Raw genomic sequence first — 55547 nt, forward strand, 5'->3', positions numbered from 1 at the left:
AACGCACGTGCCGCCAGGCTTCATCCGGATCTTGGACGCCTTCAGCGAGAAGAACAGGATGGCCGGTTGGGAAACAGCTTGGCCTACGTTCTGGGAAGCCTCGCTCATATGTCCATCAACCGGATCCTTCACTGGGGAACTGCCGCGGAAGAGGCGGTCATCCACGAGGCGCTGTGTCGACATTATCGAACCAAATTGAACCACGGGTGGAAATCGCCCTAGGCGGCATGCTCATGGCAGCCGGTTGGAACCTGAACCCTCCGTCCGAAACATGGGCTGTCCACACATACCCCCTGCCCCTGAATGAAGCACCCGGCGCATGGGGAAAGGCAACGTGGATCACTGCGCTTTTGAACGACAGCGGGACACCTCGGAACCTGGATCGCACTTTTACAGCACGCGGCGTTTTGGGACCTGTCGACTTACCGCGTAACCTGCAAGCGCCGAAAGCGATTTTGCCACGCCGCCCCGTGGCAAGGGGCTTAGCGCCGCTATTGCCTGATCGCGGTATTCTTCAGGCAATTTCTGCCTCTTGATATGGCGCGTGGCCGGAGAAAGTTCTGCCAAAAACCGCGCAGGGTCGCGGTGACTGAGGAAAGCACGGGCCGCTGCGCCCCCCGTTTGCCGCTGGGCTGCCTCGAGAACAGGCACGCTGAACAGGCCGCTCGAGAGGTCTGACGCAAATGGGGTGCTGCCCGGGGGGCGGTCCAGGGCAAGTTCATCCTCGGTCAGCAGGTAAGCCAGGCCAAGATTCTTGCCATAGTCGCGAAGGGCACCTGACAGATCGTTTTGTTCGGCAAGCATCGCACCGAGTTCGCAAGGCAGTCGGAAGAATGCAGCCATGCATTGCCGCATCTGCGCGATGCGCTTTTCGACAGCCATATCCGGTTGCCATGCAGTCCGAAGCTCGGACACTCGGCCTTCACAGGCCGAGGCCATGGCACTCAGGATTGATGGCATCAGATCCGGGCAGTCCCGTGCGCCGACTTCGTGCGCCTTCGCCAAAAGGTAATCACCTGTGAGTATCCCAAGCTTGTCACCCCAGTTCGCCGTGGCGTCGGCTGTTGCTGCCGCCCCCTCGATCCCTCGAATGCCGCTTTGGGCAAGAAACCCCAGATACGCAAGCTCCAGCGCCGTGGCCGCGGCACGACGCCGTTTTGCCTCAACATCACCCAGATAGGACGTCAGCAAAAGCAACAGCGAAGGTCGAAACGCAACCATGTCAGCCCGCTTGCCCGCGAAGGACATGCGCGTCAGAAACGGCCAATCGGTGCGTACGATGTGATTGAGGCGCGCACCCACATCGCGCAGGTCGTCCCCAAGCGGCATCTCGGGCACTCGCACAAGGGGCGATACGTCATCCAACATGGCGCTTTCCACATCACCGCCAGTGCCTTCAGGCACCAAAACGGCGCGGCGCAGCATGTTGTGGACCGGCTTGTCGCTTTCAAACGTATCGTCCAACACGCGCCAGATGAACTCGTATCGGCGGCTTGCGCGGTTCCCGAGCGTGAAGTAACCGGCAAAGCGATCCCCCAACAAAAGCGCATAGTCGTCTGCCGCCACCCAGGGGCCTGCCCCTGTGCGGAGACATCGATCAGTGGTTTGCGCCGCAAGCGCACCGGATTCCAGCGCAAAGCTGATTCCTTCGCCTGTAAACGGGCTGATAAGACCGGCGGCGTCCCCAACCAGCAACAGACCCGAATGGGCGGCGCGTTCCGGTGCGAAATCGAACCTCAGCGGTGCCCCCAAGGTCGTGCCGGACAACTGAATGCCCGAATATTCCGGATAATCCTTGCGGAGCACGTCCAGAAATTGATCGAACAATGTCCTGACGTTGGTGTCAAACGCCCTGCAAAACAGCCCGACACCGACATTTGCAGTTCCCTTCCCCGTTGGGAACGCCCAGCCATAGGACGGCAACAAATACCGGTCTGTAACATCAGTCAACGGCAGCATTATTTCCAGCAGTGGCGGAGTGTCTCCGCAGCCATCGACATAACCGCGAAGCGCGGTGCCATAGCCTTGTTCCGGTGTTTCCCGCAATCCCGCCGCTTTCGCCAATCGAGACGCGGCCCCGTCCGCGGCGATGACCATGTACCCGGTCAGAACCACCGTCGTGCCATCCTGCATCCGAGCGGTGACACCTGTGACAGTCCCGCTTTCATCCGTTACCAGATCGTCGGCGCGGCATTTCGGCAAGAAAGCCGCTCCTTCCGCGCGGGCTTGACGCAAAAGACAGTCATCCAGTATCAAACGGGGTACAACCAGCCCATAGTCGTCTTCTCCCTCGTATCGAAAATCCCGGTGGCCCCTGTTGCGCATATGGACACGCACACCTTCGACCTCCTGCTGATCTGTAAGCGCAGGTAGAATACCGAGACGTTTCAGCTGAGAGATACCGGACCGGGTGATCCCGTCTCCACAGCTTTTGTCCCGAGGGAAATCCTCACGGTCGATCAGAATGACCTTTCGACCTCTCCGCGTCAGCTCGATGGCGGCAGCGCTGCCGCCGGGCCCCGCACCGACAATGATGGCGTCCCATGTCTCGGCCGCGGCCTCCGCAGGTGTCGCAAGCGGCAGATCCTCGGCAAAAGGGCCGTAACCGTCCATGTCAGGCCCTCCTTTCGACCGAAAGCCGGGCGAGGTTTGCCAGCGAGGCGCGCAGCACATGATCATCCAGCCCCGAGATGACCTGTACGGCCGCTTCGGATTTGTCCCGCGCCAACTGTTCCGTGGCTTCCACCGCGCCCGAATTGCGAATGATCTCTACAGCGCGCGAAATATCCGCATCCTGCATTTCAGCCAGCCTCAACCTGGCTCGCAATTCATCGGCGGCCTGACCGTTCTGACCCAGGCACAGGAGCACCGGCATCGTATAGGCCCCTTCGCGCAGATCAGAGGCGGACCCCTTTCCAAGTTCCGCGCTGCTTGCAATGTAGTCCAGAACATCGTCGCGCAGTTGAAACGCAAGGCCCAGGCACTTTGAATAGGTGATCAGTGCGTCTCGATCCTGATCACTTACGTCCGCCAACATCGCCCCCAACGATGCGGCGAGAACAAACAGCTCGGCCGTCTTGTCCTCGAGCATTTCAAGATGCTCTTCAATGGTCCAATCGGCGTTGTAGGCGTTTTCGGCTTCGCGCAACTGCCCCAGACACAGCGCAGCGCAGTGTTTGCCAGCCAGCTCAGAGGCCTTTGGGCTGATGGACTCCAACAGGTTTATTGCACGGGCCAGAATGAATGTTCCGGCGAAGCTGGCGATGGGCGAAGACCAGCGACGGTTCACGCTTTCCGCTCCACGCCGAAGTTCGGCCCGGTCCATGACGTCGTCATGATAGAGCGACGCCACATGGATCATTTCGACAGCCGCCGCCGCCTGAATTGCGCGGTTGCGGCCTTCTGTGTCGGTGAGGCTTCGCGCGGTAAGCAGCAGAAGAATTGGCCGCAACCGTTTCCCGCCAGCCCCGATAAGCCAGTGGGCTATCTCTTCGAATCCCGGCTGGTCCGAGGCGACGGCATCCAACATGGATGCTTCAACCTGGGGTATCGTGGCCCGGACCTGTTCGTCTTGCAACCAGTCAGACATCCGCAATCTTGCGGAACTGCGCCAGCGTCTTCTGCAAACGCTTCGACCTGAGCGCCGCTTCGGAGTTCCTGATGAAACTGTCGTAGCCCTCGTGCAATGCTGCGGACTCGGCGCGAACGACAATCTCACCACGGTGGAAAGCGTCCATTACGGTCATCCTGCCTTCGGATATGGCCACAAGTGCTTCCGGTGAAATCGCGCCGACGCCCCGGCCTTTCCCTTTGCGCTTTTGGCTCGGGTTGATGAGAACTTCACCGCTCATCACCGAAACTTCGACCGACCCCATACCAAAAACACCAACCGTTGCACTGGCGCCCTCGTACTGCTTGACCAGTTCAGCATATTCCTTCTTGGCGTCCGCCTTGAAACCCGCCAAAGCATCTTCGGCCAGTTTTTCGACTGCCTTTGCACCCTCTTCCGGCTGCATCCGCTGTTCATAGTCTGCCACGTTCGTATCCTCCGTTCCAAAATATCCAAATCAAACCGAGCCGACCGCCGCCCGAGCATCCACACGCCCGGCGCCCTGCTGCGTGGTCGGTGCGCCGATATCGACGGCGGTGGCCATGAGAACTGCCTTGATGTCAGCCGGCAGAAGTGTCGGGTTTCGCTGCAACATCAGCGCCGCGACCCCGGCGACATGAGGACAGGCCATCGAGGTGCCGCTGGCCTCGAGATGAAGCGGATCTATCACCGTCGCGCCGCCATTCATATCATTGCCGGTCGCCGATCGCGATGCCACGATATCCACGCCGGGGGCGGTGACATCCGGTTTGTCGCGTCCATCCGGCGTTGGTCCAGGACTGGAGAAACCGGCCATGTTGTCGCTGTCATCGCTTGCGCCGACGGTAATCACGCTCTGCGCAATACCCGGACAGCGAATGCGTGTGTCATAGGTGCCGCAACTGTCATTTCCCTCGTTGCCCGCGGCCACCACAAAGGTCACCCCGGCGGTCGAAGCCGCATCAGCGGCGACACATAAAACGCATGTTCCGTCCGGATCGACCCAATTGCCGTTTCTGTGGGAAAAGCCCCAGGAATTGGAAAGAACATCCATCCCGTCCGCGACGGCCTGTTGGATTGCCGCAACGCAGTTGGGAGCGTTCCCGCTGCCAAACTGATCCAGCAGCTTGTAGTCGTGGATCACCGCCCCCGTGGCGACACCACGGAACGTCGCGCCATTGCTGGCGACAACACCCGCACAATGCGTACCGTGCCCGTTCAGGTCGCCTAAGCCCTCGCCGGTAAAATCCTGTTGGGTGCCGAAATTTCCGGCAAGTTCGGGATGTGTCTGGTCCACGCCCGTATCCAGAACGGCAACATCCACTTCGGCACCGTTGATCCCGCTGGCTTCCACGACATCGGCATTGATCAGCGGACGACTGTTGTCCAGGTCGATCAGGATCTGGTTTTTGCAATGAGCCATCTTTAGGACATCGGCGCGCCCCGCGATATCCGTAAGGCGCTGGTCATCGGCAAGGACAACCAAACTGTGAGTCAGCCAAAACGACCGTTCGACCTCAATCCCCCGCTCTTCAAAGCTTTTGGCGATTTTGCCCACCACGTCTTCACCATGGCGTCGGTGTTGCATGATCGAACGGCGGCGCTGGCGCCGGTCGAACGCACGGGGCGGGCGATCCGGCGATGCCCTGCCGCTGCGCAGCGAGACCAGCACGCGATGCCGGGGGAGCTGGGCGGTTTCCGTTTGACCAAGCAGGGCGTTCAGGCGCGCCTCTTTTCGGTTGGCCAAGAGGTCGCGCAAGATAATGCTGTCCATCTTCGAAATGGACTCGCTGCCAAACTCGGCACGAAGCTTCTCGATTTCACGACGTTCCGCTCTTTCGAAGCGATCAACGTGTTCCCGGCTTAACTCGGACATTTCGTGCTCCTTTAGATCATGGTCTTGTGGGGTTTTCAGGAATGGCCTGACGTTTAGTGGAATGGGTGATCATCACCACGGAAGGATCGTTGGCCATTGTCGCGATGGCCCCGGGCGAAAGTTCAACGGCAACACTGTCTATCAGCCACAGTTCGGCAATCCCGTCACCGCCCAGGTTTTCCAGGGTACCGACCAGGGGCCGTGTGCGTCGGCGGAAATAATCTTCGCGTGCCTTCGTTTCGGCGCGCCGGAAAGAGGGCGCATTGCCTTCGGTGCCTGGCGCCAAGCGCAATATGACCTGCACCGAGTTCCCATCATCGCCGTCTGTTGCGGCCTTCGCCAATTCCGATTGCAGCTGCGTGTCCAGCTTGCCCCAAGCCGCCTCGGACAGGCCGAACGGATGGGGGCTGTTGGTTTCGGTCAAGGTTCTGTCCTCCGTGGTCGTCTCTGCACTGAACATGGCCGGTGCGACGGCACGGTCGAAGCGCGGGTTCACGACAATGCCGGGCCCCGGTTCAGGCTCTGCCGAAGGCGTACTGCGCGGGTGTTCCGGCCGGAAACACAGCTCGATCAACGCTGCTTCCTGCGCACGCATTGCGAGGGTCGCCATACCGCTCGCCTGAACCTCGATGACCTGTACCCCCTGCTGCTGCGTTCCTGTCTGGGTCGTCAGGACATTGCCCGCCGCATCAAGCGCGATGATCGTTATGGGCTTTCCGCCAGCAAAGCTCAACTTGAGGCGGGCCCAGTCAGCAACGACCGGCAGATGGGCAAAGACACCGGCGATGGAAAGCAACAGTTTGGGTGTGCCTTGCGGCTGGAACCCGCCAATGATCTGAAGAACGCTGCCCTTCGTCGGCAGGAACCGCACACCGCCGACGTTCAATACCGGATGGCGGGAAGGCAGTTTCTGGTCGCGAAAATCAATGCAACGTTCACGCGGGGGAATTTCCGGATCGGGCTTCGGCTGCTCCGGACAATGCGGCTGAATCGCGATGAAAGCGCAATCATCAACATAGCCAAGCGCATCGTTGCGCGGATCATCTCCGCTGAACTCCAGAAATACTGTCACGGCTTCGGCTTCCGCTGTCACGCGGCCCCGCAATTGCCGCCAGGCACCGTCCAGATCGCCTGTCCACCATTCCACCCAGGGCGCCCGCGGATCATCACCACCGCGCGGGTCCAACCCCAAAGCATAGCCGCCTGCGTTGCCAGCCTCCTTCGCGAACCAACACGAGAACTCATAATCCCATCCCGGGTTTGAGCCCAGCGATTGCCACAGCCCGACACGAAGGCCGCGCTGCGCGATGACCCGCTGGGACCTGTCCCCGGTCCGGACGATGCAACCTTCGCAGTCAAAGGCATCGGCGGGGATCGGGGCCAATTGCGGAACGGGATTTCCCTTTCCGGCGTGAAAGGCTGCCAAGTCGGTCAGCCATGCATAGGGTGTCCAGAACCGACCGACATTGCCCGCTGGAAGCGAACGGAAACCATCTTCGAAACCGGGGTTCAGCAAATGCACGACCCGGACGGTCAGGTCGTCCTGACCAAAGGCGCCATCGTCATCCATGACGGTACAGATGGCCCGGAAGTCACCACACTTTTCATAGATATGCGAGGCGGTCGCCGTGCCTTCGGCTGCCGGTGGTTCGTTCGTTTCCTCGATCAGGGCGGTGCGGGGTTCACTGCAATCGCCGAAATCCCACTTGGCCGTATGCGTGTCGCACCAGCCGGGATCCCGGAAATCGGCGACAAGCGTAATCGGTGTGCAGACATAAGCATAAAGGTCCGGGCCAGCTTCGACCTCGGGCGGAACATTGGTGACGGTGACACGCAAGGTGTCGATGGCCTCGCCGCCGTTGACGTCGCGAATACGCACCGTGACGGTGTATTCGCCATTGTCGCACCAGGCATGGGTCACGGTCGACGTGCCTGTCGCCGCAGGAGGAGCATTGGTTTCAGAAATCACGCCGGGTTTGGGCGCGTGGTGATCACCGAAATACCACATGGACTCGTGGGTGTCGGGGTATTCGACATCTCGGAACCGTGCGACCAGAGTGACCTCTTCACCCTCCTGCACCGTCAGATCAGGGCCGGCATCCACTGTCGGCGGCACATTTTCGACGGTAACAAGCGAGAAACTGCGACTGCGCGCGCCACCCGGCTGGTTGATCGTCAGCGCATGTTTTGCGGTGTAGACACCACTTGCAGCATAGACATGCTGAATCGAGGGCAAGACCGCGGCCGGTGTTCCGTCACCCGGCAACCACTCGTACCCCGCGTCAGGATGTTCATTCGCAGCCGCAAGCGACATGGCCGATGCGGCCGCACCCGACCGTGCCCCGCCCGAATCCGCCGGGACGACATCCGTGGCTTCGCAACTGCTTATAACCGTGAAATCTCCGGCAATTTCAAGACCGTCGGTATCAATCACGATCGGGTCCGAGAATACCGCTTCGACCCGCCCGATCCTGGCAAGGTTCTCCGGCCAGCCGGTGATACCCGTGACCGTATTCGTAACTTCGTCTGACAGGATTTCACTGCCCATGCTTTCGGCAATTCCCCGGACGACAAGGGCCACGATCACAACGACCAATGCGCCCAGAATTCCGAAAGCGCCGAATGACAATATCGCGGCGATTGCCGTCAGCACCCAAAGCAACACGGATTCTTCGGGATCGACATCGCTGTCGATTTCAAAGTGATCCATTTGCTGTCCACCGGTTGGGCCCAACGAACCGTTCGGCTGCCAGCGCAATCCGACATCATTGAAAAAGTCGGCATCCACATCAATACTGCCCAGGATCGCGTCTACGACCGTCACCTTGCCCGATATTCTGATCGCCCCCGCCCTGAGGCTCACGTCCAGATCGGTCAGCCGGACTTCGCGCCCGTCAGGTGTAAAGGTCTTCGGAAGGTCATCATCCGACAATTCGGCTTCGATGCGCGCCGTTTCAATCGATGCTTCGACCTGGGCCGCGCTGATGGCAATTGCAAAATCCCTGTCAGCAGGAATGAAATTGGCAAGCCCGCCTACGTCACCGCCGCCATCATCGTTCAAGGCGATCGCCAGAAACTCGTTTGTCACGCCGACGGTGATGCTGTCGACTTCAAACTCTTCGTCCGTTGCCTCTGGTCCCCAGATGTAAACGAAATCGCGGGCCTCAAGATCCTGATGAAAAAAGTCGCCGATGAATTCTTCGATCTCGGCCACTGTCGGGGCCGCAATTGAAATCTCGCCCAGCCCACTGGCCAATTCCTGCCCCCGCGACACCAGTTCGCTGGAAATCTGGGCGTCGAGGTCAATCGCGACCAACGGGATCGCCGCCAGTTGATCACGGTTGTCGATGTAATTGTCACCCTCTGGCCCATATTCCGGACCGGCGGGGGTGATCGCGTCCACGGTAACGGTGGCCGCGATCAAATCCGTTCGGAATTCCGAACCGACCCGACTGAAAGGTGCCGTGATGTTGATCCGCGTTTCGATCCCCATGGGGTCCTGCGGATTGAAAAAAAGCTGCACCGTCGGCCCAACGACAATGTTGAACATACGCAGATAGACCGGCAACGAAATTGTTATGTCACCGCCTGACACGGTGGTTTCAATATCGTGCGCCGCGTCCGAGGCGTCGTTGAAGATTTCCGCATGGACATCAGTCGTCAACGCTCCCAAGGCAAATTGCAGCTCGGTCTCATCGATGACATGGGGGATGGAGGGAAAGGCCGGATCGATCGGTCCGCCGGGTCCACCGTTCTCATAGGCTTTGTCCACGAATTCACTTGCGAACAACTCGATATTGGACGCAATCGGATCGCCGCTGGTCAGCGTGGCGGATACCTGGTTGCGAGGCAGGCCATCCAACAGCCATCCCACATCCTGACGCCCGGGAATTAGACCAATCGGCGCAGCCGCAGCAAGATCGGCCGTCATCGTCAGCATTTGCGCCGATGGAACCGGGGGGTTTTCGATTTCGATCTGGATCAGGACACCAAGTTGAATTTCGGCACCGGTGATGTCCGGGCGCAAGCTGGCGTCCAACTGGTCTTCGGGAATCTGAACCGACCCGTCAGCTACAACAAAACCGCCAAAGGTTTCACCTGCGGGAACATCCATGAATTCGGGAATGCGGCCTTCATCGCCGGGATCATCGTCGCATTCCGCGGACTTCCACGCCCCCCGAATGACCTTTCGCAGGACCTCTTCCGAGGCTTCGACGACAACTTGATATCCTCTTGTATTTGCCATCCTGACGTCCTCGGTGTGACGGCGCGAGGGAATCGCGCCCGGGTGTCTTCAAGCAGTGCCGGTAAAAACGGCGCGGGGCGTGATATTGACCAGCCTACGTTTCCCGGTTCGCACGGCACGATACAGCGCCTCGGTCGCAAAACGCGGTGTCGATGCATCAAGTTGCCGGTAGGCAAGCAACGGAGAGATGATTTTGTGCGCCTTGCCCAGTGCTTCCAGCGGATCGGGAATCTTCGCGGGCTCAGTCAAACTTGGATCGATCCCGGCGACGGATTTGCCCTTGGCTTTGCCGGGAAACCGGCGCGCGATTTCCGATGCCTTGACCCTGGCCACCTTCACTTTGGAGGTGGAGTAGCGCACTTTTCGCATCGGCAAGGACAAGGGAGACAGGTCAGGGCGTTTCGAAATATCATCGACCAGCTTCAACTCGTCGAAAAGTACCACAGCAAGATCGTTTTCCTGCCCTGGGTCAAATTCATGCCCGGACGCGGCGAAGATCTTTTTCCGCAAACTTTTGCGTTCAACGATCTGTTTCTTGGAAAACCGCGCTCTGTCCTCCAGCTCAAGTCGGCCAGACAGGTCCAATTCGAGCCCAAGCTCCTCAAGCGCCAACACGGGGTTAATCAGCGCAGCACGAGCAAGCTCTGGGGTGACATTCAAACGGGCAGCAATATCATGCACTGCTGCTTGAACGTCCTGAAACGTAGCCATAGCAGCCTTCCAATTACGAAATAAACGTAACTCTTGAACGCTTGGAACTGATAGATAGATACTTTGGGAGTCTTACTTCACGATATATTTTTAAAGCGATTCCGTCAATGAGCCGGAGACGCAGCAAGGCTGACTTCAACCCGATCGCGAAACGTTATTTGTCGCGTCGCTGGTTATATCGGACGGGTTTGTCGCGAGAAATGCAGCCCGGAATACAGGCCCTGACCATCTATCGACAACGGCAGTGCGGGACCTTCCCGCGCCACGGCCGGGGGTGGTGGTTTCAAGCAAAACCGTCAATCGTGACGCCGCCACATTGTGCAAACCTCCCGTGGTCCCGCGCCTTCAATCCCTCCACAACACCTCGCGCCCCTCTTCCCCCGGACCACATCACCTGCCATAATGGGGGAAACTCAAAAACAAGAGCAGCACCCATGCCCGACGATCTGTTGACGCCAGAAGCGACCACTACCTATGACGCCTCCTCGATCGAGGTGCTGGAAGGTCTGGAACCGGTCCGCAAGCGACCCGGCATGTATATCGGCGGCACGGATGAACGCGCTTTGCACCATATGGTGGCCGAGATCCTCGACAACTCGATGGACGAGGCAGTGGCAGGCCATGCCAACCGGATCGAGGTGGAACTTCACGCCGATTACGCCCTGACCGTGCGCGACAACGGGCGCGGCATTCCGATCGATCCGCACCCCAAGTTCCCGGACAAATCCGCGCTCGAGGTGATCCTGTGCACGTTGCACGCGGGTGGCAAATTCTCGGGCAAAGCGTATCAGACCTCGGGTGGTCTGCACGGCGTGGGCGCCTCGGTGGTGAATGCGCTTTCGGATTCGATGGTCGTTCAGGTGGCCCGCGACAAGCAACTTTATGAACAACGTTTCTCGCGCGGTGTCCCGTTGGGCCCAGTGGAAAAGGTCGGCGCCGCCCCCAACCGGCGCGGCACCACAGTCACCTTCCACGCTGACGACCAGATCTTTGGCCACCACCGGTTCAAACCCGCCCGCCTGTTCAAATCCATCCGGTCCAAGGCCTACCTGTTTTCGGGCGTCGAAATCCGCTGGAAATCCGCCATCGATGACGGCGAGACGCCCACTGAGGCCACCTTCCACTTCCCGGGCGGGCTGTCGGACTACCTGAAAGAGACGATGAATGGCTCGTCGACCTATGCCGAGCAGCCCTTTGCCGGAACCGTCGATTTTCAGGAGAAATTCGGAACCCCCGGCAAGGTCGAATGGGCGATCAACTGGACGCCCTCGCGCGATGGGTTCATCCAATCCTACTGCAACACCGTCCCCACGCCCGAAGGGGGCACCCATGTGGCCGGGTTCTGGGCCGCGATCCTCAAGGGGATCAAGGCTTATGGCGAGTTGATCAACAACAAGAAAGCCGCCCAGATCACGCGGGAAGACCTGATTGCCGGGGGCTGCGCACTGGTCTCGTGCTTCATCCGCGAACCGGAATTCGTCGGCCAGACCAAAGACCGCCTTGCCACGGTCGAGGCGCAGCGGCTGGTGGAAAACGCGGTGCGCGACCATTTCGACAACTGGCTGGCCGCCGATACGAAATCCGCCGGCGCGATCCTCGACTTCCTGATCCTGCGCGCCGAAGAACGCCTGCGCCGACGGGCCGAGAAGGAAACACAACGCAAGTCCGCCACTAAAAAACTTCGTCTTCCCGGCAAGCTGGTGGACTGTTCCAGTTCAACACGCGAAGGCACCGAACTATTCATCGTCGAGGGCGACTCGGCGGGCGGCTCGGCCAAAATGGGGCGCGACCGCAAAACGCAGGCCCTGCTGCCCTTGCGCGGTAAGATCCTGAACGTGCTGGGCGCGGCCAGTTCGAAACTGGGCACCAATGCCGAGATCAACGACCTGACGCAGGCGCTGGGCGTGGGGCTGGGCAGCAAGTTCAACCTCGACGATCTACGCTACGACAAGGTCATCATCATGACCGACGCGGATGTGGACGGGGCGCATATCGCGTCCTTGCTGATGACGTTCTTCTTCACCCAGATGCGCCCGATGATCGACGCGGGCCACCTGTACCTGGCCTGCCCGCCCCTGTATCGTCTGACCCAAGGCGCCAAACGCGTCTATTGTCTGGACGAGGCCGAGCGCGACGAGTGGCTTGAGAAAGGTCTGGGCGGCAAGGGCAAGATCGACGTTTCGCGTTTCAAAGGTCTGGGCGAGATGGACGCCAAGGACCTGAAAGAAACCACGATGGATCCCAAATCCCGGAAATTGATCCGGGTCACCATCGACGAGGACGAACCCGGCGAAACCGGCGATCTGGTCGAGCGTCTGATGGGTAAGAAGCCCGAACTGCGGTTCCAGTATATTCAGGAGAACGCGCGGTTCGTGGAGGAGTTGGATGTTTGAGGGTAGGAACGTGTTGGCTTTGTGGACAGAAGGCGAACCTTCATAGCAGCCACGTTATCCCCAAGTTTGTTTTTCGTTGGTTAATCAATACCGGTGGAACTCCATTTTTACGGGCCGGAGCTAACCCAAATAAAAGGGTGCAGGATGGCGATAGGCACTACCTGTATTGCTCAGAATGCGAAACAACACTTTCAACGTGGGAGCAAAAAGCTAAAAAGCGACTGTTTGACGCTGCTACTGGAAGTGGTGAAATACCGGCAAAGTATGGCTCTTGGCTTTCTCGCTTTGCCTGCTCTCTAGCCCTACGAACTGTACAATCTCAGTTGTATCGAGGAATCGAAAACAAATATGATCCATCTTCGCTGGATCTTTTGTTTAAAGCCGAGAGAAGCTGGAAACAATTTCTTACCGGCTCGTCCAAGCATCCCGGAGAGTATAGCCAATACTTTCTCCACCTTGGGTATTTTGATGGCTTTAATGACCCATCTTTGCCGTCAAACTGGAATACTTGGGTAAAACGGTCCGTTGAAAGGGACACAATTTACACTCCAAGTGGCAGTTTTCTTGCCACTTACGTTAAGCTAGGTCCAATCATCTTCTTCGGCAAAATACGCGACGACAAGCAGATTTTGGGGAAAAGCTTCGTGCGCTGTTCAGAGGGCGAGTTTCCGCTTCCTGACACCTTGTTGAACTCTGCGACATGGAGTCTGTTTAAAGATAGAGCGTCATCGGCGCAAAAAATCTTGAGTGCTGTGTCGGAAAAACAAAAACAACTTGTTGGCAGACAAATCTTTAAAGACCCAGAAAAATTCTTGAACTCAGGCTTGGCGGAAGCATTGCTTCAGGACTTCGAGCAATTTGGCGGAAGTTGACAATCGTAAAATTGGCGCGTGTGCTATCACGTCAACTGTAACGAAATGAGTGAACATCCCTTCTACCTCAAAACTAACCTCGCGCCCGCCTTGGGGGGCGGGTTAGGCGCGTGCTTGATGCCTTGCATCAAGCTTGGCCGGATAGGAAGACGCACCAACACCACACGCGCCCTCAAAAAACCAAAACCTACTGCAATTCAAACGCCTTCGGTTTACAAATCAAACCAAGACCCGGCTTCCCCGTGACATGCTGGCTTGGATTTAACGATTAAGGATTTGCAATGGCCCGCCTTTATGACAGTCGAAAACGTGTTCTCGTAACCGGTGGGGCCGGGTTTCTGGGCTCGCATCTGTGCGACCGGCTTCTGGATCAGGGGCATGAGGTTTTGTGCGTCGACAACCTGTTCACCGGCACCAAGCGCAATATCGACCATCTGCACAACAACCCGCGGTTCGAGTTCATGCGCCATGATGTGACCTTCCCTCTGTTTGTGGAGGTCGACGAGATCTATAACCTCGCCTGCCCGGCCTCACCCGTGCATTATCAGCACGATCCGGTGCAGACGACCAAGACCAGCGTACACGGCGCGATCAACATGCTGGGTCTGGCGAAGCGGCTGAAATGCAAGATCTTTCAAGCCTCGACCTCCGAGGTTTATGGCGACCCGACCATCCATCCGCAGACCGAAGATTATTGGGGCAACGTCAACCCGGTTGGTCCGCGATCTTGCTATGACGAGGGCAAGCGCTGCGCCGAGACCTTGTTCTTCGACTATCACCGGCAGATGGGGCTGGAGATCAAGGTCGCCCGCATCTTCAACACCTACGGGCCCAGAATGCACCCCGCAGATGGGCGCGTCGTGTCGAACTTTATCATGCAGGCCCTGACCGGCGAGCCGATCACGATCTTTGGCGACGGTACGCAGACCCGGTCTTTCTGTTACGTGGATGATCTGATCGAAGGGTTCATCCGCCTGATGGAGACCGGCGCGGACGTGACCGGCCCTGTCAATCTGGGCAACCCCAACGAATTTTCGATGAACGAACTTGCCCGCGAAGTGCAGGCCCTTGTGGGGGCCGAGACCCCTGTCAGTTTCAAGGAGTTGCCAGAGGATGACCCGAAACAGCGCCAGCCCGATATCACATTGGCGCGGACCCTGCTGGGCTGGGAACCCAAAGTGCAACTGAAAGAAGGGCTGCACGCAACCATCCGGTATTTCCGAGACCTTCAGGCCGAAGTCGAGACCTAGGGCCAAGGCCCGGTTTAAGATCCGGGCACGGCCGCAGCCCCTGTCCTGCCCCGGCGCTTGCAGAACCTTCGCAAGGCATCGCCTTATTCGAAATCTGCCTGATCCAGCAGCGTATAGGTGAACTTGTTGCCAAACGCGTCGCGCCCGGCTTCGCATTTCAGCAGAAACTCGGCAAAGTGACGCTGATCGGCGAATACCTGACACCCGGCGGAATAGATCGTATTCGCAGTGTCATCGTCACCGTTGTTTGGCCCCTTGTGCAGATTTATGCCGAACATCCCACTTTGAGGATTAACAAGGTTCAGGTTTCCATCCCTGTTGTTGTCCCGAAACACGGTAACGTTTCCCAGCCTTTGACACAGCGCCTTGTGGCCTCCGGGACGGCCTCGTTTATGAATATCGACTTTGTAGCAGGACCGATATTGCCCCGGCGCCAGAATGGCCGTCCCATCCGGGTTTATCGGGTTCTTCAGGTAATGATCGCTGGGATCGGCCGTCATCGGGTAATACGCTATATCCCAAACGCCAAGAAACCGGTGGAACACCGTCATGACATCATCGAATTTCTTGGGTGAAACCGGGTGGGCGCGAATGCCCACTATGTTCAGGTTCCAATCGACAGTTGGGGTGTCGAAAACCACAAAACCCTTTTGGGACATGACGTCCATAATCGCTTGCACAGAGGGTCTGAACATCTCTCAATTCTCCTTAAACAATGCGGCCATGTTACCACAGAAGTGACCGACCGTAAAAATCGCCCCCTTGGCTTGTCGCTGCGCGTGTAGGATTTTCGTTGCCTAACCCGTTGATCTCGTTCAAACTTGCTGAAACAAGAAACCATGATTGAGGTCCGGGCGTCCAAACCCTTTTTGATCGACAACAGATTTGCAGGACGAGAGGACGACATGAAAACACTGACCTATTGGCTGGCCTTTGCCATGCTGGCAACCCAGGCCCCGGCGCAACAGACGCTTAGCCTGGCATCTCCGATCCCGGACGGGGCGGAAACACGGTTTTGCTATTACAAGGGGCTGGCTTATTCCCCGGATTCCTTCATCGTGATCTTTGGCGACAACACCGTGACTGACACGATCAACACGCGCGAGGAACGCCTGCTGCGATGTGTGAGCAGCGACAAGGGCACCATGCACTGGAAGCCACAAAGCACGTTTCAGGTCGGCCGCTAAGCCAGAAATATCACTGTCGCCCAGGGCTTTTCAGCCGGATCAGACCGCCATTCCGATCAGGGCGACACCCACGGCCATGAGCACCGCGGCTCCCAACCGTCGCGCCCAGTTGCCTTCCTTGAGGAATACGAACCCGATCAGTGCAGCAAAGATGACCGAAGTTTCCCGCAGCGCCGAAACCGCGCCCAGCGGTGCAAAATTCTTGGCGTACAGCACCAGACCATAAGCTGTCATCGATACCAGCCCGCCAAGAATGCCGATCATCCACACTTTGGCTGGCAGGTCTTTCAGGGTCGCACGTTTCCGCACCCCGACAAATCCGGCAATGAACAGGTGCAGAAACGCACCCCACGCCCAATAGCTGAGCGTGTTACCCGACAGCCGAACGCCGATCCCGTCAACGACCGAATAGATCGAAATGCAGAACCCGGTGCCCAGCGCAAACATCAGTGCGCTGCGCCCAACGCCCGAGCGCAGAGCTTTCCAACTGCTCAGTTGGATACCCACGGCAATCAGAGCGATACCGGTCCAGGCCTGAAAAGGCAGCACTTCTCCGACCAGGACCATTGCCCAAAGCGAAACCAGCGCCGGGACAATTCCACGGGCGATGGGGTAGACCACGCTCAGATCGCCATGCTGATAGGCTTTTCCCAGCATGAAGTAATAGCCGAAATGCACAACGGTCGAGAGCAGGATGTAAACAAAGCTCTCAGGGTTTGGCAGCGGCAGCAGCATCACCATGACCGCCGCAGGCAGCACTTGACCCAAAGCGACCAAACCCAGCATGGTGGTTCGATCCGCCGCTGTCTTCACGATTGCATTCCACACCGCGTGCAGCAAAGCAGCCGAAAGAATAATAAGGACAACGAACAGGGTCATGTCCGGACCTTTCCCGCAGAGATTTCGCGCTAAAAGGGTCAACTGCCCCATTCAATTGGCGCCATGTCTGCAAAGGGTGGATCGTTGTCAAGCCCGTTTCAGGTCACCTGGGTTGTCAGCCATTTCTCGATCTTCGAGGCCGGCCCTTCCCAACCCGGCTCCATGAACAGGAAATGCGCATGATCTTCGACCAGCAAAAAGGTTCCGCGATCCCCATAGCGCGTTGCCAGTGCGCGGCAGGTATCGGGGTTAACAGCCCTGTCTTCGGCACCCGAGACCACCAGAACCGGGCAGTCAACCTTGTCGAAATCAACCTTGATTGCATGATGGTCATCGAACATCCAAAAGAACATTTCAAACATCACGCGCCCGCTTTCCGCGCCCAATTGATCGAATACAGCGTGTTGCTGCGCCTCATTCATCTTGTTCAAGGCGAATGGGGCCATCAAATCGAACCCGACCCGCATCGGCTGCTTCCAGAATGGACCGCCTTCCATCAAGGTGCGCGGTACAGCCCGTTCATCATCGGTTTCGGGCAAAGTGCCCCAAGGCGCATTGGGATTGATCAGAACGATGGCACTGGCCAAACCACGAGACGCCACTTGTTGCGCCACTACCCCAGCAATGGCATGCCCCAAAATGACAGGTTTGCGGTCCAGTCCCTGTACAAAATCGGCAATGTCATTGGTGTAGTCCATGACACTGATATCGGTCAGACCCGGGTCGGGGTCCGCTTTCGGATCACCGTCATGGTAACGCAGGGCAGGAACGTGAACCGTCCAACCTCGGTCCCGAAAGAAGGCCGCGTAATCCTGCATGCACCAAGGTCCGGCAAATGCTCCGTGGATAAGAACGATTTCTTTGGTCATCGAAGTCCCCCCTGCGCTGCCTACAGTATGGGGATATGGTAAGACGTTACAACTGCCCGTGATCCCTGTTGCAGGTCGAAGCACAGGTCCTAAGATTGGACGCATGAGTTTTGTGACCGACAATCAATTGCCGCTGCTGATCCTGTTCTTTGTCATCGGCTCAATCGGCACTGCCTTTCTGTTTCGCAAACCGGCAGGGCACCGGGCGTGGAAACTGGCTGATCTGGTATGGGTTGTGCTGGGTGGCATCGGGGCATTGGTCGCTGTTTTGGCCGGGCTTTACACCTCGGACAGCTCGCGACTGGACCGACAGATCGACGTGGCCTATGCCGCGACGCTGGCATTTGACAGGGATGCGGCCCGGTTCCGCCTGCGGTTCTGTGATCCGGCCCATGATCCGGATACCGCCGTTTTATGCGAAAAGGTTGAATTCCTTTCAGCTTCGACCGCCAGCAACTCGGAACTGCCCCTGTTCATCGCGGTCACGAACGAAGTGGCCCCCCTGCAGGGGCTTCACTTCCTGATTGGGGGTCAGTCCAAGGACGAAAAGGACGAAATACGTGACATGGCCGCCAAGGCCGATGCCTTTGACATCGACCAGTTCCTAGTCTTCACATCACTGGACGAAAACACACAGACCGCCATTGACAACATGCGTCGCAAGGTTCCCGCGATTGCGGGCGACTATCTGATACTTGCGCAGAGCTACGATGACCTGATCGCGCAGGTCGGGAAGCTGAAAGAAGAATGGGAATACCTACAGGACAATGCTCATATTCTTGTCCTGCAAATTGTGGCCCTATGCCTTGTCAGTTTTGCGGCACCGTTTCGGCTGGGGAAATCCGTGGTCGAGCTGCGCACCACGCTCAGCGACGATACGTCTGCGCCAAAGCTTGCGGGTCAGCCCCAAGAAAGTAACGCAGAAGAGTCCACAGGTTCCGAGAACCGCGCCGAATCCACCCCGCCCGCTCATACCGCTCCGCACTCGTAAAGGCGCGTGTGTTCAGAACAGTTACCTTTGGCAACGCGCGCACCAAAGCCACATCTTCCATCAACGGCTGGTCGGGAAACCCGCCTGCCGCTTGATAGGTGTGACGCGGAACCAGCAATCCCTGATCTCCGTAGGGCAATCCCAGCATCCTGCTGCGCAGATTGGCCCAGCCAGCCACCCAGGCCGGCGCGATCCCGCGCGCGCGGAACGCCAGTTGAAACGCAGCAGGTTTGGCTGAAGGCAGGTGGGCGCTGACGGTCTCGCTCCACCCCTTTTGCAGCACTGTATCCGCATGAAGAATCAGCAGCCAATCCCCTTTGGCCTGCGCGCACCCTCGGCGCAGCTGGCCGCCTCGGGATGGGGGGCCGGTCACGACCGTCGCACCGGCCTCTTCCGCAATATCCGGCGTGTGATCGGTTGAGCAGGCATCGCTGATGATCAATTCCCGGATCAACCCGGCATGCACCCCTTCCATCAAAGCCCCAAGACATTCGGGCAAAGCGTCGGCAGCGTTGAGGGTCGGGATTACGACGGTAATAGGCGCGGGCACGTCTGATAACCTCTGGTCTTGGCATCGGGACTTCCTATATCACGAGGTCTGAGGAAATGACGAGGACCAAGCCATGCCCACCCGCCGCATTCTGCGCCTGTCCGGCTCGGATACCGAAAGCTTTTTGCAGGATCTGATTACCAACGACATTAAGGGGTTGGACAACGGGCTGGTCTACGCTGCTCTGCTTACTCCGCAGGGAAAGTACCTGGCGGATTTCTTCCTGAAACGAAATGACGACAGAGTTCTTCTGGATGTGGCCGAACACCTTGCGGATGATCTGGTCAAACGTCTGACGATGTACAAGCTGCGAGCGGATGTGACGATCGAGGGAACCGATCTGAACCTGCAACGCGGCACCAAGGCTGCGCCGGAAACCGCCCTGCCCGATCCCCGCCACCCGGACATGGGCTGGCGCAACTACTCCCCCGAACCCGAGGGCGATGATGGAACCGACTGGGATGCACTGCGCGTCCGGCACTGCATTCCCGAGTCAGGCATTGAACTGACCCCGGACAGTTACATCCTGGAATCTGGCTTCGAAGCGCTGAATGGCGTGGATTTCAAAAAAGGATGTTATGTCGGGCAGGAAGTGACCGCGCGCATGAAGCACAAAACCGAATTGCGCAAAGGTCTGCGACGCGTCGTTGTCCAGGGCTCGGCCCCGGTGGGGACCGAGGTCAGTGCAAATGGCAAACCTGTCGGAACATTGTACACACAGGCCGGCGGAAACGGGATCGCGTATCTGCGATTTGATCGTGCAGGCCCTGAGATGCAGGCCGGAGACGCCACAGTGCGCCTGGAGGACTGAGCCCAGCTTGTTGCCAAATCGGCACGACCCGCGCATCAGCTTGTATCGAAAAGTTTGAACCCGTTGTCCTGCACTGCCAAAGTGCAGGCAAACAGGACGAACCGGATACCCGCATGTTTCGACTTTATTCCGCGATCTGGCGCGCCAGTGCGGGGCGGCAGATCATCCTCATCATGCTGTCCGTCGCAATTGCGGGCCTTGCCGCCGTGCCGCTTGAGTTTCAGCGCGACATCGTCAACCACCTGACATCCGACGATGTCGGGACCGAAAAACTGATCCAACTGGGCATCGGCATGATGGCCGTCATCCTGCTGAGCCTCGCCCTGAAATGGGTACTGGGCTATCGCGCCGGAACCTTGGGCGAAGACATGATCCGGCTGATCCGCCAACGCCTGCTTTGGCGTTCGACCGACCTGAAGGATTCAGACGAAGGCCTGCGCAAAGGCACCATGACCACCGCCATTTCGGCCGAAGCCGAAGAGTTGGGCAAGTTTGCCGGTGGAGCCTTTTCGGATCCGGTCGTTCAGATTGGAACGCTGATCAGCGTCATCGGCTATATCTCGTCCACGCAACCAGGTCTGGGGCTGATTGCGTTGTCAATGATCGTGCCGCAAATCATCATCGTTCTGGTCTCGCAGCGCAAAGTGAACACTTTCGTGGCGGAACGGGTTCGCATTCTGCGCGGTGCCACCGACCGACTGACGACCGAGGATATCGAAGCCGTCGAGCGGGATATCAACATCATGTTCGATGACATTTACGACACGCGGCGGCGGATGTTCCTGTGGAAACTTTCGGCAAAGTTCCTGCTGAGCGTGATCAACGGGGCCGGCACCGTCGGCATCCTGATGCTGGGGGGATATCTGGTCTTGCACGGCAAAACGGATGTGGGCACCGTGGTGGCCGCCACCAGTGGGCTCAGCCGCATTCAGGGACCCACTGCCTTTCTGATCGCATTCTATCGTCAGGTCAGCGCCAATCGTATCAAATACGAATTGATGCTGGAATTGTTCGGCCCGGATCCAACCCGCTATCGCTATCGACCCAACGCATAAGAAAAGACCGCGCGGCGGGTGCCTGCGCGGCCTGATACGTAACGTGACGAAACGTCACGCGCGTTCGGAGTATTCCATCGTTTCCGTGTTCACGACGATCATTTCGTCCTGGCCGATGAAGGGGGGAACCATGACTTTCACGCCATTGTCCAGCACCGCGGGCTTGAACGAGTTCGCCGCCGTTTGACCTTTTACCACCGGTTCGGTCTCGACGATTTTGCAGGTCACTTTCTGCGGCAGCGTCGCGTTCAGCGCCTCGCTTTCGTAGAACTCGACAACAATGGTCATGCCATCTTGCAGAAACGGACGGCGGTCACCCAGCAATTCTGCTGGTAATTCAATCTGTTCGTAGGTTTCTGAATCCATGAACACCAGCATTCCGTCGGATTCGTACAGAAATTGCTGATCCTTTTGCTCCAGACGCACGCGTTCGACTTTGTCCGCCGAGCGGAAGCGTTCGTTCAACTTCGAGCCATTGCGCAGGTTGCGCAGCTCCACCTGTGCAAAAGCTCCGCCTTTGCCCGGCTTTACATGGTCAACCTTGACCGCTGCCCACAGGCCACCGTTATGCTCAAGCACATTGCCGGGGCGAATTTCGTTCCCATTTATCTTGGGCATTACATAAATCCTTCACAAACGGTTGATGCATCAGTTGCGGTCCCTATATCTGGCGGGATCACACCTGACAAGACAACGACACCTAGTGCTGCAGGTGCAGCGAGCCATGCAAGTGACGCAACGCAACTATGCATTTTAGCTGTATCCGAATCGCACCTAATCGGTCATAAGGACCCTCACGCCGAAAATGCAAGAGCAAGAACAACAAGGAAGACGAGATGAGAGATTTCGTTGACGGCACTGCCTTTAACAATGAGCAAGGCAATCGTGCGCGCAAACTTTTCGCGGCCGTTGTCCTGGCTGCGCTTGATGATGCTATCGCCGATGACAAGAAATACGGCAATGGCCCCGAACAAATCGCCCGCTGGGCGCGTTCGCGCGATGGGCGCGAAGTTCTGTCCTGCGCAGGAATTGACCCGAACGAACGGGTTGTCAGCGGATTGATGGAATTCGTTGGACGCGGCGTCCGTACCTCGGTCGCCCTGTCGCGGGAAGAAAGCGAACGCCGCAACGCTGCACAGCAGGCCGAAGCTGCCTGAACCAAGGTAGATTTGGATTGAACAAACGCGCTCTGCCTATCAGAGCGCGTTTTTCTATGCCTGATCGTCAGGCATGAAGCCAACGGCTCAAAAGAACAACAACCATTGCCGCACCACCCAGAATTCAGCCGCCAGCATGGTTGCGAACAGGGCTTTGCCCCAAACCGGCAATCCACGCTGCCAAAGCAGAACATATGCAGCCAGACAAACAAAGGCTGACACCGGAGCCACCCACAAGGCATGATGGTCGCTGTCCCAATAGCTGACAGGGCTGTGGAACACCCAGTCGCTGATGGGCCAGAACTGTGGCCGTCCGTCGCCCGCATGAAGCAGGAAATCTGTCGCAAGATGCAACAGACCCGCCGCTGCACCGACAGCCAGAACATGCCAACCTCTCCAGACTGCCAGCAGGAATGTCAGCCCCCAGAGGATAAAGGAGTTGTCTATGGCGAATACGGTCTGCCACGCCGGGGAAAAGTAAAGCTGCCCGAAGACCACCTGCTCGGGGATGCCCAGAACAAACAGGGACACGCCCGCCATCACGTATAGGGACAGATCCGGCAATAACGCTCCCACGAGCGCGGCCCAGAGGATACGTCCTTGCGGCGGCCGGGCGAACACGGCAGCCCCGATCAAAAGATGCGCAGGCGTATTCATCCGGGGCTTTCCCTTTCGGCTCAAATCAGATCATCTGCGCCCAGACTTATAGGAGACAAGGCATGGTTCGCGCCATCATGATTCAAGGGACCGGCAGCAACGTCGGAAAATCGGTTCTGGTGGCGGGGCTGGCGCGCGCCTACACGCGCCGGGGCCTTCGGGTCGCGCCGTTCAAGCCGCAAAACATGTCGAACAATGCAGCCGTCACTGAAAACGGCGGCGAAATTGGCCGCGCGCAGGCCCTTCAGGCCCATGCGGCAAAGCGGGCAACGCACACGGACATGAACCCTATTCTTCTCAAACCCGAGACGGATACCGGCGCGCAGATTATCGTACAGGGACAGCGCGCTGGCACGATGAAGGCCGGTGACTATCGCAAGGACAAATCCAAGCTGCTGGGCGCAGCGCTGGAAAGCTTTGACAGGCTCTGCGCCGACGCTGATCTGGTTCTGATCGAGGGCGCTGGCAGCCCGGCTGAGACCAACCTGCGCAAAGGTGACATCGCCAATATGGGATTTGCCCGTGCAGCGGACATCCCTGTCGTTCTGGTCGGGGACATTCATCGTGGCGGGGTGATTGCACAGATCGTTGGTACTCAGGCCGTTCTGGACGAAGGCGACGTGGCGCAGATCAGGGGTTTTGCCATCAACCGCTTCAAGGGCGACGTGTCCCTGTTTGACGAAGGCCGTGATGATATCTCGGCCCGAACAGGCTGGCCCTGCCTTGGGGTCGTGCCCTGGTTTCACGACGCCTGGAAATTGCCGGCCGAAGACATGATGGACATCCGTTCCCATACCGGCGGCGCGTGCAAGGTCGTTGTGCCCCAACTGGAGCGTATGGCCAATTTCGACGATCTCGATCCGTTGTCTGCCGAGCCCGGCGTGAGCGTCGAGGTCATCCCCGGCGGGCGTCCCCTGCCCGGCGATGCGGATCTGGTTCTGCTTCCCGGCAGCAAGTCCACGATCGGAGACCTGAGCTATTTCCGTGCACAGGGCTGGGATATCGACCTGTATGCACATGTTCGCCGCGGTGGACATGTCCTGGGCTTGTGCGGCGGCTATCAGATGTTGGGCAAGACCATTTCCGATCCTGATGGCGTGGACGGCCGGCCGGGCAAAGTTGATGGATTGGGGTTGCTGAACGTCGATACCGTAATGGGCGGGCAGAAACAGGTCATCCTGCGTTCCGCCCATGCCCTGCCAGACCGAGAACCGGTCAGCGGATACGAAATCCACATGGGCCATACCGACGGCCCTGACCGCGCCCGCGCATGGCTCGAGATCGAAGGCAGACCAGAAGGCGCCACCAGCAGCAACGGCCGGGTCAAGGGCAGCTATCTGCACGGAATTTTCTCGTCAGACGCATTTCGTGCCCGCTATTTGTCAACGCTGGGCGTGACGTCGGACATTGCCTACGAAGACGGAGTCGAGCGGGCGCTCGATGATCTTGCCGATCATCTGGAGCGCCACATGAATCTTGACCTGATGCTGAGCCTGGCCCAGCCACCACAGCGTGGCTGAATCTTATCCCAGATCTTTCGCGGCGAGCGCGCGCGCGATTTCCCGCCGCACCATTTTGCGCACGTTTCGCGTGATCCGCTCGCCCATTGCGCCTTGCAATTCCTGGCGGACAACTTCCGCGATCAGCTCACGCAATGTTTCTTCATCCAAATCCGTTGTCGAAACGTCTTCAACGACTTCAGTGGCACGATCGGATTCAGCCGGTCGTCCCGCCCGGATGAACTCTGCGTTTTGTATCGAAGCGGACTCGGGCTGAGGATCGTCCGTATCTTCCTGATCAGTCAGAACGACGGTCCTTGCGGCCGCAAACTCCTCTTCGACGTTCCACGGTAGGGAATGCGTCGGTGTGCCGGAATAGGCGTCTGCGCTGTCGCCATCCGGCTCCCATTGATCCTCGGTTTGCGCAATCGCCGCTTCCAGCGCTTCGATCTTGGCACTCAGGCTGATCGCGGGATCATCGGTTGAGCCGGTTTCCGCGGAATGTCCCTCAGTCGCGTCATCCGCAGTGTTGGCAGGATCACCTGCCCTGACGATGTCGCAGGCACGCAGCAGCATCGGCTTGGCCGAGTCGGCAACATCAGCAGACGGCTTGGCGGGCGTGACCTCGGGCTGAGCAGGTTTGCTGATGCGCAGCGCGTCCGTCAGCACCAAACGCCCCGGCTTGCGCGTTGCACCCTGTTGATCCGAGGAGGATTTACCGCGACTGTCTTCACTGACCAGACGTTTGACCGAAGACAGAACGTCTTCGATCCCTGCTTTCACGACATTATCAGACATTGTTCTCTACCGCTCTATCGTTGGATCGAGTGTAGCCAAACAATCCGAGCCCTACAACAAATAGTATTGCCGGTTAGTCCCGACGCAACGCTTTGAGGACTCGATCCAGATCCTTGCTCTGTTTGCTGACACGCGCGGGGGCTTTCTTGACCAGATTATAGTACAAAGTCGGGTCATAAATCTGAACCGCCAGGCCAAGACGTTCTGCCGTCAAAAGGCCCTGCGCCTGCAACAGCTGATACGCTGCGCGCGATCGTTCCGTTCGCGACGCCACTTCGGCCAGCTGCGCGTCCAGCAAATCCTGCTGAGCATTCAGAACGTCCAAAGTGGTCCGGGCACCCAAGGTCGCTTCTTCCCTGATGCCGTCAAATGCAACCTGTGATGCACGAACCCGTTCCGTCGACGCCCTGAGGCTGGCACTGGCTGCCTGGAACGCTGCATACCGGTCCGTAACGCCCTGTGTGATATTCTTTTGTACGTTCAGAAGATTCGCACGAGACGCATCCCGGTTTGCCATAGCGCGCCGCACATTCGCGGCCAACCGGCCACCGGCGTAAATCGGCTGTGTAAAGTCCAGCGACACGGTCGCGTCATTCACATAGTCGTTGTTGTCATAGCTTTCACGCACACCCGCATCAGCATTCAAACTGACATTCGGCCCAAGGTTGGCCCGCTGCTGCTGTACAATCAGATCAAAAGCGCGGACTTGATGCTGCGCCGACAGAATCGCCGGGTGGTTGCGTTGCGCGAGGCTAATCGCTTCTGCCTCGCTCCGTGGAAGATTGGGCAGGCTGGGTTGACCGGCCGTCCTCCCTGGCGCCTTGCCGACCGCATTGACATACTCAGCCTGCGCAATGCTCAGTTCACCACGAGCGACCGCCAGATCAGCCTGAGAACTTGCCAACTGCGCCTCGGAAAGCGCCACGTCCGTACGCGTCACTTCGCCAACTTCGAAGCGATCATTTGATGCGCGAAGCTCTTCCGCCGAAACATCCACGTTGTTCTGGCGAATTGCGACTGTTTCTTCCTGTAGCAGCACGCCCAGGTAAGCATTTGCAGCGCGGATGAGCACCTGTTGCTCAATGTCGATCAAGGTTTGCCGGGTCGACAGAACCGTCTCCTGCGCCGATTGCTTGCCCAGAACCGAAGCGCCACCATCATACAGAAGCTGAGTTAGCCCCAGACCGGTGAAAAACCGGGACGGCTCGGTCGTTGTGACCACATTGCTGGTCCGAGACCGGGTATAATCCTGGCTGACCTGTACAGTCCAGTTGATGATCGGTCGCAACGCGGAAAGCGCGATCGCCACATCTTCATCTGCCGCGCGCAGCAGCGCCCGGTTCTGCTCCAGCAAGCCGCTTGTATTATACGCGCCGATGAAGGCGTCTGTTATGTTGTCAGCCCACGCCGGACGCCCTGGCATAACGCTGATGGCAAGTCCTGCGGTCACTGCGAATGCCCTGACCAGCTTGCCTGTCGCTGAACCACGCATACCGAAATCCTCTCAAACGAAATTACACTGCCCTGAAGGCAGTTTGCGGTCTTCTTTTCAACTAATCAAGGCGCCAGCAGAATCTATCGGCGAACTATAGCGAAAATGCACACTCCGCCGAAAAGCTCTCTAGTATCGGTGCACTGGCGTTGAACGCATCCCGCCAGCTGACCCGGCCTCCGGTCTTTCGACCGATCCGCACGGTTCCAAGATTGCCTTCAACAAACAGGCATGCAATCCGGCCATGTTCCTTGAGCTGATCCAACAGAGCGTCGGGAATCCGTTCAACACCGCCCTGCACCATGATCGCATCGTAAGGACCGTGCTCAGCCGCACCCTGATCCAAAGGACCGACGTGGATAATGGCATTGTCCACATCGGCCTCAGCCAACAGGCTTTGCGCCTCGGACGCCAGCGAGTCGTCGCTTTCCACACCAACGACCAACTGGGCCATACGCGCGGCAACCGCAGTGGAATACCCCGTCGCCGGAGCGATATCGAGAATCATCTCGTCGTTCGAAATGTTGAGCGCATCCAGCATTTTAGCAAGCGTTCTCGGCTCGAGCATACAGCGACCGTTGCCCAGATCGATCACACTGTCGGCATAGGCGGCCTCACGCTGTGCGTCAGGCACGAAGTTTTCGCGCGGGACGTTCAGCATCGCCTCAATGATCGGGAACTTTGTAACATCCGAAGGCCGGATTTGCGTATCAACCATAGTGCGGCGCCGGGCAGCGAAATCTGTCATAGGATCTCTCGAGTCATTCCCAAAGTTACCCGGCTTTTGCCACATCCTGAACTGCCCAGCAACGGCCCTGTTGACGCAACCCCCCTGCGCCTGCGCGTTTACGGTTGCGGGCTTCGGCAAATTTCAATCTCGTCGACAAAATTGCGCGCAATCCTCTGGACGCCCCTTTGGAAAGCTGCTAAAACCCCACGCACACCACGGCAAGTATTTGATTTTGCTTGAAAAGGCGAGTTGGCGGAGTGGTGACGCAGCGGATTGCAAATCCGTGTACACCGGTTCGATTCCGGTACTCGCCTCCACTTCCGCAACCGTCTGATACGGCTGCGGAAAATGACCCTGACGGTTGTCAGCAGGGCGATGTTCACGGATTTAGGGGAACGCCTATGCTGATACGCGATGCACTCGCACGATATACGACCGACCATCTGGACAGCCTGAAGCACGGACGGGAACGGCTGTTGCAATTGCAGCGGTTACTTCAGGATTTCCAAAGTAAACCGATTCACGAAATCACGAATCCCGACCTAACGAACGCCTTGGCGCGATGGAAGACCAGCACCCGCAACCGGTACAGATCGGCCTGCACCCATTTCTGGCGGTACGCCCGTGCTCACGGTTGGACCGAATTGGACCCTAGCCTTATGGGCGCAAAGGAATCGCCGCGTGATCAGGTGCTGTCGCTAAAACAGCTTCGGTTGCTCTATTCGGTGGCGGATTATCAGGGCGCGGCATGGTCGCAATTCCTGCGGCTGCTGATCCTGACCGGGCAACGGTCTGGCGATCTGCGCCAGTTCTGCCCAGAGCGGGTGGACGGTCAGACCATGATTATTCCGAGCACCAAAAACGGCACGACACACGCCATACCGCTGGCACCACGGGCGTTTGTTCTGGCCGGAATGATGCCGAACCAATTCGCGGATTTCGCCACTATGTCGCACGTCAAGAAACGCTGGTTTGCGGATGCATACGTCCCGGTCAAAAAGTTCCAGATCAGGGACATTCGCCGGTCGTTCGCATCGCATCTGTGCGATTACGGGGCGGATGAAAACGATGTGGATCGGCTGCTGAACCATCAGGCGGCTGCAACGTCGCGCGGTGTCGCAAGGGTGTACAACCGCGCCCGCAGGATGCGACAGAAACGCGAAATCATGTGCCTGTGGGAACGCCTGCTGTTCCCAGAGGATCGGTGACGGATCGTGTGCGGGCCAGGCTGTACGCTTGGCCCGCTTCGTAACAGCTCCCCAAAACCAATCGAAAAAAAGAAAATTTGAAGGGTCCTGTGGAAAAATGCGGGTACTTGAGTGATTCTAGGGGCAACCTGCCCCGCCCCTTGTTTTAATAAAGTTTTTTAAGGGACAGATTGCCCCGTTTTGTAGCGGTGCAGTTCATTTATCCACGACTTATCCCCAGAAAACATACAGTTTGCATCACGTGGGTGGGCGAGGCAGCATGTATGCCATGAGCACTGTCGCTCTCGACCTGATCGACGTTATTACCGTTTTAGGAACGATAGCTTCGATTGCAGGATTGGTCGTCACGCTGCGAACAGGTTCGAACAAGTAGCAGCGCAACGACCCAAGTCGTGCTGATCTAACAGCACAAAACTAAATCGAGCAGACGGACACTGGTTACAGTGTCCGTCATGACTCACACTAGCAACAGCTCAACATCGGCATCAAGTTGAAAGCGCACCGGACCCCTTGACCTGCGCCAGAACAAAATTAGAACATCGTACCATGAACAAATGGCCCCGAACGATTCCGTATGATCTGAAATGTCGGCTGGAACAGCTACGTGAATATCGCAGCGCACCAAGCATCCAGACCCAATGGGGTGAAGTGTTGGAATGGCTGGAAAAGCACGGAGTGGAACCGCCAGATCACGCGTTACCGACCGAACCAGAATTGAAAGGTCCGGTCGGCCACAGTTAGACTGCTAACAACGATAGTGGTGCAGGTGGTCTGAAACACTGCAGGTCGGGACGCAAATTATTTGTCATGACCAGCCAGTAATAATAAAGGCCACCCAAAACTTGAGCAGCCTTTAGAAAATTCCAATAATCAGTTGGTCAGAGAAGCGTTGCATGCACGCGCCGCTTCAATCGCCTTCTTTGTGCCAGCAAGACTAATTTCGAAGGCAAAGTTGGACTCCGGCATCACAATCATCGTTTCGCGTTCCATCACGTCTGTGACGAAGTCAGGATTGTTAGCGAGGAGATAACCGCCCTTGTACCCGTCTGCCAAGTTGGGCGGCGCTGCCGTTGTATCGCCATAATACAATTTGTTGTCCATTAGCAGCTCTACCTTGTCATCCTTAAACTCAATGTCCGCCTTGGTGAAAACACCCATGTAGCCGAAATCTTTGTCTGGGGTCAGACCCATTTGCACAACGTTGGTATTCTCATCTATCCTTTCAATCAGGCAAGTATTTCGGCTCTTGTCCACAAAGATGTTCCAGCCGGATTCCTCGCCGTAGTTTACGAATTCTGCATTGTCTTTTGGCAGAATATTTTTGTCTTTGGCATGTCCGATTGTTGCTCCGCATACAAGAACAGCAGCAACAACAAGAGTCTTGGTCGGCGATTTCATAGAACTTCTCCCATAATATTATTGCAGAATAGGAATATGACGATAGGCGCTGAACGCGAGTCTCGCAAGCAAACCTTCAATCCAAGGTAACTGTGCCGCGGCTCTTTCTATTATTCAGTAAGCACGACGTTCAGCACCGAACTACTCATTACCGACCGAACCAGAATTGAAAGGTCCGGTCGGCCACTGGTGAAAGAAAACTCGTTACCCCCTCATCCCCAAAAAACCCGCGTTCACAGGGGGGACCATGTGAACAAAGCGGGCGTTAGTTTCGGGGTAACTAGATTACGCCTAGGATCACGGGGTGGATCAAAGTTCCCCGCGTCACCTTAATCTGGGATGATAGGCAACGCGGGGATTTAGTCTGACCATGGGACTGCCCAGACTAAATGGAGCAATTGTGTTACGGGTCTTTACGATAGGTGGATCAATAGCCGGTACACCGCCTCAGTTCAGCGGGTGTCATTTCTCTAGACGACCAAACATCAAAGCCAGCATCCATGACGTGGTGAATTACCCTGGGCATTGCTAGGTTGATGGTTGCTCCGGAGCGTCACCCAATGCGAGCAACAACAGAATTGCTAATAGTGGTGACCCAACAAGACCGATCAGAAACCATATTAAGCCAGATCGGTTGCGTCGTCCTGCCATTGTGATCGGCAGGATGTAGAGCCAGATCACGAAAATCAGCAACACGAGCATAACGATGAGTTGGATAATGGGTGCTTCCATGGTGTGTTATTCCCAGTCTGTACATTGATCTATAACAGCTTCGGTAATCAGCGCACGCATCAATTGCCCCTCTCGGAGCAAGCACCCAAAACCAAACTCGGTCACCCCCACGCCACGGCAGCAGGCGACGTGCCGCATGCTTCAAGGCGACCAGCCAAAGCGATTAGCTTACCTTTTGTAGCAGCAATCTCTCCTTCCAAGTCGGCACCAGAAAGGCTTGAAACCGGCACACCAATCAAGAAAACGCCCAACGCATCGCCCGTTACGGCATTCTTCTGTGCAGCCACCAGTGTCGGGACTTTTGCCGACTCTTGTTTGTACAGATTTGCGGCGCGGGAACACGATACTTCGCCATATGTGTCGCCCATGGAAACCGGAGCAATTGACCCTGGCTGTTGTGCGCAAGCGGATGTGAGCAGAGTCCCACACACGCCTAAAACTGGAATTGTCTTCTTGATCTTCATCGATTAGTTCTCCTTTCCTTCAAGATAGAACTAGGAAGAAAACCCGAGATTTGCTTTCGATTTTCTGTCAAAAAAACTGAGAGTTACCAGTTTTTGGCAGACCCTAAAAAGACATGCGAATGTCTCTAGTTTAATTGCCTGGTAATGACATTTTTCAGCTTCACAAAAGTCCGAGAAAACGTTTTGCTCAATTTTGAGAACCCTGATCTGATACTTGCGACCGTCATCGGACTCATCCTCGCTGTTTCGCTGCTTGGTTCTGCGCGAAACTATTTTTCCAACCGCCGTTACACAGGCAACGTTGTTCCGTTACATCGAAGATCGTGGCTCAAGTTGCCTCGTTCACTATCTCCAAAGTGGTCGGTTGTAGCCTGGATGGCCGCGCTAATCGGTGTCGCGGTCTTTCTGACTAGTTTCGGTCCTGACCAAACCGACCGGCGCACAGTGGAAGGTATCGCCAGAGTCCGAGACGTAGACACCATAGTCGTTCAGGGCGTTCCTGTTAGGCTGAACGGCATAGATGGGCCGGAATTAAGTACAAGCGCAGGGATAGCTGCAAAGCAGTGGATGACGGATCATCTGCGGGGCGAGACCGTCACCTGCAAACTGAACGGTGAACGCACCTATGACCGCTGGGTGGGCGTTTGCTACGTAGATGGGGAAGACATAGGCGCGGCCTCGATCGCTGCCGGACACGCGCTGGATTGCCGCCGGTACTCAGGTGGCCGGTACCGCCACTTGGAAACGCCAGAGGCCAGAGCAACGATAGTGCGGGCTGGGTATTGTTAGATCGAGAATTGCGAGTAACGCAACAAACGCCAGTAGTGTTGAATTGAATCGTAACCTTTTGTGTGACTTGAAACGTTAACTCGACCAGTCGCACACAACTCGAAGCCATCCATCCTTGAAACAAAATTTAGAAGGAATAGTGATAGACAGACAAAACGAACAAAATATTCCGTCTGTGATCCCACTCCCAACTAAGCCTATTTCACCTCAACCTGCTACCATAGACCCAACTTGCTATTCAAAATCCGCAGCTTTTAGATAACTACGCACCCATTCATTGAAAACTGCGCATGCTAGGTTTGTGTAGTCCAGGAAAAAGTCTAGCTTACCTTGAATCATTTGATCCTTTTCGACTTGTACAGGTTCTCCATTTGGATTCTTCAAGCAGCGCGCTTTCTCTGAAATCCCATTATTGTGAATTAAGCAATTTCTAACAAAAATTAAATCATCAAAACAAAACTTTTCTTCTTCAGTTAGCCAGCCATTTTCATACGAAACTTTGACTATCTTCCCCAAATAAATACGCTGGCTAAAGTCGATCGGAAGAAGGGGCATCCTAGCCACCAAAGCCTTTTTGGCGCAAAATTCCATGGAAGACATTGCAGAAATAAACGAGTTTTTTGTTACCATCATTACACGATTGGCATTATCCTCCCTGTATCTATCGCGTTCAGTGTAGTCAGCCACTTTAATTTGAGACCATGCAGCATTATAATATTCCAACAGCTCCGCATTTACGACAATCTCATTGTGGATCATGTTGAACGCAGAAATTGGCGGCTGATTGCCTGGAAGGCCAAATTCTCTTTGCAGAGAGTCAGAAATATCGACGCACTTCTCAGAGAGGTTTCGAGCTATTTTAGAAATCTCTTCAGCTGTAGTTGTATCTTTCACGGGTGACGCCTTTTAATTAGAACACCAGCCTCAAAACCCAAAACTTAGGGTCCACTTATCCAGCGATCAGTATCGGTTTGCTTTGCCCCAATCAACTTTCGTTGCTAGTCTTTATTAACTTTGTCCAATGCTGCCAGCCACCTTACAAAACCCAATCCTTGGTTTACAAGTAGAATTGCCAAGTCTTTTGGCGGCTGGTGAGGCTCTGGAGACCCCTTTTCATGTCGGTAGTTATGGCACGAGGAAATCCATTTTCCAAAACTCTGCACTATCGCGGCATTAGCTCCCTTCAAATGTCCATCCGGCTCGCCCTGAAAACTGTCAGCAATATACTGATTCAATTTTTTTATTGTACTTCCATCAAACTCTCTTGTTTCGAGTAGTTGGTTGCCGACATTTTCGACCGCCCAAAAAACGCTTCTAATTGCTTGTGTTCCATTCATCGGGTCTTGAGTCAAATATGCGTCGATTTGTTCAATGTACTCTTTTGCAGGTTTAAATTTTTCACTTGATAAACCAGCAATGGCGCTTTGCTTTGCTACGGAAAAGGCAGGATCAACTCTGAAATGCACACCAAGTTTTTCATCAAGTTCATAGCCGATTGGTTCTTCGGAGAATATCTCATAAACTGAAGTCCTAAACGACTTCACTGCGTCCTTTAAATCTCTTGCTTTGCCCTGTTGCGCAAAAGATCCCCCTAATTCTCTAAGTTTGCCCTCAAAATACGAATCTACGCACACAATGCTGTCCAGCACATCCTTGATTTCTATTTTCAGGTAAAAAGCCTTCCAAGCATATGGAGGCGTGCTGGAAAAAACGGGGCCATCTACGCCAAGTTTTCCCTCTAAATATCTACCTAGACCTGAGTACTCTCTGCCATTAATTGAAAGTTCATGCACAGCCATAGACAGGCGTTTGCGAAAGCGTTCACTGTCACTCAGTAGGTCCTCACTCTTCAAGTATACTTGTGAAAACCTTAACCCCACAGGTCTTTCGTGTCTCAAGTGTATGCTCCAACTTGGAATCGCCTTTAACGCACTAAGCTGGTTTTGTGTCTTGTTGTCTAGGGGACGCCACTAGTGACGGAACCCTGAACGCTAAGACTTCGATCATCACTCTTGCGGCAACAATCGTCGTTCGCATGAACTTTTGCTGCTGGCGGAGTTTGTGAAGCGAGAACTTTACTCCCGATTTCCCCGATGGTCTCAAACGGATACTTTTCCTTAGAATGGCGGTTCCCATTCCTTTAGCGCGTTGTCCAGCAGTGCCAGTTCGCGTTCCTCCAGTTCGCGGCCCAAAATCTTGACCATTTTGTTGATCAACCCGACCCGTACCAGCTTTTTCAGGTCTTCGGGTTTGCGCTTAGGCTTCGAAATATCAAAGGGCATCCTTTAGGCTCCTTCCTCTCGGTGTCAGATCACTGTCCATCGTCCGTGTCCTTTCGGGTTGTCCGTTCGCGCCAGGGCGTGAACAGGTGGTCGTTGTTGGGCGGGGTCTTCTGCTTGCTGTAATCATCAACCAGCAGGCTGGCGTCGTACCGGCCAGCCAGACCTTCTTGCCCGTTGCGTTCGATCACTTTCATGCGGCGACTCCTTCCTGATCCAGTCGGGCCATAAACGGTGCCAGCGCAGCGGCCACCTGATCGGCCAGAACGTCCGTACGCGGCTTGTGCAGCGTGACGGTGCGTTCCACGGCTGTGGCTACGATTTCGCGGCTTCGGCGGTCCTGTACGGCTGCGCACAGCCGGTGCTGGCCATCACGATCAATGGCCAGCAGCAGGTTGGGTAGGTTTGCGACGGGTTCGAACATGGGCAATCACCAAGCCACCCCGGTTACATACGCAGCCGCTCCGGTGCGCAGCATGCCGTGCGCAATGGGCTGAACCATCCGCAGAACAGTGGCGTTCACTTGGAACGAACTGATCACTTTGGATGCGGGTAAGGTTCCGGCTGCATCCGAAATATGGATCGACCCGCCCGTGTCATTCACGGCGTTGGTGTCAGCCATAGTCGGGGCAACGCCATCATCATCAGCCAGTGCGACCGTTGCCGATCCGCTGGTGTCGATTTCAGGTGCGGGCAGGAACGATGCGAAATCTGCCAGATCAATCACGAACAGATGGTCGATCGGTACCGTCGCGCTGATGATCAACGGCAAGCCGAACAACTCGCCCCGTTCGATTTCATCACGGAACAGGAACACCCCGGCTTCACGCATCATGCGCAGCCTTTGAGCCCGCATGTTGTCCATGATCAGGACCGGGTTGCGCGGTCGCGTTGCGGTGATCACGCCGACCAAATACGCAATATCCGCGATCACGTTGTCCAGACCGGTGCCAGCCGATGGTTGGTTTGCAGCATCGTTCCACGGGCTTGCGGGTCGGATGGCGGGAACGGCTGCGTTGGCCGGGTTCAGGAAATATGCGTCCAGCATTTCAGCCGTATCGGCCACCACATTTCTGCGGATCACCGCTTCGATGCTGGGTGTGCTGGTGTCGCGCAGTTCGTTGGTGAAGACCGACAACACGGCCATTTTCATCCGGTTAAATGTGACCGATCCGACCACGCCCGATTTGACCGGGATCGTGCCTTTTTCGCCAACGAACGATCCGCTTATGTCGCCGGTGCCGGGGTTGGTCGGCATCGTGAGGTTGGCAACCTCACTCATCGGCAGTGGTACACCACCAGCCGCCATAGCGGCATAGACCGACACGGGCCGCAGTTCTTCGACCCACGGGCCAACTTCGTTGTTGACCAGTTCTGCACCAAAACCCGCATCAACCGTGCTGGCCGGTGCTGTAGCAGCTTTCCGTTGCAGTTTACCGGGCTCACCGGGGAACAGGTCTTCAGCCACCTGTTCAATGCCGCGTTGGGCAAAGTGTGCCGTGGCCTTGGCAAACGCAATATCCGTGCTGCGTGGCCGCTTGACCGTGCCTTTGACCGTTGCGGGTTTGGGTTGCTTAACCGTTACGTTGACGGGCCGCTTGTCCAGTTCCTTACGCGCGGCCAGTTCGGCTTCAGCAGCCTTCAGACGACGTGCCGTGGCGGGTGCATCCTTGGCCACCTTCAGCGCATCGTCAAATGCGGCTGCTTTAGTTTCTTGGATCAGAATTTGGGCCGCTTTGTCGTCGCTGTCGCGGCGGCGGGTATTCGCGTGTGCTGCATTCATCACAGGACTCCTTCGCGTTTCAAAGTTCGTTCGGCGGCATCGACCAGACCGGGCCGGTGGTAGTGTTCTTCCGCGAAATCGCGCAGCCAGTTTTTGTACACGCGGCGGTGCGTCTGGTCGCTAATCCGCTTGGCTTCTTCGGTGGATTTACCTTCGACCAGCAGTTCACCCACCATGTGGGCTCGGGTGCGTTTGATCTGCTTCGGCAGTTCGGTCATGATCCGCTGCACGTCCATTGGTCGTTTCATCAGCCGATCCCCCGTTCGCGCATAGACTTCGCGTGTTCTTCGGCCATCGCGTTCAGGCGGGCTTCGTCCAGCGGGGCGTCTTCGCCCATAAAGCTGTCGATTTCCCGCTGGATGCTGGCGGCTGTGTCGGCCTTGCGTACGTCCAAGGCGCGTTCCAGCGTGTCGATGCGGGCCAGTAGTGGCTTGGTGTGTTGCGCGATCTGTTTGGCCATCACCTTGGCCACATCTTCGACCGATGGCGTCCGCTTATCGACCTGTTTCATGATCGTCTGGATCAGCGCCACGGCTGCTGGGTTCACACTGTCCGTTACCGGATCGTAAACGACCATGTTGGGGTCATGTGCTGCGCCACTGGTGTCCAGCTTGCCACCGACCAGCGGGCGGTCGTACGGGTTGTTGCTGGACTGTCGGAATGGATTGGTCATGCGCGTTTCCTCGCTACGGTTTTCCACGCCATAAAGTCGCGGTGCTTGGCGCGAACGGCTGGGTTGTTTTTGTCGAAATTGTGCTTGGCCAGTGACGCCAGATAATCGGCCATCGCGTCGGTCACCCGCAGATCGTCTTCGGCCCCATTCAGCCGATCTTCGGCCCGATCCGCTGCGTCCTGTGCTGTCTTGGCTATGGCGTCCAGTTGGTCGGCAAGATGGGCGGTCGGGCCACCCATACGATGCAAATCAGAGCACCGTTGGTGCAGGGTGTCCGAGCCCGGTTGGGCTCCACCGCGCAGCACATTGGCGGCACGTTGGTACCGCGTTGCAGCCGCACGGGTGTCATCAATGGCCCGTTGTGCTCGGTCCTGATCGTGTTTGAACTTGGCGGTTGCCTTGATCCGCTGTTCGAACGCGCCTTGGATACCGTCTTCTTCGGCAACGGATGCGGCGTGTAATTCTTTGCGGATAAAGCCGACGGACTTGACCAGCTTGCGGGCTGCGGTTGGTGCGGTGCGAACGGTCAGGGTCATGCGTCGGTCCTTCGAAGGTTGGCGACAGCATGGACCCAACATATGGTGTCTGTCTAGATTTCTGGTACGACAAAAACGAAATAAATCAATATGTTACGTATAGGATTTTACCTATAGGCAAGGTCAGATGGGTTACCAGGTGGATCAAAGTTTGGTCGATTTGGTCCACCTTACCCACCGCTGAACATCGTCCAGACAGGCCGCAGAACAGCACACATTACCGCCCCAATTATATCGGCCCGATTGCGGCAGGATGTTGCCGCATCCCGAGCACAGGCGGGATGCCCGTCGTTCGATCCGGCCACCGTTCTCAACGCTGGAACCCTTGACCACCTGACTGGTCTTCAGACCCTCAACACCGCGATTATCGGCCATCACTTCCCGCATTGCGGCGTTCTCGGCAGCGGCAAACTGTTCAAGCAGCGTCATAGGTGGCCATCACGATTTTGATTGTTTCGGTGATCCCGCGACGTTGGCAGGACTGGCATCGGGCTAAGAAATATTCGGGGTCAAATTCAGCGGTGTTTGGGGGTGGTTGGTACGACACGTTTACCCGTGTCGTTATCTGGGTGCTGCACTCGCACATTCCCCGAAGGGCTGCTGCATATTCGGCCTTGGCTACTGCGAACGCGTTGATTGATATGCTGGGCGGTCTTTGCTTCGCGGACATGCTTTGGTGGCCTCCGTCTAGCCATTGGCGGTTACCCACTGGTTCAGAATATCTTTGCTGGACTTGCTGTCTGGTGCCACGCGCAAGTATCCCCCACCGCTGGTGATTTCGTGCATTGTTCCGTCACGGTGATAGGTGGTCGGTTGGCCGGTGTGTCGGGCGATGCAACGCCGCGCGTGTTTGATCATGCTGGACACTTTTGCGTCACGTACGATTTCGGCCAAATCTTCGCGCATTTTCACCACCAAGGACACGCCGGGACAGGCGCGTATGAGGTATCATAGTACCACCGTGTGTTTTGGCAAGACTCATTCAGATTTGGCGTGATCGGGCGTAATTCCGCGTAAATGACACCTGTTTGGATAGCGATTTAGACCGGTTTTTATAGCTTTTTACCGAAAGGCATTTTTGGCGTTAGATGATGAAATCCAGTCCCCCGCGCGGTGCAGGCCCCCCGAACTATGTTTGGCGATACCCTCCCCCAGACTTTGACGATCACGGTCGCCACTGTCAGTGCGTCACGCAACGGATCGCAACGTGTCACCAAGCAACGCAATTGATCTGATCGTAACGTGAACACATGTGGTGCGACCTATAACCCTACGCCTATACCCTCTTTCGTCCCGTGATCGTTCCGTCGGGTGGGGCCAGACCTTTGACTGACAGCGTGGTCTGCTACGTCCAACACCTATAGCCGATTGACTAGGGGATTTGCTGGGTCTTCGTTGCGTACGATGTGGCCCGCTAACGGCCCCGAACTTCCGACAGCGTAACAATACTGCATGTAGATAAAGAGCGCGTTTCCAACGCTCTTTATACTACGTAGTAGTATAGGGTTGGAAGGAAGGGGGTTGGAACATAGTTGGAAGGGGGGGAAGGTGGCAACCTATAGACACCTTCTTATGTAATGACGCCGTTTCGATGGCGGTCCATCTTGGTAAACTTCTATAACATTTAGCACCAAAAGATTTTCCAGTGCCTTGTTGAATTGTCTCTTGGTCACACCTTCAGCTTTCGGATGATCTGCAAACAACACACACGCATTGATCCTGCTGTTACTGTCACTGACTTTGCGATCCTGTTCGGTGAACAGGTCCAGCAGTTCCAAGAATTTCGACTGCCAACGATTCAACGCAGCCTGATCCACCGTTGTGTCGGAATCTTTCTGCCGTTCAAAGCACCCAGCGGACCAACGCAGGTTCACATCGTCGTTCGCAGCCGCATAGTTCGCCTTCATCCGTTTCATGACGCGCAGATCGCTGTCCAGTTCTTCGCCGTCCTGTTGCACACGATCCAGATAGATGCGTGACCGTACGCTGTTGTTCCAGCCTGTACTGCCACTGGTGCCATCGCCCGTCGCCATGCCGGTCTTGGATGGATGAGCCAGCAACACCACGGCGCACCCGAAATCAATCGCAATTCCACGCAACATGCCGATGAACTGGCGGGCTTGGGCTCGGTCGTTTTCATTGCCACCGTTCAGATCGGCCAAAGTGTCCAGCACGATCAGACGCGGCTGGATCAGGGCAATGTGGTCGCGTAGCTGTTGCATCACCGGTGTGGGCTTCAGAACGCCGTTCAATTCCGGCGCTGCAATTATCGCATCCTTGCCCGCCATCGGCACAATCGTCAGATCGCGCATCATATTGAGAGGCACCTGGTAACCGCCAGATATATCGTACAGACGCCGGTGCAGTTCGTCCGCGTCGTCTTCAGCGGACAGATACAGCACGGGACCAGAGCCCGCATCCATGCCCATCCACGGACGCCCCAACGACGTACTGACAGCCAGTTGCAGGGCCAGCAGGGATTTTCCGACGCCACCATCCCCGCCCAGCATCGTGACGGTGTTCAGCGGAATCCAATCCTTGACCAGCCATTCGCGTGGCGGGATCGGTGTCATCGCCAGTTCGTACGCTTTGAATGTGGCCATCGTGACAGGCGGCTGCGGTGCTACAGCAGGCATCACGGCCATGTGTGCGGCCAGATCAGGCGGCACAGCGGCTGGCATGTGCGTCATGTGACGTTCGGCCCGTCTGCGGTCCATCACGACCTGTACAGCGGCTGGCAGGGCTCCACCGTGCGCAGCCTTGACCATATGCACCAGTTTGCCGAACGTGATCGACCCGTCAGGGCTCAAACCTTTCCAGATTTTCAGCGTGGTTTTTGGCTGGTTCTTCGGTGCCTGTGCAGACCAACATTCGAACAACGGCCAGCCATCATCGCCCAGCGCATGCTTGATCGAATATCCCACATCGCGCCACGTGTCGTAATCATGATCCGGGTTCGGAAGAACGGCCAGCAATTGCCCGACCGTCGCGAAATCAACCGGGTCCGTAACGCTTGCGGTGTGACGTTCGTTAGCCAGTGCCATGTGCCCCCGCCTTGCAAGGATCGCATCGCGCACGGCTGGTGCCTTCACTGGCTGAATTTCATAACCGGGCAGTTTGTCAAAGGTGAGCACCGCACCGCGCTTGCCGTTTGCGAAAAACCCGGCCCCGTTCTTTTCACCGCTGGTGTGCTGGTCGTCACCTTCCATGCGTTCCATCAGCAGACGAATGCCGGTCTGGCTGGCCGAAACTTCGGCATATGTCCGACTTGCCGACAGGACACCCAGCGCCCACGGTTCGATATTGCCAGACGCAGGATCGCGGCAATTGTCCAGATCACCGATCACCAGTGCGCTGCCCGGTCGTGGCAGGTATCCGGCTGCGTAGTGGGTAATCTCGCCCACCGGTGTCAGGCCGGTCAGCAACGCGGACAATTCCGCGAAGGTGTATCGGGCCGCTTGGTCCGCAGATACCGGGCGGTCAAAGTTGACCTGTTCGTGCTGGTACTCACTGGCCACGCGGTCGGTCGGAAATTTGCCGGTCTTGCCGGTTTGTGGAACAGGCGGTGTGACCGCAAAGACCAGCCAGTTCCGTTCGGCTGTGGCCCGTTCCCAAGCGTCTTGTTGCGGATGTGGCGGTGTGGGGTTAATGTCGTTCATATCTGACGACCCTTTCGGCAAAACAGGGTTACGATTTCGGCCCGCTGCGCAGCACACGCAGCGGGTTTTTCTTTGCCTTCGGATCGCGTCAGTTTGGACTATCGCCCACCACCGTCAGCCCTTCCATCATTGGTAAAACCGCATTGCCCAGCAAGCTAAAAAAACCTATAAAAACAATGCTATAGACACACTAGAGATTAGCTAACTTAGGGAAAATCAAATGGACTTGGACGCCATAATTCAGCAGCGGATCGACGCAATAATTGCCGAAAAGCTGGGTATCCGTGAACACGACGCAGCCAAAATTGCAAATCCGTGTACACCGGTTCGATTCCGGTACTCGCCTCCAATACCTCCAATGACTTACGGTACTTTGTCTTTCTTCGAGGTCCAGTATCCAACCAAAATTTGGATTTTTCGTGTTTCGATCTGGTTCTGTTCCATCCGACTGCGAGCATTCTTGGCATATGCCGCCAGCTTGCGTTCAGGCAACACCTCGCCGTACTTCCTTGGCATCTTCATCTCGAAATGATCAGAATTGGTGACCTGAACCATTGGTCCCAGCCATTTGGGTACAGACCTTTCTTGTAGTCAGATTGCGATCAGGGACGGCCAAGCAGGCCCATTGCGCGGTTCAGGCAGCCGCAGAATGGTGCCGCAAACAAAGCTGTCGGATTGTCTGTCGTCCATGGCTGGAATTGACCTGCCATTACCTATGCTGCTTCGACCTGGTTGGAACGGCATCGCGCCGGTACGAAACGTGCTGACTTCTTCATGCAATTTGTCCAATCCTTCTTTCTGACGCGTTCGTCAAATGGGGTTCCCGAAAGCATTGCTCACACAGCAGCCTTTGAGCAATTTTATGTCTCAACATCGCCAAAAAACGAAACTTCATGACAACTCGGGAAGGATGAACTAGGACTCTAACAAAGAAAAAGTTCTGGACGTATTGTGGAACACATTGCCTTTACCTTCGAGATGGGGGTCGTTTGCACCCTGCTGGCATTCACCGTTTTTCTGTTCGTTTCCGAGATCATAAGGATCGACCTTTCCGCCATATTGGTTCTGGTTCTCATAGGCTTGCTCAGCTACGCGCCCGGGCTGGGAAATCTGGCGGATGTCACCCTTCTGTTCGACGGCTTCGCATCCAATGCGGTCATCTCGATCATTGCGGTCATGATCGTCGGGGCCGGTCTGGACAAGACGGGGATCATGAACAAGGTGGCTGCCGTCATCCTCAAATACGGTGGCAAATCCGAAGGCAGGGTTGTACCAATCATTTCCGGCACCGTTGGCGTCATATCCTCGTTCATGCAGAATGTCGGCGCCGCTGCTCTGTTTCTGCCGGTTGTCAGCCGAATTTCCACACGGTCGGGCATACCGCTGTCGCGCCTGCTCATGCCGATGGGATTCTGCGCCATTTTGGGCGGCACCATGACGATGGTGGGGTCGTCTCCTCTTATCCTGCTGAACGATCTGATCCTGACGGCAAATGACAGTCTGCCGGCCTCTCAGAAAATGGAGCCCTTCGGCCTGTTCTCGGTCACGCCGATCGGTGCGGTTCTGATCCTGACGGGAATTGGATACTTTCTGCTGTTGGGACGCTGGGTTTTGCCCGAGGCTGAAGGGCCTGACAATACGGGTACCGGACAAGGGACACAGGAATACCTGCAAAGGGTCTATGGCCTCAAAGCCGATGTGTTCGAAGTCGTGGTGCCCGAGGACAGCCCCTTGGTCGGCGAGATTCTGGCCGACATCAACCACGAAAACCACCTGTACATCATTTCCACCTTCTATCGCGGCAAAACCTCGATGGTTCAGGTTTTGACAGCGGAAATTGCAGCGCCGTGTCGGCTGGCCATCGTCGGCCGCCGTTGGGAGGTCGAGAAGTTCGCCGAGAAATATGGGCTGACCGTTCTTCCGGATTTGGACATTTTCGTCGAAGAGTTCGCCCCAACCAATGCAGGCGTGGCCGAGGTGGTCATCACGCCCGACAGCAAGCTGATCGGCAAATGCCCCCGCGAGCTTTTGTTTCGCAAGACCTACGGGATGTCGCTGCTGGCCATTCACCGCGGCGAAGAGACGCTGAGCCATGTCGAGACCGAGGATCACGAATCCACTCAGATCGGGCTCGAAAAGTTTCAGGCGGGCGACATGCTTGTGGCACATACCAGATGGGACAACCTGATGCGGATCAAACGAGATCCGGATTTCGTCGTTGTGACGACGGACTTTCCTCAGGACGAGCTGCGGCCGCAAAAAGTCGGCTGGGCCCTGGCATTCTTCGCCATTTCGCTGTCGTTGATCCTGTTCACGGATGTCCGGCTTTCACTCTGTCTTCTTACCGGCGCGGTGGGCATGATGCTGACCCGTGTGCTCAGCGTGGACGAGGCATACCGCGCGGTCGGATGGAACACCGTATTCCTGCTCGCCTGCCTCATACCTTTGGGACAAGCCGTGCAGAACACAGGCACGGCCGCGTGGATCGCGCAGCAGATCATGATAATTCTGGACGGCTGGCCGCTCTGGTCGCTGCAAACCGGCATCGCCATTCTGGCGACGGCCTTTTCTTTGGTCATGTCCAATGTGGGGGCCACGGTTCTGCTGGTGCCTCTGGCGGTATCGATTGCGGTGGCGGCGGGTGGAAACCCGGCCGTCTTTGCCCTGACGGTCGCCATATCGACCTCGAACAGCTTCATCATCCCAACCCATCAGGTAAACGCGTTGATCATGGGTCCGGCCGGATACAAGGTGATGGATTTCGTCCGCTCCGGCGGGATTATGACGGCGCTGTTTCTGGTCGTCTCGCTGCTCATGATAAACGTCATCTATTAGCGCAAGAGGATCCGGGGTGTTCGGTGGTCTTTTCCCATCATCGGGACAGGTACAGTCAAGGCTCCCGTTCACCATGGTCTACGCCCCTTGCTGAGATACCGTTCGTCGCCCGGCCCATCTCGGGCTGAAGCCCGGCACACCATGCCGCCCATCGACGCCCACAGGTCGCTTTCCATGCCTCTGCATCATTCTTGCACGCGACTCGCTTGACAAGCAGGCCAGCGGTGCCGCATGTCCCTTTCGTTGGTGTCGGTGACAGCCGATGAAAAGGGAATGCGTCAACGGTCTTGCCGCCAAACGCAGCCGCCCCCGCGACCGTGAACGGAGAGGATGCCCAATGCCACTGGCCCGAAAGCCGGGAAGGCGGGACATCCGACAGAGGCCCGCCTCTGGCATCCGCAAGCCGGGAGACCTGCCAACGACCGAAGTTGAAACCGGGCGGGGTGTTCCGGTGTCGGGTCCATGACCAATCGTGGCCCGCATGAAACCCCGTCCCCCGCGAAGAGGATTTGGGGGGATGAGAGACATGACCGAGACCGCACCAGTCGAGTTGCTGGTCTGTACCACCTGCCGTCGCGGCCTGCCTGTCGAAGATGACGCGCAACGCCCGGGCGCTTTGTTGCACAAGGCCCTGGAACAGGCAGACCTGCCCGACGGTGTCACCGTGAAAGCCGTTGAATGCCTGTCAAACTGCGATCAAGGCTGTTCGATCGTGTTGCGCGGGCCGGGCCGCTGGACCTTCGTGTATGAAAACCTGAACGAAACAGATCATGTCGACGTCATCGTCGACGGCGCGACCAAGTATCTGGCCACTGAAGATGGTTTGGTGAAATGGCGCGAACGCCCCGAACATTTTCGCAAGAACTGTGCCTCGCGCATTCCCCCCATTGGAGCCTGACATGTCGAACCTCGAAAAACTCCCCGTCACAGTGATCACCGGCTTTCTGGGCTCGGGCAAGACCACTTTGGTGCGTCACCTGATGCAGAACCCGCAGGGCAAGCGCCTTGCTGTCGTGGTCAACGAGTTCGGCGATGTGGGCGTCGATGGCGACATCCTGAAATCCTGTGCCATTCCTGATTGCCCGGCGGAAAACATCATGGAACTGGCCAATGGCTGCATCTGCTGCACCGTGGCAGATGATTTCATTCCCACCATCGAGGCCCTGATGGCTTTGGAGCCGCGCCCGGATCACATCCTGATCGAAACCAGCGGTCTGGCCCTGCCGAAACCGTTGCTCAAGGCATTCGACTGGCCTGACATCCGCTCGAAGATCACCGTCGACGGCGTGATCGCCCTGGCCGATGCCGAGGCTGTGGCCGCAGGCCGTTTCGCGCCCAATGTCGAAGCGGTGGACGCCCAGCGCATGGCCGATGACTCGATCGACCACGAAACGCCCCTGTCCGAGGTGTTCGAGGATCAGATCTCGTGCGCAGACATCATTCTGCTGACCAAGCCCGACCTCGCCGGCCCCGAAGGCGTGGCCAAAGCGCGCGAGATCATCGCCGCCGAGGCGCCGCGCCCCTTGGCCGTCGTCGAAGTGGCCGAAGGTGTCGTGGACGTGCGCGTTGTGCTGGGTCTGGAAGCCGCCGCCGAGGATGACATGGACGCCCGACCCTCGCATCACGACGGCCATCACGATCACGAGCATGACGATTTCGAAAGCATCATCGTCGAGCTGCCCGAGCAGACCGAACCGGCCCAACTGATCGCCAATATCGAACGCCTCGCCAATGAACTGAACATCCTGCGCGTCAAAGGGTATGCCGCCGTTCAGGGCAAACCCATGCGCCTGCTGGTTCAGGCGGTCGGCGCGCGGGTACGGCACCAGTATGACCGCCCGTGGGAACCCGGTGAAGACCGTCGTTCGCGTCTGGTCGTCATCGCCGAGCATGACGATATCAAAGAGGCGGAAATCCGCGAAATCCTCGTGGGTGTGCGTGAGGCTGCCGAGTAAGACACATGCACGTCGTCTTCCGCGAAAGCCACGGGCTCGAGGAAACCGAGACCCCAACCGATCTGGGCCAGAGCCCGGCGGAACTGGTGGTGCTGTCGTTTTCGGACAGCGATCTGGGGGCTTTCGCGGCGGGCTGGCATCGTGGTGGCGGACCGGAAGGGCGAATGCCGACCCTGCGGCTGGCAAATTTGACGGCGTTGAAACACCCGTTGTCGGTCGATACCTATGTCGAGCAGACGATGGAGGGCGCCAAGGGTATTCTGATCCGTCTGATCGGCGGCGTCCCCTACTGGGCTTATGGGTTGCAGCAGGTTCTGGCGCTGGCGCAGGCCAAGGGCATCGCGCTGGCGGTGCTGCCCGCTGACGGGCGCGAGGACACGCGGCTGGATGACTATTCCACCCTGCCGGTCTCGACCCTGCGGCGTCTGGCGCATCTGTGCGATACCGGCGGCGAGGTCGCGGCACAGGCGGCGCTGGCGCAGATGGCTTTGGCGGCGGGGCTTTATGCCGGTCCGGTGATGGGCGCCAAGACCTTGCCCCAATGTGGCGCGTGGTGTCCGGATCGCGGCGTAATCCCGGTGGAAACCGCGTTCGAAGGCAAGGTCAAACGAATCCTCGTCACCTTTTACCGCGCTTACCTGACCTCGGCAGACACCGCCCCGATCGCCGCGCTGATCCGCAGCCTGCGCGCCCGTGGATACGCGGCGGTGGGCCTGTTTGCCCCGTCTCTCAAGGCGCCCGTGGCCGCCGACTGGTTGCGGGAACAGGTTGTTGCGCTGAACCCATCGGCCATTGTCAACGCCACCTCGTTTTCGGGAAAAGGCGCGTCGGGAACGTCGCCTCTGGACGCGGCAGGCGTGCCGGTGTTTCAGGTCGCTCTCGCCACCTCGCGCCGCAAAGCCTGGGCCGAGGCGGAACGCGGTTTGTCCCCGGCCGATCTTGCCATGCATGTGGTTCTGCCCGAGGTGGATGGACGGATCTCGGCGGGAGTTGCGTCTTTCAAGGAACCCGGAAAACGCGATCCGCATCTGGAATACGCGCGCTTTGCACATCGGCCCGAACCGGACCGGATCGAAGCGATCATCGACCGTGTATCAGGCTGGCTTGCACTGAACGACAAACCCAAGGCAGATCAGATTCCTGCGTTGGTCCTGTCCACCTATCCCGGCAAAGACTGGCAGATGGCCCATGCGGTTGGCCTCGACGCGCTGGCCTCGGCCGAGGCGATGCTGTCCGATCTTGACGAAGAAGGCTATGACATCGCGACTGGCGAGCCGATTGCCGACACTCTTCTGGACGCACGGATTTCGTGGTCGCTCGGGGATTATCAGGATGCGCTTGCGGAATTGCCCGAAACCCTGCGCGCTGATCTGCACGCCGTTTGGGGCGCGCCCGAAGATGATCCGGCCTGTGCCGATGGGGCCTTCCATTTCACCGCGCTTCGGCGCGGCAAGGCGCTGGTCGCGCTGCAACCCGAACGCGGCACGCCCGAGTTGCGGGATGACGACTATCATGACCTCTCGCGCACCCCGCGCCACGGTTATGTCGCCTTCTATCTGTGGCTGCGCAAAGGGTTGGGTGCCGATGCGCTGATCCATATCGGCGCGCACGGAACGCTGGAATGGTTGCCCGGAAAATCGGTCGCCTTGTCTGCCGATTGTTGGCCCGAGGCGCTGATCGGCGATCTGCCGGTGATCTACCCGTTTATCGTGAACGACCCGGGCGAGGCCGCGCAAGCCAAGCGCCGGATCGGAGCCGTCACGCTGGGCCACATCCCGCCCCCGATGAAGGAAAGCGGCACGCCGGATCGGATGGTGCGGCTTGAATCGCTGCTGGATGAGTTTTCCAACGCCGACGGGCTTGACCCCAAACGCCGCGACCGCTTGCAGGAAGATATCCGAGATGAGGCGCAGGCGATAGGGCTGGAAAGCGATCTTGGCCTCGATCAGGCAACCTGCACCGCCGAGGCCATCACCCGCATCGACCGCTTTGTCTGTGACATCAAGGAAAGCCAGTTTGGCGACGGGCTGCACATCTTCGGGCGCGTGCCCGAGGTGACGGGCAGTTTCGATCCGGCCCCTTCGGCCCACGCCGAACGCGACGCGCTGATCAAAGCGCTCGAAGGCAAGCGGATTGATGCCGGACCTTCGGGGTCCCCCTATCGTGGCCGGTCAGATGTTCTGCCCACCGGGCGGAACCTTTACACCACCGATCCGCGGTCGGTTCCGACCCGTGCGGCCTATGCTCAGGGTGTGAAACTGGCCGAGGAACTGGTGCGGCGCCATCTTCAGGAAGAAGGCGATTACCCGAAGGGGCTGATCGTCGATCTGTGGGGGTCAGCCACGATGCGCACGGCGGGCGAGGAATTCGCCATGGCCCTGCACCTGCTGGGCGTCAAACCCGTGTGGGACAAAGGGTCCGAGAGGGTTTCCGGCATCGAGGTTCTGCCGATCACCGACCTGAGCCGCCCGCGCCTGGACGTGACCCTGCGGGTCTCGGGCCTGTTCCGGGATGTTTTCCCGACGCTGTCCGCCTTGTTTGGCCAAGCGGTTCGCGCATTGGCCGCGCGCGATGAGGCAACGGACTGGAACCCCTATGCCGGGCAGGCGCCGGAAGCGCGGGTCTATGGACCTGCGCCCGGAAGCTATGGCGTCAATATGACCGAACTTTCCGAAGTGTATACCGACGAGGCCCGTGCGCAGGCCGGTGAAGCGTGGCTTGAGGCCAGTTCTTTTGCATTGGAAGGCGAACACATCTCGCAGGACAAGGACGGCATCACCCAACGCGTTGCAAATGCGGACAGCTTTGTCCATTTGCAGGACCTGACCGAAACCGATCTTCTTCTGGCCAACGATTATGCCACACACGAGGCGGGTTTTGCCGCCGCCAAGAAGATCGCCGGCGGAACCGCGCAGCTGTACCATCTGGACAACACCAACCCCGAAAACCCGCGTGCCCGCACTTTGCGTGAAGAAATCAGCCGAGTCGTCCACGCCCGTGCCGCCAACCCCGGCTGGATCGCCGGGATGCAACGCCATGGTTTCCGGGGGGCGGCTGAAATCGCGGCAACGCTGGATCATATGGCTTCTTTCGCGCATCTGTCTGGCACGGTCGCACCATATCTTTTTGACCTCTACCACGATGCCACTCTGGGCAACGAAGAGGTCGACGCGTTCCTGCAAGAGGCCAATCCCAAGGCGCGCCAGGCCATGCAGGACCGGTTCCGCGCGCTGCTTGAGGCCGGGCTTTGGAACACGCGCCGGAACTCTATCCGGGCTGATCTGGAGGGATTGAGATGAGTGCACCAATTGTTCAGGGCTGGTGCCCGGGCGCCCATCGTCCGATGATGTCCGGTGACGGTCTGGTCGTCAGGGTCAGGCCCCGGCTGGCGCGTCTGGAGGCCGATCAGGCACTGGGACTGTGCGATCTGGCGGACCGCTTTGGCAACGGCTCGATCGATTTGACCAATCGCGCCAATCTGCAATTGCGGGGCGTGGAAGAGGAAGACCATCAGCCTCTTCTCAAAGAGCTTGCCGCGCTGAACCTGCTGGATGCGGAACCCGGTATCGAAATACGCCGCAATATTCTGGTTACACCGCTCTATCAGGCGGGCGATTTGACTGCTCGACTGACCCATGAACTGATTGATCGGCTTGCGGAGCTGCCGGACCTGCCGGCAAAGTTCGGCTTTGCAATCGACACCGGCCGCGAACGTCTGCTGGCGGCGGATTCGGCTGATATTCGTCTGGAAACCGGAGCTGGCGGCCTGATCCTGCGCGCCGATGGCTGCGAAACCGGGCGGAGCGTGACCGAGACCGACGCCATTGACCACGTGATCGCGCTGGCAATGTGGTTTGCCGAAACCTACACGCCCGAAACACGCCGCATGGCGCGTGTCATCGACGCCCTGCCGCAGGAATGGCAAGGATTTGCGCCCGGTTCTGTTGGCGCAAAGCTTCAACCGGGCCGCTGTGAACTGGGTGCCCTTTACGGCGCAGCTTTTGGGTCGCTGCCTGCGCGCAAGCTGTATGACCTGATCGAGGACAGCGGCGCTTGCGCCCTGCGCGTCACCCCGTGGCGGCTGATCCTGCTGGAAGGCGGGGCGGCGATACCTGCCCCGGCCTTTGTCGAAGATGGAACCGATCCGTTGATGACCACCGACGCCTGCCCCGGCGCACCGTTCTGCCCGCAGGCGCAGGCCGAGACGCGCGACATCGCCCGGGCGTTGGCTTCGCGGGTGTCCGGACGCCTCCATGTTTCAGGCTGCAGCAAGGGATGCGCTCGCATGGGTCCTGCCGACATCACATTGGTGGGCGCAAACGGACGATTTGATCTTGTCAAACAGGGCCGCGCAGGGGATGAGCCCAGCCAACGCGGGCTCGACCCGGAAACACTCATGACTATGGACTTCACCTGATGCCCTATACATACGAAACCGATGGCGCGGCGATCTACAAGGAAAGCTTTGCCACCATCCGGTCCGAGGCTGATCTGGCCCGTTTTGATGCCGATGAAGAGCAGGTTGCCGTTCGCATGATCCACGCCGCGGGCATGGTCGGGCTGGAAGAGTTCGTGCATTTCTCGCCCGGCTTCGTGCAGACGGCCCGCACTGCTTTGGAAAATGGCGCACCGATCCTGTGTGATGCGCGCATGGTCAGCGAAGGTGTCACCCGTTTCCGCCTGCCCGCCGACAACCAAGTGATCTGTACCCTGCATGATGAACGCGTACGCCCGCTGGCCGCCGAGATGAGCAACACCCGTTCCGCCGCTGCGCTGGAGCTGTGGCGGCCGCATCTAGAGGGCGCGCTGGTCGCCATAGGCAATGCGCCCACCGCACTGTTCCATTTGCTGAACATGCTGGAAGACCCGGATTGCCCGCGCCCTGCCGCGATCATCGGCTGCCCGGTTGGCTTCGTCGGCGCGGTGGAATCCAAGGATGCGCTGTGGCAGGCGCAACCGGTGCCGTCCTGCATCGTCAAAGGTCGTCTGGGCGGCAGCGCCATCACGGTGGCGGCCATCAACGCCATCGCAAGCCGGGCAGAATGAAGATGGGCACCATATACGGTGTGGGCCTTGGCCCCGGCGATCCGGATTTGATGAGCGTCCGGGCTGATCGCCTGCTGCGCAATGCAAAGCATGTGGCTTATTTCCGCAAACCCGGTCGCAGTGGTCAGGCGCGCAAGATCGTTAACGGGATGATCCCCGAAGGCGCGGTCGAGTTTCCCATGGAGTATCCCGTAACTACCGAGATCCCGGTGACAGACCCGCGTTACAACGAATTGCTGGCAGCATTCTACGAAGACTGCACCGCCCATCTCAAGGCCCTGTCCGAACAGGGTGAGGACGTGGTTGTTCTGTGCGAGGGCGACCCTTTCTTCTATGGCTCGTTCATGCATCTTTACAGCCGTCTGCGCCAAGACGCGCCGGTTGAAGTTGTACCCGCCATTACCGGCATGTCCGGAGCCTGGACAGCGACAGGGGACCCGATCACCTGGGGTGATGATGTGCTGACCGTGCTGGTTGGCACCCTGCCCGAGGACACGCTGGCGGAACGCATGGCTCTGACCGATGCGTTGGTCGTGATGAAAATCGGACGCAACATCGACAAGGTGAAGCGCGCTCTGAAGACCGCTGGCCTGTATGACCGGGCGTGGATCGTGGAATATGCGCAGATGCCGAACCAGACGGTGACAAAGCTGTCCGAAGCCTGCGAAAAGATCACCCCGTATTTCTCGATCATCGTCGTGCACGGTCAGGGGCGGCGACCATGAGCGGCTGGGTCAAGATTGCCGGTCTGGGGCCGGGTGACGAGGCGCTTGTTACACCAGAAGTAACAGCCGCGCTGGCCGAAGCCACCGATGTTGTGGGCTATATCCCATATGTGGCGCGTATTGCCGAGCGCCCCGGCCTTACACTGCATGCCAGTGACAACCGGGTCGAAATCGACCGCTCGCAACATGCACTGCAAATGGCTGCCGATGGCAAACGGGTGGTCGTTGTATCCTCGGGCGATCCCGGCGTGTTTGCCATGGCGGCGGCCGTTTTCGAAGCGCTGGAAAACGGCCCTGCGGAATGGCGTGGCCTTCAGATCGATGTGCTGCCGGGGATCACGGCGATGTTGGCTGCATCCGCTCGCGCGGGCGCCCCGATGGGGCATGATTTCTGCGCCATCAACCTCAGCGACAACCTCAAACCATGGTCATTGATCGAAAAACGCCTGCGCCTTGCTGCACAGGCGGATTTCTCGATGGCCTTTTACAATCCGCGCTCGAAGTCCCGCCCGGAAGGCTTTGTAAAAACGCTGGAAATCCTGCGTGAAGAATGTGAGCCCGAACGTCTGATCCTGTTCGCCCGCGCCGTATCGCGGGCCGATGAAGAGATGCGCATTTCGACACTGGCCGAAGCCACGCCCGACATGGCGGATATGCAGACTGTGGTGATCGTGGGGTCATCCCGAACGCGCGTCATCGAGCGCTATGGCGCACCCATCGTTTACACCCCTCGCTTCACCCCTGATGAGGATCAGGGATGAGACAGCCAGTCCAGAACCTGTGCGACCTGCGAAAACTCGGTCCGCTTCGGCAGAACCGGGCGGTCGATCATCAGCACGGGAAGGCCCAGCGCCCGCGCCGCGTCCAGCTTGGCGCGAGCGCCCGTGCCGCCAGCGTTCTTGGACACGACCAGCTGCGTCCCATGGCGCTGCATCAACGCCCGGTCGTCGGCTTCGGTAAACGGCCCTCGGGCGACGACCACCGCTGCATTCGGCAAGGGCAAAGTGTCGGGCTCATCCACAAGGCGCAGCAGATAACTGTGTTGAGGTCGGGTCGAAAAATCTTCAAGATGCATGCGGCCAACGGCAAGGAAGACACGCTGAGCATCGCCGGACAATGCGTCCACGGCGGCAGCCATGTCGGGCACGTGACGCCAGACATCGCCGGGCTGCGACACCCAGGACGCGCGAGTCAACGCGGCCAATGGCGTCCGCGTCGCGGCGCATGCCTCGGTCGCGTTCCGGCTCATCCGGGCCGCAAATGGATGGGTCGCGTCCACGACATGGGTGATGGCGTTCTCATGGATATAGGCGGCCAGACCTTCCGGACCGCCGAAACCGCCAACCCTTACCGGCAAGGGCTGCGGACGCGGGTTTTCCACCCGTCCAGCGTAGGAATACACAGCCGCAATCCCTTGTTGCGAAACAGCTTTGGCCAGCGCGTTGGCCTCGGTCGTGCCGCCAAGGATCAGGAGGGTTGTCATGTCTGAATCTCCGTGGCTGACCGTTCTGGGACTGGGCGAAGATGGGTTTGATGGCCTGTCGCCAACCAGCCGTCAAGTGCTGGACCGGGCCGAAGTGATCATGGGGCCGCCGCGCCACCTGTCATTGCTGCCCGAAACAGGGGCGGAACGTGTCGAATGGCCTGTGCCGTTCTCGGAAGGGCTGCCGATCCTGAAGGGATTGCGTGGCCGGCAGACGGTTGTTCTGGCCTCGGGCGATCCGTTCTGGTTTGGCGCGGGTTCGGTCATTGCGCGCAATTTCGATGCCGGTGAATGGACCGCCCTGCCCGGCCAATCCACCTTCTCGCTGGCCGCTGCCCGGCTCGGCTGGCCTTTGGAAAGCACCCTGACCTTCGGCCTGCACGCCGCGCCGCTGACCCGTTTGCGTCCTCATCTGGCGCCGGGAGCGCACGCGATCTTGTTGCTGCGTGACGGAAAGTCCGTGGCGGAACTGGCACGGTATCTGACCGAGACAGGCTTCGCCGACTCGGCCCTGCATGTGATGCAGGCGCTTGGCGGTCCGCGCGAAAACACCAGAACAGTCACGCTGACCGAGGCGCTGTTGGGCACGTTCGACCATCCGGTTTGCGTCGGTCTGGAGGTTTCCGGTGCAGGACCTGCCCTTTCCAAGGCGTCTGGCAAACCGGACCACATCTTCGAGACGGACGGTCAGATCACCAAACGCCCGATCCGCGCGCTGACACTCTCGGCGCTTGCTCCGCAACGGGGCGAACACTTGTGGGATATCGGAGGGGGCACCGGTTCGATCAGCATCGAATGGCTGATGTGCGATGCGACCCTGACCGCGACCAGCATTGAACCCCGTGCTGACAGGGCTGAGCGCATTCGTCGGAATGCCGATGCATTGGGTCAGGATCGGCTGAATGTCATCCATGGCACCGCGCCCGCTGCACTGGATGGGTTGGAACTGCCCGACGTGGTGTTCATCGGAGGGGGGCTTGATCCAGACCTGCTGCACTGGCTGCACCAGAACCTGCCGTCCGGAACCCGCCTGGTTGCCAATGCCGTGACTTTGGAAAGCGAGGCCACATTGGCCCAGTGGCATGAGAAACTGGGCGGAGAGCTTCTGCGGATCGAACTCGCTCAGTCGGCGCCGCTTGGACCGCGCCGCGGCTGGAAATCCGCCTATCCGGTCGTGCAGTGGAGCGTGACGCTATGATCGTTGCCGGTTTGGGATTCTCGTCCGCTGCCACGGTTGCCAGCTTGCGCGCCGCATTTGACACGGCGGCCGCAAACCACGATGTCGCCGCCCTGGCAACCGTTGCCGACAAGGAAGGTCATTCGGTCCTGACGACCTTTGCCGAAGAACTGTCGCTTCCCCTGCATTTCGTTGCCGCCGCCGATCTGGCCGGTCAACGTACACTCACCTGCTCGAACCGCAGCCGCGCAACCTATGGCACCGGAAGCGTGGCCGAAGCATCCGCATTGGCCGCCGCCGGAAAGCTTTTTGGCCCGGGCGCGCGGCTGCTTTCACCCAGACAGATTTCAGACGACCGGCTGGCGACCTGCGCCATAGCCATCGGAGGACAGACATGACCGTTCATTTCATCGGCGCCGGACCGGGCGCCGCCGACCTGTTGACGCTGCGCGGGCGCGACATCATCGCATCCTGCCCCGTTTGCCTTTATGCGGGTTCCCTGGTTCCGGAAGAAATTCTTGGCCACTGCCCCGAAGGCGCAAGGATCGTGAACACCGCGCCGATGGATCTGGATCAGATCATGGCCGAGATCGAGGCCGCACATCAGGCCGGCCAGGATGTGGCCCGTCTGCATTCGGGCGACCTGTCGGTCTGGTCGGCGATGGGGGAACAGATCCGCCGCCTCAAGGAAATGGGCATCCCGGTCAGCGTGACCCCTGGCGTTCCGTCCTTTGCGGCGGCTGCGGCGGCTTTGGGAACCGAGCTTACTTTGCCCGGGCTGGCGCAATCCGTGGTTCTGACCCGGACACCAGGCCGTGCATCTTCCATGCCCGAAGGCGAGACGTTGGAGAATTTCGCACGTACAGGGGCGACACTTGCCATTCATCTGTCCATCGGCAATCTGGACAATGTCATTGCCGATCTGACCCCGGCCTATGGGGCCGACTGTCCGGTCGCCGTGGTCTATCGCGCGAGCTGGCCGGATGAAAGGATCATCCGCGCCACGCTGGGAACGCTCAAAGACGCGCTGGATGACAGCATCTCGCGGACTGCGTTGATCATGGTCGGCCCGGCACTGGCGGGCGAAGGTTTCGAGGAAAGCTGCCTGTATTCGAAAGATTACGACCGCCGCTATCGCCCGCAAAGCGCCGAGAGCCCCTGGTCAAGCTGGAGCCATGGTGATGATTAACCCT

Annotated in this window: 55 protein-coding genes, 1 tRNA gene, 1 pseudogene and 1 riboswitch (2 of these 58 only partly in view); of the genes and pseudogenes, 26 read left to right on the forward strand and 31 right to left on the reverse strand. The window is 57.9% G+C overall.

From position 1 onward, the window contains the following. Positions 1-222, forward strand: partial view of a thiopeptide-type bacteriocin biosynthesis protein gene (locus ACR0C6_RS07355; protein WP_480618747.1) — the 3' end only. 4068 nt of this gene lie to the left of the window's left edge; only the last 222 of its 4290 coding nucleotides appear in the window; its start codon lies off the left edge, out of view; its stop codon occupies positions 220-222. A 168-nt stretch (positions 223-390) separates the two neighbouring features. Here the strand turns inward: ACR0C6_RS07355 and ACR0C6_RS07360 are convergent, their stop codons facing one another. Genes ACR0C6_RS07360 through ACR0C6_RS07385 form a run of 6 tightly spaced genes read right to left on the reverse strand, consistent with a single transcriptional unit; the run spans position 391 to position 10422 of the window. Next, positions 391-2613: a geranylgeranyl reductase family protein gene (locus tag ACR0C6_RS07360; protein ID WP_480618748.1), complete on the reverse strand. Its 2223-nt coding sequence runs from the start codon at positions 2611-2613 to the stop codon at positions 391-393. 1 nt (position 2614) lies between these two features. Further along, positions 2615-3589, reverse strand: a complete 975-nt coding sequence (locus tag ACR0C6_RS07365; RefSeq protein WP_480444673.1) for a polyprenyl synthetase family protein — start codon at positions 3587-3589, stop codon at positions 2615-2617. Further along, positions 3582-4037 carry a hypothetical protein gene (locus ACR0C6_RS07370; RefSeq protein ID WP_152457484.1) on the reverse strand — a complete coding sequence of 152 codons (456 nt, stop codon included), beginning with the start codon at positions 4035-4037 and terminating at the stop codon, positions 3582-3584. Before ACR0C6_RS07370 ends, ACR0C6_RS07365 begins: the two co-directional genes overlap by 8 nt. Positions 4038-4067: 30 nt before the next feature. Beyond that, entirely contained in the window at positions 4068-5465 is a 1398-nt protein-coding gene (locus tag ACR0C6_RS07375; RefSeq protein ID WP_171639774.1) for a S8 family peptidase, read from the reverse strand. Between the two features lie 16 nt (positions 5466-5481). Continuing rightward, entirely contained in the window at positions 5482-9711 is a 4230-nt protein-coding gene (locus tag ACR0C6_RS07380) for a PKD domain-containing protein (RefSeq protein WP_480618749.1), read from the reverse strand. A gap of 48 nt (positions 9712-9759) precedes the next feature. Beyond that, positions 9760-10422 carry a hypothetical protein gene (locus ACR0C6_RS07385; RefSeq protein ID WP_480444669.1) on the reverse strand — a complete coding sequence of 221 codons (663 nt, stop codon included), beginning with the start codon at positions 10420-10422 and terminating at the stop codon, positions 9760-9762. Between the two features lie 434 nt (positions 10423-10856). Here ACR0C6_RS07385 and parE point away from each other — a divergent pair, with 434 nt between their 5' ends. From parE to ACR0C6_RS07400, 3 genes are all read left to right on the forward strand, one after another. Next, positions 10857-12815, forward strand: a complete 1959-nt coding sequence (parE, locus tag ACR0C6_RS07390; RefSeq protein ID WP_171231933.1) for a DNA topoisomerase IV subunit B — start codon at positions 10857-10859, stop codon at positions 12813-12815. A 137-nt stretch (positions 12816-12952) separates the two neighbouring features. Continuing rightward, positions 12953-13687, forward strand: a complete 735-nt coding sequence (locus ACR0C6_RS07395; RefSeq protein ID WP_480618750.1) for a hypothetical protein — start codon at positions 12953-12955, stop codon at positions 13685-13687. 281 nt (positions 13688-13968) lie between these two features. Continuing rightward, positions 13969-14937 carry a UDP-glucuronic acid decarboxylase family protein gene (locus tag ACR0C6_RS07400; protein ID WP_152457478.1) on the forward strand — a complete coding sequence of 323 codons (969 nt, stop codon included), beginning with the start codon at positions 13969-13971 and terminating at the stop codon, positions 14935-14937. 83 nt (positions 14938-15020) lie between these two features. On the opposite strand, the gene ACR0C6_RS07405 is transcribed toward ACR0C6_RS07400, so the two are convergent. Beyond that, positions 15021-15632 (reverse strand): hypothetical protein, encoded by a 612-nt coding sequence (locus ACR0C6_RS07405; RefSeq protein WP_480618751.1) that lies wholly within the window; start codon positions 15630-15632, stop codon positions 15021-15023. Positions 15633-15776: 144 nt separating this feature from the next. Between ACR0C6_RS07405 and ACR0C6_RS07410 the strand changes: the two genes are divergently transcribed. Continuing rightward, on the forward strand, positions 15777-16124 hold the full coding sequence (locus ACR0C6_RS07410; RefSeq protein WP_480618752.1) for a hypothetical protein: 348 nt from the start codon (positions 15777-15779) through the stop codon (positions 16122-16124). A gap of 39 nt (positions 16125-16163) precedes the next feature. Here the strand turns inward: ACR0C6_RS07410 and ACR0C6_RS07415 are convergent, their stop codons facing one another. Further along, complete coding sequence (locus tag ACR0C6_RS07415) at positions 16164-17003, reverse strand: EamA family transporter (protein ID WP_480618753.1); 840 nt, start codon at positions 17001-17003, stop codon at positions 16164-16166. Positions 17004-17101: 98 nt separating this feature from the next. Further along, the gene (locus ACR0C6_RS07420) at positions 17102-17872 is read right to left on the reverse strand and encodes an alpha/beta hydrolase (RefSeq protein ID WP_480618754.1); all 771 of its coding nucleotides are present in this window, start codon (positions 17870-17872) and stop codon (positions 17102-17104) included. A 103-nt stretch (positions 17873-17975) separates the two neighbouring features. On the opposite strand from ACR0C6_RS07420, the pseudogene ACR0C6_RS07425 reads away from it, so the two are divergent. Further along, positions 17976-18731: pseudogene (locus ACR0C6_RS07425) on the forward strand (hypothetical protein); the annotation flags it as partial. Positions 18732-18738: 7 nt separating this feature from the next. On the opposite strand, the gene ACR0C6_RS07430 reads toward ACR0C6_RS07425, so the two are convergent. Continuing rightward, positions 18739-19413 carry a TIGR04283 family arsenosugar biosynthesis glycosyltransferase gene (locus tag ACR0C6_RS07430; protein WP_480618755.1) on the reverse strand — a complete coding sequence of 225 codons (675 nt, stop codon included), beginning with the start codon at positions 19411-19413 and terminating at the stop codon, positions 18739-18741. A 73-nt stretch (positions 19414-19486) separates the two neighbouring features. On the opposite strand from ACR0C6_RS07430, the gene ygfZ reads away from it, so the two are divergent. Both ygfZ and ACR0C6_RS07440 read left to right on the forward strand, forming a co-directional pair. Further along, positions 19487-20224 (forward strand): CAF17-like 4Fe-4S cluster assembly/insertion protein YgfZ, encoded by a 738-nt coding sequence (gene ygfZ, locus ACR0C6_RS07435; protein WP_152457472.1) that lies wholly within the window; start codon positions 19487-19489, stop codon positions 20222-20224. A gap of 113 nt (positions 20225-20337) precedes the next feature. Further along, positions 20338-21279: an ABC transporter transmembrane domain-containing protein gene (locus ACR0C6_RS07440; protein ID WP_171119462.1), complete on the forward strand. Its 942-nt coding sequence runs from the start codon at positions 20338-20340 to the stop codon at positions 21277-21279. Between the two features lie 54 nt (positions 21280-21333). Here the strand turns inward: ACR0C6_RS07440 and efp are convergent, their stop codons facing one another. Next, entirely contained in the window at positions 21334-21897 is a 564-nt protein-coding gene (efp, locus tag ACR0C6_RS07445) for an elongation factor P (RefSeq protein WP_152457470.1), read from the reverse strand. Positions 21898-22115: 218 nt separating this feature from the next. Between efp and ACR0C6_RS07450 the strand changes: the two genes are divergently transcribed. Further along, the gene (locus tag ACR0C6_RS07450; RefSeq protein WP_037310273.1) at positions 22116-22436 is read left to right on the forward strand and encodes a DUF6280 family protein; all 321 of its coding nucleotides are present in this window, start codon (positions 22116-22118) and stop codon (positions 22434-22436) included. Positions 22437-22523: 87 nt separating this feature from the next. Here the strand turns inward: ACR0C6_RS07450 and ACR0C6_RS07455 are convergent, their stop codons facing one another. Then, positions 22524-23093 (reverse strand): cobalamin biosynthesis protein CobQ, encoded by a 570-nt coding sequence (locus ACR0C6_RS07455; RefSeq protein ID WP_480444656.1) that lies wholly within the window; start codon positions 23091-23093, stop codon positions 22524-22526. Between the two features lie 62 nt (positions 23094-23155). On the opposite strand from ACR0C6_RS07455, the gene ACR0C6_RS07460 reads away from it, so the two are divergent. Continuing rightward, positions 23156-24613, forward strand: coding sequence for a cobyric acid synthase (locus ACR0C6_RS07460; RefSeq protein ID WP_480618756.1), 1458 nt, complete (start codon positions 23156-23158; stop codon positions 24611-24613). Between the two features lie 3 nt (positions 24614-24616). On the opposite strand, the gene ACR0C6_RS07465 is transcribed toward ACR0C6_RS07460, so the two are convergent. The 3 genes from ACR0C6_RS07465 to ACR0C6_RS07475 form a co-directional block, all read right to left on the reverse strand. Then, entirely contained in the window at positions 24617-25390 is a 774-nt protein-coding gene (locus tag ACR0C6_RS07465) for a hypothetical protein (protein WP_480618757.1), read from the reverse strand. 73 nt (positions 25391-25463) lie between these two features. Beyond that, on the reverse strand, positions 25464-26882 hold the full coding sequence (locus ACR0C6_RS07470) for a TolC family outer membrane protein (RefSeq protein ID WP_480444650.1): 1419 nt from the start codon (positions 26880-26882) through the stop codon (positions 25464-25466). A 94-nt stretch (positions 26883-26976) separates the two neighbouring features. Next, positions 26977-27630, reverse strand: coding sequence for a protein-L-isoaspartate O-methyltransferase family protein (locus tag ACR0C6_RS07475; RefSeq protein WP_171228412.1), 654 nt, complete (start codon positions 27628-27630; stop codon positions 26977-26979). Between the two features lie 225 nt (positions 27631-27855). Here ACR0C6_RS07475 and ACR0C6_RS07480 point away from each other — a divergent pair. From ACR0C6_RS07480 to ACR0C6_RS07490, 3 genes are all read left to right on the forward strand, one after another. Beyond that, positions 27856-27929, forward strand: a tRNA-Cys gene (locus ACR0C6_RS07480). Positions 27930-28013: 84 nt separating this feature from the next. Beyond that, entirely contained in the window at positions 28014-28820 is an 807-nt protein-coding gene (locus ACR0C6_RS07485; protein ID WP_480618758.1) for a tyrosine-type recombinase/integrase, read from the forward strand. A 546-nt stretch (positions 28821-29366) separates the two neighbouring features. Next, a complete protein-coding gene (locus ACR0C6_RS07490) occupies positions 29367-29561 on the forward strand; it encodes a hypothetical protein (protein WP_480618759.1) in 195 nt (64 codons plus the stop codon). Between the two features lie 129 nt (positions 29562-29690). Here ACR0C6_RS07490 and ACR0C6_RS07495 read toward each other — a convergent pair whose 3' ends face one another. Then, positions 29691-30218, reverse strand: a complete 528-nt coding sequence (locus ACR0C6_RS07495; protein WP_480618760.1) for a hypothetical protein — start codon at positions 30216-30218, stop codon at positions 29691-29693. A gap of 833 nt (positions 30219-31051) precedes the next feature. After that, positions 31052-31414 (reverse strand): hypothetical protein, encoded by a 363-nt coding sequence (locus ACR0C6_RS07500; protein ID WP_480618761.1) that lies wholly within the window; start codon positions 31412-31414, stop codon positions 31052-31054. Positions 31415-31789: 375 nt separating this feature from the next. Between ACR0C6_RS07500 and ACR0C6_RS07505 the strand changes: the two genes are divergently transcribed. Continuing rightward, positions 31790-32203 (forward strand): thermonuclease family protein, encoded by a 414-nt coding sequence (locus ACR0C6_RS07505; RefSeq protein ID WP_480618762.1) that lies wholly within the window; start codon positions 31790-31792, stop codon positions 32201-32203. 234 nt (positions 32204-32437) lie between these two features. Here the strand turns inward: ACR0C6_RS07505 and ACR0C6_RS07510 are convergent, their stop codons facing one another. The 13 genes from ACR0C6_RS07510 to ACR0C6_RS07570 form a co-directional block, all read right to left on the reverse strand. Continuing rightward, complete coding sequence (locus ACR0C6_RS07510) at positions 32438-33097, reverse strand: hypothetical protein (RefSeq protein ID WP_480618763.1); 660 nt, start codon at positions 33095-33097, stop codon at positions 32438-32440. Between the two features lie 104 nt (positions 33098-33201). Then, positions 33202-34002 (reverse strand): hypothetical protein, encoded by an 801-nt coding sequence (locus tag ACR0C6_RS07515; protein ID WP_480618764.1) that lies wholly within the window; start codon positions 34000-34002, stop codon positions 33202-33204. Positions 34003-34320: 318 nt separating this feature from the next. Then, positions 34321-34485: a hypothetical protein gene (locus tag ACR0C6_RS07520; RefSeq protein ID WP_480618765.1), complete on the reverse strand. Its 165-nt coding sequence runs from the start codon at positions 34483-34485 to the stop codon at positions 34321-34323. A 29-nt stretch (positions 34486-34514) separates the two neighbouring features. Continuing rightward, positions 34515-34679: a hypothetical protein gene (locus ACR0C6_RS07525; RefSeq protein WP_480618766.1), complete on the reverse strand. Its 165-nt coding sequence runs from the start codon at positions 34677-34679 to the stop codon at positions 34515-34517. Next, positions 34676-34906, reverse strand: a complete 231-nt coding sequence (locus ACR0C6_RS07530; RefSeq protein WP_480618767.1) for a hypothetical protein — start codon at positions 34904-34906, stop codon at positions 34676-34678. The genes ACR0C6_RS07525 and ACR0C6_RS07530 overlap by 4 nt, the downstream gene beginning before the upstream one ends. Positions 34907-34912: 6 nt before the next feature. Then, a complete protein-coding gene (locus ACR0C6_RS07535) occupies positions 34913-36265 on the reverse strand; it encodes a phage major capsid protein (RefSeq protein WP_480618768.1) in 1353 nt (450 codons plus the stop codon). Further along, positions 36265-36513 carry a hypothetical protein gene (locus ACR0C6_RS07540; protein WP_480618769.1) on the reverse strand — a complete coding sequence of 83 codons (249 nt, stop codon included), beginning with the start codon at positions 36511-36513 and terminating at the stop codon, positions 36265-36267. Before ACR0C6_RS07540 ends, ACR0C6_RS07535 begins: the two co-directional genes overlap by 1 nt. After that, positions 36513-36938, reverse strand: coding sequence for a hypothetical protein (locus tag ACR0C6_RS07545; protein ID WP_480618770.1), 426 nt, complete (start codon positions 36936-36938; stop codon positions 36513-36515). The genes ACR0C6_RS07540 and ACR0C6_RS07545 overlap by 1 nt, the downstream gene beginning before the upstream one ends. Then, the gene (locus ACR0C6_RS07550) at positions 36935-37474 is read right to left on the reverse strand and encodes a hypothetical protein (RefSeq protein ID WP_480618771.1); all 540 of its coding nucleotides are present in this window, start codon (positions 37472-37474) and stop codon (positions 36935-36937) included. Before ACR0C6_RS07550 ends, ACR0C6_RS07545 begins: the two co-directional genes overlap by 4 nt. A gap of 144 nt (positions 37475-37618) precedes the next feature. Further along, positions 37619-37903, reverse strand: a complete 285-nt coding sequence (locus tag ACR0C6_RS07555) for a hypothetical protein (RefSeq protein WP_480618772.1) — start codon at positions 37901-37903, stop codon at positions 37619-37621. A gap of 258 nt (positions 37904-38161) precedes the next feature. Then, the gene (locus ACR0C6_RS07560) at positions 38162-38380 is read right to left on the reverse strand and encodes a hypothetical protein (RefSeq protein ID WP_480618773.1); all 219 of its coding nucleotides are present in this window, start codon (positions 38378-38380) and stop codon (positions 38162-38164) included. Positions 38381-39030: 650 nt separating this feature from the next. Further along, positions 39031-41133 carry an AAA family ATPase gene (locus ACR0C6_RS07565; protein ID WP_480618774.1) on the reverse strand — a complete coding sequence of 701 codons (2103 nt, stop codon included), beginning with the start codon at positions 41131-41133 and terminating at the stop codon, positions 39031-39033. A gap of 363 nt (positions 41134-41496) precedes the next feature. After that, entirely contained in the window at positions 41497-41688 is a 192-nt protein-coding gene (locus tag ACR0C6_RS07570; protein ID WP_480618775.1) for a hypothetical protein, read from the reverse strand. 423 nt (positions 41689-42111) lie between these two features. On the opposite strand from ACR0C6_RS07570, the gene ACR0C6_RS07575 reads away from it, so the two are divergent. The 8 genes from ACR0C6_RS07575 (at position 42112) to cobJ (ending at position 52455) form a co-directional block, all read left to right on the forward strand. After that, positions 42112-43968 carry an SLC13 family permease gene (locus ACR0C6_RS07575; RefSeq protein ID WP_171170677.1) on the forward strand — a complete coding sequence of 619 codons (1857 nt, stop codon included), beginning with the start codon at positions 42112-42114 and terminating at the stop codon, positions 43966-43968. A gap of 227 nt (positions 43969-44195) precedes the next feature. Then, positions 44196-44402, forward strand: a riboswitch (cobalamin riboswitch). Between the two features lie 92 nt (positions 44403-44494). After that, complete coding sequence (locus ACR0C6_RS07580; protein ID WP_480618776.1) at positions 44495-44866, forward strand: DUF1636 family protein; 372 nt, start codon at positions 44495-44497, stop codon at positions 44864-44866. Position 44867: 1 nt separating this feature from the next. Continuing rightward, positions 44868-45923: a cobalamin biosynthesis protein CobW gene (gene cobW, locus ACR0C6_RS07585; RefSeq protein WP_480618777.1), complete on the forward strand. Its 1056-nt coding sequence runs from the start codon at positions 44868-44870 to the stop codon at positions 45921-45923. Positions 45924-45928: 5 nt separating this feature from the next. Next, positions 45929-49222: a cobaltochelatase subunit CobN gene (cobN, locus tag ACR0C6_RS07590; RefSeq protein ID WP_480618778.1), complete on the forward strand. Its 3294-nt coding sequence runs from the start codon at positions 45929-45931 to the stop codon at positions 49220-49222. Then, entirely contained in the window at positions 49219-50340 is a 1122-nt protein-coding gene (locus tag ACR0C6_RS07595) for a cobalamin biosynthesis protein CobG (RefSeq protein WP_480618779.1), read from the forward strand. Before cobN ends, ACR0C6_RS07595 begins: the two co-directional genes overlap by 4 nt. Next, positions 50340-50969 carry a precorrin-8X methylmutase gene (locus tag ACR0C6_RS07600; RefSeq protein WP_152457460.1) on the forward strand — a complete coding sequence of 210 codons (630 nt, stop codon included), beginning with the start codon at positions 50340-50342 and terminating at the stop codon, positions 50967-50969. Before ACR0C6_RS07595 ends, ACR0C6_RS07600 begins: the two co-directional genes overlap by 1 nt. Next, the gene (locus ACR0C6_RS07605) at positions 50966-51694 is read left to right on the forward strand and encodes a precorrin-2 C(20)-methyltransferase (protein ID WP_171228408.1); all 729 of its coding nucleotides are present in this window, start codon (positions 50966-50968) and stop codon (positions 51692-51694) included. Before ACR0C6_RS07600 ends, ACR0C6_RS07605 begins: the two co-directional genes overlap by 4 nt. Beyond that, positions 51691-52455 (forward strand): precorrin-3B C(17)-methyltransferase, encoded by a 765-nt coding sequence (cobJ, locus tag ACR0C6_RS07610; RefSeq protein ID WP_480618780.1) that lies wholly within the window; start codon positions 51691-51693, stop codon positions 52453-52455. Before ACR0C6_RS07605 ends, cobJ begins: the two co-directional genes overlap by 4 nt. Here the strand turns inward: cobJ and ACR0C6_RS07615 are convergent. Continuing rightward, a complete protein-coding gene (locus ACR0C6_RS07615; RefSeq protein ID WP_480444639.1) occupies positions 52446-53177 on the reverse strand; it encodes a cobalt-precorrin-6A reductase in 732 nt (243 codons plus the stop codon). The genes cobJ and ACR0C6_RS07615 overlap by 10 nt on opposite strands. On the opposite strand from ACR0C6_RS07615, the gene cbiE reads away from it, so the two are divergent. The 4 genes in view from cbiE to ACR0C6_RS07635 are tightly spaced (each overlapping or abutting the next) and all read left to right on the forward strand, a layout consistent with a single transcriptional unit that may run on beyond the window. Further along, positions 53176-54375 (forward strand): precorrin-6y C5,15-methyltransferase (decarboxylating) subunit CbiE, encoded by a 1200-nt coding sequence (cbiE, locus tag ACR0C6_RS07620; RefSeq protein WP_171231967.1) that lies wholly within the window; start codon positions 53176-53178, stop codon positions 54373-54375. The two genes, ACR0C6_RS07615 and cbiE, sit on opposite strands and share 2 nt — an antisense overlap. Next, positions 54372-54752 carry a cobalamin biosynthesis protein gene (locus ACR0C6_RS07625; RefSeq protein WP_171228873.1) on the forward strand — a complete coding sequence of 127 codons (381 nt, stop codon included), beginning with the start codon at positions 54372-54374 and terminating at the stop codon, positions 54750-54752. The genes cbiE and ACR0C6_RS07625 overlap by 4 nt, the downstream gene beginning before the upstream one ends. Then, positions 54749-55543, forward strand: a complete 795-nt coding sequence (gene cobM / locus ACR0C6_RS07630; RefSeq protein ID WP_480444638.1) for a precorrin-4 C(11)-methyltransferase — start codon at positions 54749-54751, stop codon at positions 55541-55543. The genes ACR0C6_RS07625 and cobM overlap by 4 nt, the downstream gene beginning before the upstream one ends. After that, positions 55530-55547 carry the 5' portion of a cobyrinic acid a,c-diamide synthase CobB gene (locus tag ACR0C6_RS07635; RefSeq protein WP_480444636.1) on the forward strand. 1305 nt of this gene lie beyond the right edge of the window, so only the first 18 of its 1323 coding nucleotides appear in the window; its start codon is at positions 55530-55532; its stop codon lies off the right edge, out of view. The genes cobM and ACR0C6_RS07635 overlap by 14 nt, the downstream gene beginning before the upstream one ends.

This window comes from Ruegeria sp. AL12 (assembly GCF_056540885.1).

What these genes read in the sequence shown, in the direction of transcription:
- ACR0C6_RS07360 (WP_480618748.1), bottom strand. Translation starts at nt 2,613, where the DNA reads ATGGACGGTTACGGCCCTTTTGCCGAGGATCTGCCGCTTGCGACACCT.
- ACR0C6_RS07365 (WP_480444673.1), bottom strand. Translation starts at nt 3,589, where the DNA reads ATGTCTGACTGGTTGCAAGACGAACAGGTCCGGGCCACGATACCCCAG.
- ACR0C6_RS07375 (WP_171639774.1), bottom strand. Translation starts at nt 5,465, where the DNA reads ATGTCCGAGTTAAGCCGGGAACACGTTGATCGCTTCGAAAGAGCGGAA.
- ACR0C6_RS07380 (WP_480618749.1), bottom strand. Translation starts at nt 9,711, where the DNA reads ATGGCAAATACAAGAGGATATCAAGTTGTCGTCGAAGCCTCGGAAGAG.
- ACR0C6_RS07385 (WP_480444669.1), bottom strand. Translation starts at nt 10,422, where the DNA reads ATGGCTACGTTTCAGGACGTTCAAGCAGCAGTGCATGATATTGCTGCC.
- parE (WP_171231933.1), top strand. Translation starts at nt 10,857, where the DNA reads ATGCCCGACGATCTGTTGACGCCAGAAGCGACCACTACCTATGACGCC.
- ACR0C6_RS07400 (WP_152457478.1), top strand. Translation starts at nt 13,969, where the DNA reads ATGGCCCGCCTTTATGACAGTCGAAAACGTGTTCTCGTAACCGGTGGG.
- ACR0C6_RS07405 (WP_480618751.1), bottom strand. Translation starts at nt 15,632, where the DNA reads ATGTTCAGACCCTCTGTGCAAGCGATTATGGACGTCATGTCCCAAAAG.
- ACR0C6_RS07410 (WP_480618752.1), top strand. Translation starts at nt 15,777, where the DNA reads ATGATTGAGGTCCGGGCGTCCAAACCCTTTTTGATCGACAACAGATTT.
- ACR0C6_RS07415 (WP_480618753.1), bottom strand. Translation starts at nt 17,003, where the DNA reads ATGACCCTGTTCGTTGTCCTTATTATTCTTTCGGCTGCTTTGCTGCAC.
- ACR0C6_RS07420 (WP_480618754.1), bottom strand. Translation starts at nt 17,872, where the DNA reads ATGACCAAAGAAATCGTTCTTATCCACGGAGCATTTGCCGGACCTTGG.
- ygfZ (WP_152457472.1), top strand. Translation starts at nt 19,487, where the DNA reads ATGCCCACCCGCCGCATTCTGCGCCTGTCCGGCTCGGATACCGAAAGC.
- ACR0C6_RS07440 (WP_171119462.1), top strand. Translation starts at nt 20,338, where the DNA reads ATGTTTCGACTTTATTCCGCGATCTGGCGCGCCAGTGCGGGGCGGCAG.
- efp (WP_152457470.1), bottom strand. Translation starts at nt 21,897, where the DNA reads ATGCCCAAGATAAATGGGAACGAAATTCGCCCCGGCAATGTGCTTGAG.
- ACR0C6_RS07450 (WP_037310273.1), top strand. Translation starts at nt 22,116, where the DNA reads ATGAGAGATTTCGTTGACGGCACTGCCTTTAACAATGAGCAAGGCAAT.
- ACR0C6_RS07455 (WP_480444656.1), bottom strand. Translation starts at nt 23,093, where the DNA reads ATGAATACGCCTGCGCATCTTTTGATCGGGGCTGCCGTGTTCGCCCGG.
- ACR0C6_RS07460 (WP_480618756.1), top strand. Translation starts at nt 23,156, where the DNA reads ATGGTTCGCGCCATCATGATTCAAGGGACCGGCAGCAACGTCGGAAAA.
- ACR0C6_RS07465 (WP_480618757.1), bottom strand. Translation starts at nt 25,390, where the DNA reads ATGTCTGATAATGTCGTGAAAGCAGGGATCGAAGACGTTCTGTCTTCG.
- ACR0C6_RS07470 (WP_480444650.1), bottom strand. Translation starts at nt 26,882, where the DNA reads ATGCGTGGTTCAGCGACAGGCAAGCTGGTCAGGGCATTCGCAGTGACC.
- ACR0C6_RS07475 (WP_171228412.1), bottom strand. Translation starts at nt 27,630, where the DNA reads ATGACAGATTTCGCTGCCCGGCGCCGCACTATGGTTGATACGCAAATC.
- ACR0C6_RS07485 (WP_480618758.1), top strand. Translation starts at nt 28,014, where the DNA reads ATGCTGATACGCGATGCACTCGCACGATATACGACCGACCATCTGGAC.
- ACR0C6_RS07490 (WP_480618759.1), top strand. Translation starts at nt 29,367, where the DNA reads ATGAACAAATGGCCCCGAACGATTCCGTATGATCTGAAATGTCGGCTG.
- ACR0C6_RS07495 (WP_480618760.1), bottom strand. Translation starts at nt 30,218, where the DNA reads ATGAAATCGCCGACCAAGACTCTTGTTGTTGCTGCTGTTCTTGTATGC.
- ACR0C6_RS07500 (WP_480618761.1), bottom strand. Translation starts at nt 31,414, where the DNA reads ATGAAGATCAAGAAGACAATTCCAGTTTTAGGCGTGTGTGGGACTCTG.
- ACR0C6_RS07505 (WP_480618762.1), top strand. Translation starts at nt 31,790, where the DNA reads ATGGCCGCGCTAATCGGTGTCGCGGTCTTTCTGACTAGTTTCGGTCCT.
- ACR0C6_RS07515 (WP_480618764.1), bottom strand. Translation starts at nt 34,002, where the DNA reads ATGGCTGTGCATGAACTTTCAATTAATGGCAGAGAGTACTCAGGTCTA.
- ACR0C6_RS07520 (WP_480618765.1), bottom strand. Translation starts at nt 34,485, where the DNA reads ATGCCCTTTGATATTTCGAAGCCTAAGCGCAAACCCGAAGACCTGAAA.
- ACR0C6_RS07525 (WP_480618766.1), bottom strand. Translation starts at nt 34,679, where the DNA reads ATGAAAGTGATCGAACGCAACGGGCAAGAAGGTCTGGCTGGCCGGTAC.
- ACR0C6_RS07530 (WP_480618767.1), bottom strand. Translation starts at nt 34,906, where the DNA reads ATGTTCGAACCCGTCGCAAACCTACCCAACCTGCTGCTGGCCATTGAT.
- ACR0C6_RS07535 (WP_480618768.1), bottom strand. Translation starts at nt 36,265, where the DNA reads ATGAATGCAGCACACGCGAATACCCGCCGCCGCGACAGCGACGACAAA.
- ACR0C6_RS07540 (WP_480618769.1), bottom strand. Translation starts at nt 36,513, where the DNA reads ATGAAACGACCAATGGACGTGCAGCGGATCATGACCGAACTGCCGAAG.
- ACR0C6_RS07545 (WP_480618770.1), bottom strand. Translation starts at nt 36,938, where the DNA reads ATGACCAATCCATTCCGACAGTCCAGCAACAACCCGTACGACCGCCCG.
- ACR0C6_RS07550 (WP_480618771.1), bottom strand. Translation starts at nt 37,474, where the DNA reads ATGACCCTGACCGTTCGCACCGCACCAACCGCAGCCCGCAAGCTGGTC.
- ACR0C6_RS07555 (WP_480618772.1), bottom strand. Translation starts at nt 37,903, where the DNA reads ATGACGCTGCTTGAACAGTTTGCCGCTGCCGAGAACGCCGCAATGCGG.
- ACR0C6_RS07560 (WP_480618773.1), bottom strand. Translation starts at nt 38,380, where the DNA reads ATGCGCGAAGATTTGGCCGAAATCGTACGTGACGCAAAAGTGTCCAGC.
- ACR0C6_RS07565 (WP_480618774.1), bottom strand. Translation starts at nt 41,133, where the DNA reads ATGAACGACATTAACCCCACACCGCCACATCCGCAACAAGACGCTTGG.
- ACR0C6_RS07570 (WP_480618775.1), bottom strand. Translation starts at nt 41,688, where the DNA reads ATGGTTCAGGTCACCAATTCTGATCATTTCGAGATGAAGATGCCAAGG.
- ACR0C6_RS07575 (WP_171170677.1), top strand. Translation starts at nt 42,112, where the DNA reads ATGGGGGTCGTTTGCACCCTGCTGGCATTCACCGTTTTTCTGTTCGTT.
- ACR0C6_RS07580 (WP_480618776.1), top strand. Translation starts at nt 44,495, where the DNA reads ATGACCGAGACCGCACCAGTCGAGTTGCTGGTCTGTACCACCTGCCGT.
- cobW (WP_480618777.1), top strand. Translation starts at nt 44,868, where the DNA reads ATGTCGAACCTCGAAAAACTCCCCGTCACAGTGATCACCGGCTTTCTG.
- cobN (WP_480618778.1), top strand. Translation starts at nt 45,929, where the DNA reads ATGCACGTCGTCTTCCGCGAAAGCCACGGGCTCGAGGAAACCGAGACC.
- ACR0C6_RS07595 (WP_480618779.1), top strand. Translation starts at nt 49,219, where the DNA reads ATGAGTGCACCAATTGTTCAGGGCTGGTGCCCGGGCGCCCATCGTCCG.
- ACR0C6_RS07600 (WP_152457460.1), top strand. Translation starts at nt 50,340, where the DNA reads ATGCCCTATACATACGAAACCGATGGCGCGGCGATCTACAAGGAAAGC.
- ACR0C6_RS07605 (WP_171228408.1), top strand. Translation starts at nt 50,966, where the DNA reads ATGAAGATGGGCACCATATACGGTGTGGGCCTTGGCCCCGGCGATCCG.
- cobJ (WP_480618780.1), top strand. Translation starts at nt 51,691, where the DNA reads ATGAGCGGCTGGGTCAAGATTGCCGGTCTGGGGCCGGGTGACGAGGCG.
- cbiE (WP_171231967.1), top strand. Translation starts at nt 53,176, where the DNA reads ATGTCTGAATCTCCGTGGCTGACCGTTCTGGGACTGGGCGAAGATGGG.
- ACR0C6_RS07615 (WP_480444639.1), bottom strand. Translation starts at nt 53,177, where the DNA reads ATGACAACCCTCCTGATCCTTGGCGGCACGACCGAGGCCAACGCGCTG.
- ACR0C6_RS07625 (WP_171228873.1), top strand. Translation starts at nt 54,372, where the DNA reads ATGATCGTTGCCGGTTTGGGATTCTCGTCCGCTGCCACGGTTGCCAGC.
- cobM (WP_480444638.1), top strand. Translation starts at nt 54,749, where the DNA reads ATGACCGTTCATTTCATCGGCGCCGGACCGGGCGCCGCCGACCTGTTG.